Genomic DNA, 55273 nt, shown 5'->3' with positions numbered 1-55273 from the left:
GTATGTTTGGATTAGACACCTATATCATACATGATTTTCACTATGGTTGTTATTTTTTTATTCTATCTGTTGCATTTAATTTTACAATGAACCATGTAAAAAACATTTTTAAAATTTATTGACGGGTTTATTTTGTCATGCTAGAATAATACAATAAAAAATGCATAATTATTCTTTTGCTCCATTACCATTCATTTGAATGGTGCTACCCCCTATAGGTAAAAAGTAAAACGCCCTTTTAGGGTGTTTTACTTTTTCTCGAGATCTTTATACTGAAGCTGATAGAGGTTATAGTAAAGCCCTTTCTTTTCAAGGAGCTCCTCGTGTTTGCCAATCTCCCGGATTTTGCCTTTGTGAAGCACTATTATCTTGTCGGCGTTTTTAATGGTAGATAGTCTGTGGGCCACTATTATGGTGGTTCTATTCCTTGTGATCTTCTCAAGTGCATCCTGAATCAGGCTTTCAGTTTCCGTGTCTATACTGGAGGTTGCCTCATCCAGCACAAGAATTGGAGGGTTGAAGGCTATGGCCCGCGCAAAGGCTATAAGCTGTCTTTCACCCTGGGAGAAGGTTGAGCCCCTTTCGTTTACAGGTGAGTCATATTTATCAGGAAGCTTTTCGATAAATTTGTCAGCATTTACATATCTGCATGCATTAATTATATCCCTGTCGCTGATATTATCATTGTTTAATCTAATATTGCTCTTTATGTCCCCCGTAAAAAGAAATACATCCTGAAGTACTGTGGCAATATTTTTTCTGAGATCATGCTTATCAATTTCCTTAATGTTTATCCCATCGATGAGTATTTCACCTTTTTGAATATCGTATAACCGGCTTATAAGGCTTATGATGGACGTTTTACCTGCACCCGTTGCACCTACGAAGGCAACCTTTTCACCAGGATTAATCTTAAAGCTTAAATCCCTTAAAACCCATTCTTCATCCCTATATGCAAACCACACGTTTTTAAACTCTATTTCTCCCTTTGGCTTTTCAAACGACAAGGGATTTTTTGGATTTTCTATTTTTTCATTAGTATCAAGAAGCATAAATATTCTCTCTGAGGAGGCCATTGCTGACTGCATGATGTCGTATTTTTCTGTTATATCGTTTATAGGTTCAAAGAACATCTGAAGATAGCTTACAAAAGCAAAGAGCGTACCAAATTCAAGTTCCTTGCCAATTACCTTAATTCCTCCAAACCAGAGCATTGCAGAGAGGGCGAGGGAGGATATAAGATCGATTGAGGGGCGGAAGACTGCATATACTGTAACCTGCCTCATCGTCGCCTCGTAATAATCACTGTTTATTGCATCGAACTCCCTGAACTTCTTATCCTCCTTAGCGTATATTTGAACCGTTTTCATTCCGGATATGTTTTCGGATAAAAAGGCGTTAATTCTTGCGATTCTGACCCTTACATCCCTGTAGGCATCCCTGTCATATTTTTTAAATATAAGTGCGGCAGCAACCATAAATGGGATGGAAAAAAGTGCAATAAGTGCAAGTTTTGTATTAAGTATAAACATAAATATCAGTATTCCTGTGATTAAAAAGGCATCCTTAAAAAGATACACTAAAACGCCTGTGTATAACTCGTTTAAGGTCTCAACGTCATTAGTAACCCTTGTTACAAGCCTTCCAACGGGGTTTTTATCGAAGAAGGAAAGGGACAGGCTTTCAACATGGTTGAATATTTTTTCCCTGATATCGAATATTATCCTCTGCCCTGTGTATTGAAGAAGATAAACCTGAAGATAGTTAAGTAAAAAAACAGATATTGCTATTATAAGCAGATATACTGTAGATCTAACTATGCCATTATAATCATCATGCCTTAGGACCTTAAGCTGATCTGTGGAAAGAATGTATGCTTTGTAACTTTTATCTCCCTGTATAATACTATTATTCTCTATATTGTATGGGGCGTTATGATCGATTTTTCCATCCACAGCATAGTAATTATTCTTAAAATAAACGATGGAAGCAGGGGTTCCAGAGGGGATATCTCCCTTTACCAGATATTTTTCTCCAATTGCTGCACTTTCCTTTGCTGCATAGGAAATAAAGGTATAGCTTCCTTTGAAACCGTTGATATTATTGTCTATGGCGGTTTTAATTAGATATGGTCTTGCAAGATTAAGTATTGTCACCGTAAGCATTAAAAATATAACTATAACAATATACTTCATATAGGGCAGTGTAAATTTAAGAAGTCTTCTCATCAGCCGGGAGTCATATTCCTTTACAACTTCATCTTCACTGTGGAAACCTTCCATGATTAAACCTCCTCCTGAATTTTTTCCTCAAGCAGCTGCTTTTCATATATGCTCTGATAGAGTCCACCGCTTGTAACGAGTTCACTGTGGGTCCCTTTTTCAACGATCTCTCCATTTTCAAGGACAACTATTAAATCCGCATCCTTAACGGCGGATATTCTATGGGAGATGATTATGGAGGTTCTGTCCCTCATAATTTTCCTTAAGTTATCCAGTATCTTCACCTCTGTTTTTGCATCAACAGCAGATAAACAGTCATCAAACACCAGTATGTCTGGATTTTTAATTATGGCCCTTGATATGGATACCCTTTGCTTCTGGCCTCCTGATAGTGTAACGCCCCTTTCCCCAACCACAGTTTCAAATTTATTTGAGAAATCCATTATATTGTCATATATATCTGAGGCCTTTGCGCTTTCAATAATCCTATCCATATCAAAATCTTCACAAGCAAGATTTATATTTTCTGCTATGGTGGTTGAAAATAGAAAGGCATCCTGGGGAACAAGGCCTATATTTTCCCTCAGCACTTTAAGTGGAATTCTATTTATATCGTGTCCATTTATAAATATGTTATTATCTTTAACGTTGTAGAGCCTGACTAAAAGGTTTACGAGGGTGCTTTTGCCGCTTCCCGTTCGCCCTATTATGCCAAGTGTTTGGCCTTTTTTGAGGGTGATGTTTATATTTTTTAAGGAAGGAGTTTCATTTCCTGGATAAGTAAAGGTAAGATTTTGGATATGTATATCTCCATTTAAGGATTTCACATCGTCTACATATCTATCAACAATCTCGGGCTTCTGGTTTAAAACGTCCTGTATCCTCTCAAAGGAGGCAAGTCCCCTCTGGAGCATGTTTATAACCCAGCCAACTGCCATCATAGGCCAAACAAGGCTTCCAAGGTACATATTAAAAGTTATAAAGTCTCCCAGCGATATTTTGTTATATATTACATAAGCCCCTCCTACTCCGAGGAGTATCACAAAGCTTAAAGATGCTACAAATTCAATAAGAGGAAAGAACAGTCCCCATATTCTTATAAGATGCATATTTGTATTAAAGTTGTTCATGTTTTCCCTTGTGAACTTTTCAGCTTCCTTTGCTTCCTGAACAAAGGACTTTATTATTCTTATTCCCGAGAAGTTTTCCTGAACCATATCCGTTAACTTTGAAAAGGCCTGCTGTACCTTTAAGAACCTTCTATGTATCATCCTGCCAAACTTTGTGGATATGAGTGCAACAAATGGAAGAGGAATTAGGGACAAGAGTGTAAGTTTAACGTTAATTGAAAGCATTATTATAAGGGTTGTGATTGATAAAACTATTGAATCCGTAAGCATTATTATTCCAGGTCCCAGGGCTGCCCTGACTGCATTTAAATCGTTTGTCGCAAGGGCCATTAAATCCCCCGTTTTATTGCTGTTATAAAAGCTAAGTGAAAGGCTCTGAAGATGTTTAAAGAGGTTATTTCGCATATCATATTCAATGAGCCTTGAGGTACCAAAAATGTATACTCTCCATATATACCTTCCAAAGGCCATAACAAGGTATATAAGAAGTGTGTAGATTATATATCTTAGAAGAAGTTCCCTGTTTGCTGTTCCTTTCTGCATGGAGTCGGTGAGATATCCTAAAAGCCGAGGTGGAATGAGTTGAATGAAGTCGATTAAGAGTAAAAAAAAGATCCCAATAAAATATTTTTTACGATATTTAGAGGCAGTTTTAATGAGCTGTTTTAGATTTTTCATAGAGACCCCCCTTCTGCTTTATAATACTAATTATATTATTTTTATGGATGATATTTCAAATAATAAATTTTTTTGGTGTGCTAATAGATATGCTATTTATTTTTCTTTAAATTGACAGGAATTTAAGCCTGTCCAATAGACTTGCATAAAATTACCATAAAATGACTATAATCTTTAATATGAAGGGGTTATCACTTTAAGCTTCTTGAAGCAATAGACATTATGAGATTTGGAGGTTTTTATGGAGATTAAGAGGTTACATAAAAAGGAAACTAGATTTCTCGTTTTAATTTGTGGGCTGGGGGCTGTACTGGCTCTTTCGGCTATGTTTTTATTTTATTTCATATGGGGAAACAAAACGGGCTTTTTTGAAAAAAATCTTATAAATAATAATTATCCACAACTTTACAAGTTTATTGAGAATCCTGATTTTAACGAAGGGATATTTAAGGCATACATGGATTATAATTTTGGGAATAAAATAGAAGTCCTTGAAAAGGTTAAATCTGGAGAATATATATACATTAAAGTAAGGGGAGTTCAAGGAGTAAGGAATATTAGCCTGGTCAACAGGAATGGAAAATATAGATGGGAATTTTCTGATTACGTATACAACTGGCAGATTAAGGTTCCTGAGAAGGCCGTGGTTTACGTTGAAAACAACGAGGTGCAGAATAAGGAAGGTATAGTACAAATTGAAAAGATACCCTTTGGAGTATACAATTTGAAGGTCGTTATGAGAAACTGTGAACCCTATACAACTAGGATAATGGCGGGGCAGAAGGCTGAAATTAAACTGGAACCATCAAAGGAAATAGTAAATAAATGTAAAGACTATCTTTGGGAATATTTTAAATTTAAAGAAGGAATAATAAATGGAGGAAAACCAGGGGAAATAAGCTGTGTTGATAAAGGGTCAGGAATATACAGTGAAATAATAGACGAGGCATCGCTTTATGCAGATGATAATTTTAAAGTAACTAAGAAGCTAATGGAATATAAAATTGAAAAGGCTTATTTCAATGATGAGGGAAATATTATACTTGACGTTTCTGAGAAATGGGATGTGGAAATAAATAATCAGGGAGAAGTTGATAAGAAAACGGAGAATAATAAGAATAAATATGTTTTCAAAACGGACAATGATATAAAATTAATCCAGATAAAGACAAATAAATAACTATTTTACTGGTTTATAAAATCTTAAAAATGCATACCATATTCTTAGAAATAAGGAAGGGAGTGTGTGTTATGAGAGGTGGATTAATGACTGGAATGGCTGCAGGAATGCTGATAGGAGCAACTGCAACCATAATGATGATGCCTCAATTAGATCATAGAACCAGAAGAAGGGTTAATAAAATTGGCAGAAGAATGACAAACAGTATCTTGACACTTATGGATACCATGAGGGGTTGATGACTGATGCGAAAAAAGCGGCTAATAGCAGCTGCTTTTTTCATATTAAAAATCTAAATAAACTTGTTGTAAATATATTTTTTATCGCAGCGTCAGTTTGTAAATTTATCTAGCACAACGGGTTAAATAAATATTTTATCAATGTTTTTTTACAAATTCTTGTATTCTATCGTTTGTTTTATGTATAATAATATATTATCATGTTTTAAAAAAGTTTGAAATTTGAATTTGGAAGTTAGTTAAAATTCGCACTTTGAAGGGAACAAAATATGTTGAATACCTTATTATGCCGGCAGATCGTGGACCGGTGGAGAAAAAGTACATAATATATAGTTTGAACTTGCAGGATAGATTGATGAAAATTTGTACAAGCTTCATAATGGTTTTATAATATAAATAATCTAAAGGTGATGATGGTAATGGAAGTACTAACCCTTGGTGAAAAGATTAAAGCAAAACGAAAGGAGCTCAATCTTACATTAAAGGATCTTGCTGGGGACAGGGTAACTCCCGGGCAAATAAGTCTTGTGGAATCAGGAAAATCAAATCCAAGTATTGACCTTTTAGAATATTTAGCTGAAAAGCTGGGCACCGATATAGATTACTTCCTTGAAAGTGAAGAAAAACAGGCCTCAAAGATATGTGAGTTTTATACAAATATTGCGGAATCGGCAATCGGTGCGGAAAACTATCTGAGGGCAAGGGAAGCAATTGAGAAGGGGATGCATTATGCCCAAAAATATAATCTTTCCTACTTTAAGGGGAAGCTTGAATTTGCCCTTGCAAATCTAAAATATAAAAACGGAGAGTATGAGGAAGCGCAGCAGGTCTGCCTGTCTGCAAATGGAATATTTCTTAAGACAGAAAGCATATATGATATAGTAAGCAGCCTTATTCTTCTCGGAGTTATAACCCTGAAGATGACCTATGTTACCACTGCTTTAAATTATTTCATGCAGGCCGACAGAATATTGAATGAACATAAGCATCTTGATGAGGTTTTAAAGACAAAGATATATTATTATATTGCACTGTGCAATTACAAGCTCAATAATATTTCCCAGGCAATTGATTATGCACTTCTAGCAGGGGAAAAATTGAAAGTCCTTGATAATAAGAGGGAATACGGTGAAACACTTTTACTATTAAGCATCGCCTACAGCCAGGAAAACAAAATGCAGGAAGCTCTGAGATATGCAAGGGAGGCCAAAAAGATTTTCAGTGAAATAAACGACAAGCACGAAATAGCTAACATAGAAACTAATCTTGGAGTTATTTTTGCAAAGGGAAATAATATGGAGGAATCCTTTTCCCACTTTAACAAGGCGATTAAAATCAAAAAGGAGATTAATGACAAGACCATAGCAGATACTGTATTAAAGCTTTCTGACAACTATATCATGCTGAACCAATTAGACAAAGCCCTTCAAACTATAGAGGACCTTATGGAAAAGATAGACGATGAAGATCATCTATCAAGAATAAAATGCTTTGAGTATCTCTACAGAATATACTACAGGCAAAACAACAAAAGCAAAGCTGAGGAGATACTTTTAAGCGCTATTAAATATCTTGAGGGGCTTGATTATAAAAAGCAGCTTGCAGATTTTTACGTTATACTGGGCAAATTTTACAATGAAATAGGAGAAAAGGAACTTGCTCTCAGTTATATAAATAAGGGGCTTGATAATTATAAAGAATTAAAAATCATATTGAATGAATAGAAGATGGATTTTTCAAGTTCTATTTACTTTCCCACTAAAAATTCATAAATAAAGGGAAGGAATTTTGAAAAAATTGCAGAATATAGTATATCAACATGTATTTTTATGTAGATATTTGTATACAAACAGGTAAGTGGGTGAAAGTATGGAACTTAAATTAGGAGATAAAATAAGGCAGAGAAGAAAACAGATGGGGCTTACATTAAAGGAATTGGCTGGTGACAGGGTTACTGCAGCTCAAATAAGTGCAGTTGAGAAGGGAAAATGCAGGCCAAGCCCTGGGCTGCTTCAATATATAGCTGAAAGGCTTAATGTGGATGTTGAGTACTTTACCCTATCAGATGAAGAGAAGGCAAGAAAACAATTTAAGGAAATATATGGGATTGCCCTGAAGTTATATAAAGAAGGTAAATACGATGAAGCTTTAAAGAAGATAAATAAGGCGGAGAGCATCCTACAGCTGTTAAATGATGAACAGAAAGGATGTTTTTACTATATACAGGGAAACTGCTTCTATGAAAAGGGAGACTTTAATACCTCATTTGATCTTTTAATAAAGGCACAGAGCTATTATATTAAAACGAGGAAAAAAGAAATAACAGCAGATATTTATATAAAAATAGGCAATTCCCTTTTTAATACTCATAAGCAGAACATGGCGCTGGGGTATTATTTAAATGCCTATAGGTTTATCGATGAAGATATGGACAGTGATATAAAGGCAAGAATACTGTTTGACCTGGCCCTATGCTATCTATCGCTCAAAAGGTTAAATCTGGCGAGGGAGTTTCTTGATAAAGCTGTGGAATTTATCAAACAGAAGCAATGGCCTAAAAAGGAGAGGTTCCTGCCAGGAATTGAGATGATTAGAGGAGCCATTGACAGGGAGACCAATCAAATTAAGGAGAGTCTTATAAGATTTAACGAAGCCTTTGAAAGATATAAAAGAGACGGTGACGTCACAGGCATGGGAAGGGCAAGGAACAATGCCGCATTATGCCTGTGGGATATAGGAGACATGGAGAAGTCCGTTAAGTATTTCAGGGAAGCTATAGATTACAAAGTGATAAGTGGCGACTGTACCCTTATAGATACCTATTTAAACCTTGTGGAAGCATACAAGGAAATGGGCAATATAGAAGGAGCAATAAACGCCCTCAATGAAGCTGAAGAAAAAATGATTAAGCAGAACAATGAAAGTGGGCTTATAAAAGTGTTTTTAGCCAAGTTTCAATACCATAGCGAGCTTAAAGAATATGACAGGGCAGAGATTTATGCATTCATTGCGCTGGATTACATTCAAAAACAGGGGGATATCAAAGAGGAATCAAAGCTTTATATGAAGCTTTCTGAAATGTATAGGGCGGCAGGGGATGAGAAGTCAGCAGTGGATTATATTGTAAAGGCAAGGTCCATTACGCTGTAGTAATTTTGGGCTTTATAAAGAGTATGGCGAATTTCCTTAAAATCTAATGTAATATTGAAAGTACAGGAAATTCGCCTTTTGCTTATATAAAAGGAGGGGGTATTATGGAATTTAATGGGTTTACTTCAACTGACTTTGAATTTTTTAAGAAAAAGGATAAACTTGAAAAAGATGAATACGAAAAGGGAAGAAATGAAGTTAAAAATCACTTCAGAGGGCTATGTTATGAAATACAGAAGATGTACCACGCAAAAACCGGAGGAGTATTTGAACTCCAGAAGGATTTTCAAAACTTTAACAGGAGAAGCAGCCACATATCCGTTGAACATGTATCTGGTATAAGTAAAATATTCATATCCTTAAATTACGAGGGACTTGATATTGAGCTTATATTTCAAGCCAGGGATGAACAGCAGTGCAAAAATGTGCTGGATATGCTTGCAAACAAGAAGAACATAATCTGGGAACAAATAATAGCAAGTAAGTTTATGCATATCTATATAGATCAAAATGCAAAAAATAGAAAATTGAGATGCCTTGCTCTTAACTCCTTTGATATGAACAGCAAAACCTATGAAAGCCTTATAAAAATTGTTGAGGGCAATATAAATGAAGGAAAGTTCAATTTAGACATTGGAATTGGTTATTCATATAATAAAAAAGAGTGCCTGAGGCAGGGAAAAATGATTTTAAACACATCCTATGACGCAGCGGTAAAGATGATGGAACTTAGGGAAAAATTAACAATATGAGGATGTCTAATAAGCCTTTTAAATTGAAAGACTATTCATGCTTCCTGTAAAATTAAATTGTAGGGACGGGGCTTTGCATCCGCTTGCTGGGTTGCTATAACGTCCAGCGGGCAGACTCAAAGACCCGTCACAATCTTTCAGGTACATATTGTTAGGGACAGTTCATCACCCTCTCCACCTCAGATACTTCCTTTCGAAGATGGCGACTATCTCATACATCAAATACGCCGCAACCGAAAGTATTATTATGCTGAGCATAACCATATCAAGCTGTGCCACCTGACCCCCAAATACTATAAGAAATCCCAATCCCTCCTGGGCTACAAGGAATTCTCCAACGATAACTCCTACCCAGGACAGTCCAACGTTTATCTTGAGGGCTGAAATCATAGTCGGTATGCTGGAAGGAAGCACAACATATCTTAAAATTTGCAATTTCGATGCTCCAAAGGTTTGTAAAAGCTTGATTTTATCCTTGTCAACTTCCTTAAAGCCTGACGACACAGAAATTATGGTAACAATTAATGATATCATCAGGGCTATAGCAATTATTGCCGGCTGCCCATTTCCAACCCAGAAAATAATTATTGGTCCCAATGCTATCTTTGGCAGGGCATTTAAGACAACTAGATATGGGTCAAGTACCTTGCTGATAAAATCCGAAGCCCAAAGAAGTATAGCAATGATAGTTCCAATGATGGTACCAAGAACAAAGCCTATAATGGTCTCATAACATGTAACCCCAATATGTCTAAAAAGTGTACCTTCATTGTAGAGCTTTATCAAAAATTTCACCATCCTTGAAGGCTGGCTTACAAGAAATGGATCCACTATTTTTAAATTGGCCATAATTTCCCACTGAACAAAGAATAGAATTAATATAAGAATTTGCACAGTAATTATAGCCATCTTCCGCCTTTTTAGTTTTTTAAGATATTCTTCATGTTCCTTTGAATAATTTTTATTCAACATGGATATCCAGCTCCTTCCATATAGCGTTGAAGTAGTATCTGAACTCAGGAGCTTCTCTGGATTTTAAAGGAGTTCTATTCTCAACCGAGAGTTTAATGTCATAAATATTTTTGATCTGCGCAGGCCTTTTGCTGAGGACTACAACTCTGTCAGAAAGGCTTATGGATTCTGCTATGTCATGGGTAACCATAATAGTGGTTTTGCCTTCATCTTTTATTATTTTGTATATCTCATCCGAAACAGCCAGCCTGGTTTGATAGTCCAGGGCTGAGAAGGGTTCATCCAGCAAAAGAATTTCAGGATCCGTTGCTAAAGTTCTGATTAGGGCCACCCTCTGCCTCATGCCCCCCGATAGCTGATGTGGATAATAGTCCTTAAAGCTTAGGAGGCCATATTTTTGAAGCATATCCTCAATTTTTTTAACTGAATTCTTGTTAAACTTATTTTGTATCTCAAGTCCAAGGGTAACATTTTTTAGTATGGATCTCCATTCAAATAGATGATCCCTTTGAAGCATATATCCTATTTTATTGCAGTTTTTGTTACAGGGATAATTTATCTCAGAGCCATCGAGGTAGATTTTGCCGCTGGATGGTCTTAAAAGACCTGCTATGGCGGACAAAATTGTTGTTTTTCCACAGCCCGATGGGCCTACTATGCTTATGAATTCGCCGTCATTTACATCTAGATTGAGATTTTTTACAGCTTCAGTTTCATCATCAAGAGTATGATATTTTATTGAAAGGTTTTCAATCTTAAGTGTAGCCACCATTATCCCCTCCCTGTAGGTTATTTTTTAACCTGATTTATTGCCTCCTCAGCATATTTTGTTGTAACTATATCCTTATAAGGTGGCCTTTTTGGAATAAGGTCGGCCTGATAGGATTGAATGATATCCATGAGCCTCGAAATCTGCTCTTCTTTTAAAATTAAATCTTTGCCCCAGTGCCCTTCTTTTTTATACCTATCAACTATTGATGAAAGCATCTCGACATCTGATCCAGGGAAAAAGCTTATAACAGCTTCAGCAACTTCCTTTGATGTATGGGAATATACCCATAACATTCCTTTGTAGATTGCATTTGTAAACTTCTGTATTATTTCGGGATTTTTTTCTATATAGGATTTTTTTGCAAAGAAAGCCGTATATGGAACTTCTCCGGATTCTAAACCAATGGAGGAGACAATATGTCCTGCATTTTGCTTAACAAGCATACTAGCTGTGGGCTCAAAGCTTGCTACATAGTCAGCTGTGCCAGCCTGGAATGCACTTTGCGTTGCAGTAAATGCAAGGTTTGTAATGATATTTACGTCCTTTCCAGGGGTTAGGCCGTGGCTTTTTAATATATACTCTAGAGTCATTTCAGGTACACCGCCTGGACGACCGCCTATAATGGTTTTTCCCCTAAGATCTTCCCATTTAAAATCCGGCTCGGGTTTTCTGCCAACAAGATATGAACCGTCCCTTCTTGTGAGCTGGCCGAAGATGATGGTGTAGTCCTCTCTTCCTTGATTATAAAGGTATATAACCTGCTCAGGCCCACAGAAGCCTATGTCTGCATTTCCTGAAATTACCTGCTGCATTGTTTTATCAGCACCCTGGCCAGTTGAAAGTTCGATTTCTATTCCCTGTTCCTTGAAGAACCCCTGATTTATGGCCACATACATAGGTGCATAGAAGATTGACCTTACAACCTCATTTAGCCTTACTTTAATGAGCTGTTTGTCAGGTTGCTTTTTACAACCGTAGAATGTAGAAGTAATCATAAAAAATGAAATCACTGCAGATATAATCTTAAGGTGTCGTTTCATATATGCACCCTCCATTATTAATTATCACTGTATAATATGAGAAATTGTGCTGATGTGACACTAAATTATGGGGACAGTTCAACATCACTCAGTTTTTGAGCCATTGATTATTGAAGTGGATTATAAAAATAAAAATTATGCCCCTTTCTTTTTGAATTTGAATAACCATCCAAAATATGGTGATAATTTCAAATAAAAAAGAAAGAGGGAATAGTATATGCCTAGATGTGCCAGAATAAAAAGTTTTGATTCAATATATCACATTATGGTAAAAAGTGTCGGTGGTACGTTGTTATTCCGTTGTGATGATGATAAGGAAAGGTATCTTCAAACTATTAAAAGATACCAGGAAAATTTCAAGTTTAAGGTGTATGCATATTGCCTTATGGATAATCACGGCCATATTATTATCGATGCCTGTGGTGCAGATATTTCAAAGATCATGCACGGAATAAACCAAAGTTATGCACAGTATTATAACAGGAAATATGAAAGAGCAGGACATCTTTTTGCCGACAGGTTCAAAAGCAAAATCGTGGATAGCGACAGGTATCTGGTTACTCTATCAGGATACATACACAATAACCCTTCCGATATAGACGGTTATAAAAATAATGTTCATAAATATCGTTATTCAAGCCTGGGGATATATTTAGGAATAAGAAAGGACAGCCTGGCTTTAGTTGATGCTGCCTTTGTCATGCAGCAGTTTAGCAGGGATGTTAAAAATGCAAGAATGGATTATTTAAAATTTGTCCAAAGCTGTGACAAGGATGAACTTAAGAGGGTAATAGCTTTTAAGGAAGAAAAGGCAGAATATAGAAGCGAAAGGAATATAATTGTAAGAAATGTTGAGCCTGAAAAAGTAATAGATTTTGTGTCAAAGTATACAAATGAAGATGGAAGTTCGGTAAAGCTAAAGCATGTGAAGAATGTAAAAGCTTTAAAATCCCTTTGTGCTTTTTTGATGAGGGGACTTTGTGATATGAGACAGAAGGATATATGTTTTGTTATGGGAAATATTACACAATCATATGCATCAAAACTTTGTTTTGAAGGATATATGCTAACAAAGCAAAAAGATGATTATAGAAATATTATAATGGATTTTCTGAAGGAATACGCTGCTTCTTATTAAAGCTATATAGTTTTAATCTGCCATTTGTCAATTTATTTTAAGCAGCAAACATTTTATTAAGTATAGTCGGCAGTTATCAACTTTAAATTATGTACTATGGCAAATAATTTTAAGTATATATAGTTGAAGTTTTATAAATGTATTAAAATATATTTATTGTATAGTAGTGGACAAGCAGAGGGACTGACAAGGTGTTTGTTTTGGTTAAGAATTGCTTTATACAAGCCCTATGAAAAATTTAGAGACGTTATGAAAAGCAATTTTTTTAGAATATTTAAAAACACTTTGTTGAACTGTCCCTAATTTACTCGATTGGAGGTTGAAATATGTTAGGTACTATTGTTAATGCTCTTAGTATATTTTTCGGTAGTTTAATAGGTTTTTTACTCAGAGGTGGAATACCTGAGAAGATAAATAATACGATTATGCAGGGATTGGCACTTTGTGTAATGCTTATAGGTGCTTCAGGTGCTCTGAAGTTTGATAATTTATTGCTGGCCATCTTATCCGTGGTTATAGGTGCCATTATAGGGGAAGTCATAGATATCGATGAGAGATTAAAAAGGCTGGGAGATAATATTGAGAGAAATCTTAAAGGCAGAGGAGGAAAAGTTTCAGAGGGATTTGTATCTGCAAGCCTGCTGTTCTGTGTTGGGGCAATGGCAGTTGTTGGATCTCTGGAAAGTGGTCTCAAGGGAAATCATGAGATTCTCTTTGCAAAATCAATACTTGATGGAGTTTCCTCAATTGTGTTTACTTCTTCTATGGGAATAGGTGTAGCTCTTTCTTCAATATCAGTTTTTATTTATCAGGGTATCATTACTATTGCATCATCATTTTTAAAGGATATACTTGTTTCAAATGTAATTGCCGATATGACTGCTGCAGGAAGCCTTTTAATAATCGGCATTGGGCTTAATATGATGGGAATAGGCAAAATAAAAGTTGCAAACCTTCTTCCAGCAGTTTTCATACCTGTGATATATCACATTATTTATTCATATATAATAAATCTGATTTAGGTGGAGAGCGGTAGCTGCTCTGTTATAATGAACTGTCCCCAGGTTCAAAATTGTTGGGGACAGTTCATTATATAGATCATATAAACGACACATGCTAAAGCTTAGCTTTACCATGTTTTTAGATTGCTGAACTGTCCCTTATGTATCTGGACCGGGCGCGTTCAATTCATTCCTTGAATGTCCACTGGAATTCATATATAATTAATTTGAAGAAAAGTTTCGAAAATATTTCAATTTTTTGTGTGTACAGGCTAGTTAGAAAATTATTTTGGGGAGATGTTAATATGCCGCAGTATTGTATAGGTGTAGATATAGGCACTACAAGCACCAAAGCTATAGTTTTCAATAAAGATGGACAGGTGATTTCAAAGTCATCGAGAGAATATCCCATATATTCAAATAGACCTTCCTTTAGAGAACAAAACCCCGATGAGATACTTGATGCCGTAAAGCATACTATAAAAGAATGTATTGAAAAATCGATGTTGCGTCCAGAGGAAATATCCTTTGTTTCCTTCAGTTCAATGATGCACAGCCTTATAGCTGTTGATAAGGATGGAATTCCCTTAACGGGCTGCATAATCTGGGCGGATAATAGAAGTGTTGCATATACAGAGGAGTTTAAAGCAAACGGTAGGGGGATTGAAATTTACAAGCGAACAGGAACCCCAACCCATCCAATGTCGCCTCTTTATAAAATAATGTGGCTCAGGGATAACGAGCCTTATATATTTAATAAAGCCCACAAGTTTATTTCAATTAAGGAATACGTATTCCTTAAATTCTTTAATGAATTTGTGGTGGACTACTCAATAGCCTCTGCCACAGGAATGTTCAATATCTTTGAGCTAAAATGGGACAAAGAGGCTCTCAAAGCCGCCGGAATAGATACGGAAAAACTATCAAAGCCGGTACCTACAACCTATTCTATGACGGGGCTTAAAAAAGATCTGTGCTCAGAGTTAGGGCTTACAGAAAATACGCCCTTTATTTTAGGTGCAAGCGATGGCTGTCTTGCAAACCTTGGGTCAAATGCCATAAAATCTGGCGTTGCCGCAGCAACTATTGGTACAAGCGGTGCGGTAAGGGTTGCCTTTGATAGGCCTGTTACAGACAGCAGGGGCAGGGTATTTTGCTATGTTTTGACTGAGAACAAATACATTGTTGGCGGACCCATAAACAACGGAGGAATAATATACAGGTGGTTCAGGGACAACTTCGGAGAGATGGAGGTTAAAAGGGCCGAGGAGATGGGAGTGGACAGTTATACTCTCCTTAATGAGTACATAAATAACACCGAACCTGGAAGCCACGGACTTATATTTCTTCCATTCCTTGCAGGGGAGAGGGCTCCCTACTGGAATGCAAATCTCAGAGGGGCTTTCCTTGGTATATCAGATGCCCATAAGAAGAGCCATTTTACAAGAGCAATAATTGAAGGTATATGTTATGATATGAACGATGTCTTTGAAGCTGTTAAGAATCTTGTTGGAAATGTAGAATTGGTATATGCGGATGGAGGCTTTACAAGGTCCGAGGAGTGGGTTCACATACTTTGCGATATTATGGATACGAAGGTTATTGTGCATAAGAACTATGAAAGCCCATGCCTCGGTGCAGTTATGCTTGGAATGCTTTCAACTGGAGAGATCGGAAAGCTTGAGGACTGCTCATTTATGTTTAAAGACTTTAAGGCCTATGAGGTAAGACAGGAAAACAGGGAAATCTATAAAAAGCTTTTTAAGGTTTACAGGCAGGCCGTTGATGGAATGATGCCTGTTTTTGAGATGCTGTCAAGTTTACAGAACAATGTTTAAAGAAGGTCAATTTTCCAAAGGACTCAAAACCTGATAATATAAGTGGCGCTGCATATTCCTAAGATTAAGGCCAACGAACAGTAGAGACATCCCTGGATCTTCATAAAAGCTGTTATTTTAGAATTTTATTCTAAAATAGCGGCTTTTTACAATTGAAAGCCCCATGTTCATACGCCTGTATATGAAAGAATTAGTATAATTTGAAGGAATGTTATATGTTTGATATGATAAATATTGAAAGCAACGCGTTGTACAGTTTTATTTTCAAAAGACTCTGTGATAAAATATATTATGCTTAAAACTACCCTTGCGCATAGAGGTTCTAAGGTTTAAGACAGATAACATGCCAAGTGAATTCGTTAAATTTCCTACGGTCAAATACAATTATACTAAGGTTTCTCAGCTGTCCTCACGCCAAGAACCTTTAATTGCTCGCTAAAACAGTTTGCTTCATATTTTTTATCACAGCTTATTAATATAGAAGAACCAACACAGCAGGTGAAAGTGGAAAAAGTTTTATAATGATTGATAAAGATAATGAAGACGAAAAAAGTTTTGAGGAGTGATACAATGGGAAGAAGTGGATTTTTAACTTTTTTAGCTGCATTGATTCCCGGCGTTGGCTATATGTACCTTGGACTTATTAAAAGGGGAGTTCAGGCGCTGGTGCTGTTTTTACTTATAGAACCTCTGTTTAACATCCTGGGAATAGGCGGACTTTCATACCTTGTACAAATACCCTTCGGATGCTTTACTTTCTTTGATACACTGTACCTTGCAAGGAGAATTGACATGGGAGAGAGGGTTGAGGACACGGACTTCATATTCTCCTACCATAATTTTAGTGATTTCTCAAAGGGAGGAGTAGACAGGATGAGAAAGAGGGCATTAAATGCAGCTGCTTTGATATTAATTGCTCTTGGAGTGCTGGCTATAGTTCACAACCTGTTTGGCGGTACAGAACTCTACAGGCTTGTTATGCATTATGTACGTTCCCTTTTTATGCCGGTACTTCTTATACTTGCAGGAGTATACATATTGATAAGAAAATCTTAAAGCTGGCCTTGTGCTGGCTTTTATTTATACCTGCCAGGCGGATGAAGCCAGATACTCATCACCTCTATGCGCCTTTTAAGGCCAAAACTAGCTCCGCATGAAACAAAATTTACCACAATATTATGAAAAAAGTTTCTAAATTAATCCGCTTTTCAGTTCAAAAACTTAAGCGAAGATAAAAAATATATGCAGGCCGCATTTTAGCAAGCAATTAGAAGTTCTTGGCACATAGGACGAAGCAGAGCCTTAGAAGGGTTCGTGGTGTCTGAGCGTAAGCGAGTTCATAAGCCTACTTAAGCTCTGCGAATCCGGTGCCATAGAACTTCTTTGCTAAGCGTAGCAGCGGCTGGAATATATTTTTATCGCAGCACCTACATGTAGATATTATCTACCTTTATTCCAATGGACTTTTTAGAGTAGCTATACATGAAACAAAATTCACTACAATATTATGAAAACAGTTTCAATAGTAATAATCTAAACTTAAACTAAGAAAGCTTTTATGTTTATCTTGACGTTTTGCAGTACCTAAGCGGAGATAAAAAATATATGAAATTCATATAAAGCGGGCAACTAGAAGTTCTAGGCGAAGGGATGCAGAAAAATCCTAGAACTTTCGTTTGTTTGAGAGAAGCGAGTTTAACGAAAGTTCTTGATTTTTCAAATCCCGAGCCATAGAACTTCTTTGCTAAGCGTGCTGGTGAATGAAATATATTTTTTATCGCAGCGTCCTCCTGTAGATATTTTATGCTTTATTCCAACGGACTTTTCAGAGTAGCACGACAAGTAAAATCAAATAGTTTAAACAGGCTAATGAATATCTGCACAAATGGTAATTTCTATAGTAACTCATTGCTTAATAATGTATAATATAGTAGATAGTTACATTTTATGATTGAGACCAAACGGGTAAAATCGATACTACCCCAGGTCTTTTGGGAGGATGGGCTAATGAAAAAACAAAGCTTCAGACTGGCATTTGGAATAATGCTTATTTTAATATTGATTTTCCATTTTTTTCAGAATTATAATATCAAAATACAACCTCCATCCAACAAATGGGGTAAGGAAGTTCTTATTTCCCAGGGCAGAATAAAATCACATCCAAAGATTATAAAAGTTAACGATAACTATGTTTTGGCCCACGATGATGGGGATAAAATAAGGGTATTTATTTTAGACAAACTTGGAAATAAGCTAAAGGAACAGACTGTCGAGGCCAATGACACCCTGGTGAGAAACCTAAACCTTTTATATGATGGAAAAAATATATATATTAATTGGATCATAACGAATAACGGAGTTAAAATTTTAAACAATATAAAACTCGACGACAGCTTAAAATCTGTAGAGAGTTGGTATGAAAAGGATATAGATGAATCAGTACAAATTGATAACGATGTTTTTGCAATATCCTCCGGAAACAAAATCGAGGTAAGAAATATCAGGACAAACGAAACAACTTCCGTAAAGGCTGATATTTCGGGGTACCTTACAGCTGCAAAGACTAAAGAGGGTTACATAGTTGCCTTCCTTGATAACGATCAAAACTTTAAATATTTTACAATCGTTAATAGCAGAGCAAGCAGTGTAATGCCGGCAGGCAGAGTAAATAAGGATAACTTTGAAGTCTTCAACGGCACTGCAATAGGTGTTGATGATAAATACGGTTATATATTAATTGAGAGTAAGAACAGGGGGCAATTTGGAAAAGTTAAAATCCTCTCCTTTAAACTCGATGGAAGCGGATATCAAACAAAGGATTTGAACATAGATTTCATAAATTATATATATAATCCGATATCGCTGCCCCAAGGCGATGGAGCTGAATTTATGGCTGGTTCTGAAAGAATATATGGTAAAAAGAATGCCCAGTATGACATAATAGATTTTGTCTTTAAAGATGGAAAAATATCAGAATACAATTTCGTAACCAGAACGAAAGAAGCTACAGTATTTCCTGCCTGGGCCGATGGTACAGCTATATTCTGTGACTATTTTGGAAACGATAAATATAATGTATATATGACATCCATGGATGATTCATTTAAAGAAAGGTTTAATGGCATAAGGAGTTCAGAGGTAAAGGAAGCTGCAGGAGACACCCTGGTTCAGGCCATCTACAGCCTTGCGTATTTATTTGTTTTAGGGATGAGGTGGATACTTATTGGTGAGGTTTTGGCTTCAACCATGACCCTTTTTGCACATGCACTCACCAGGGGCAAGAAAAAAATATTTTTCTCAGCAACATACATTTTCACGGCGCTTATTAAACTATATGTTATAAATAAAGTTTTCTATACCCAGTACAGAGGTTTGATGTCAGGGGTGCTTTCAACCCCGGCTGCAGGAGCTGCTGCCGCATTAATCCTTAGTTTTGTCACCTTTCTTTATGGATACATAGAGTATAATAGGGATATGGACTCAATGCCCATTATAAGCTATACAAAGTCAGTATTAATAGATGCAGTTTTAACGTTGATGCTTTTCGTGCCCTTTATTTTTTAATAGTTGTTGACAAAAAAATCTATGTATTTTAATATATTTATTAAAAATATATATAAAGGTTATGACGAAGAGGAGTAGGCGGATACATCCTTAAAGAGAGGAGAGCCCACCGGCTGAAAGGCTTTCTAAGGAAATGGCTGCCGAAGGTAGCTTCCGAGCTTTCCATCTGAATTTTTAGTAGGATGGGACGGTTTAACCGTTATAGATATGAGTGCCGGCTTCAGCCGGAAATAAGGTGGTACCGCGGTCCCTCCGTCCTTTTTTGGACGGTGGGGCTTTTTATTTGGGGGTGATAAATATGGACTTTATAAGTATACTTTTAATACTTATAGGTTCCATAATGGTCTATGGAACTAAGCATATATTTAAAGTTTTTAAACAAAATGCCGATGATAAAAGGATATTAACAGTAAAACTCATCGGACTTTTAATCGGCTTAATTGGATTTTTGAGAATATTTGATATTATATAGGAGGGATTACGATGGAAGAGAGCAAAAACATTGCTAAAACCTATAATCCAAGGGATTTTGAGGAAAGGCTTTACAACGAGTGGCTTGAAAGTGGATATTTCACCCCGGAGGTGGATTTTGATAAAAAGCCCTTTACCATAATGATGCCGCCGCCAAATATAACCGGTCAGCTTCATCTCGGGCATGCACTTGATAACACCCTGCAGGATGTATTAATAAGGTGGAAGAGAATGCAGGGATATTCAGCCCTCTGGCTTCCAGGAGAGGACCATGCAAGCATTGCAACTGAAGTCAGGGTTGAAAGGGAGCTTGCAAAGCAGGGATTAAACAAGAAGGAAATGGGGCGTGAAAAGTTCCTTGAAAGGGTATGGGACTGGACACGGGAATATAGAAGCAGAATTAAAAATCAGTTTATGAAGATGGGGATTTCATGCGACTGGTCCAGAGAAAGGTTTACAATGGACGACGGCTTAAGCAGAGCCGTTAGGGAGGTTTTTGTAAGGCTTTATGAAAAGGGCCTTATATACCAGGGAAACAGGATTATAAACTGGTGTCCAAAATGCCAGACAGCCATTTCAGATGCAGAGATAGAGTACAGCGAAAGGGAGGGCCATTTCTGGCATATAAAATACCCTGTAAAAGACAGCGATGAATATATAATAATTGCAACCACCAGGCCTGAAACTATGCTTGGAGACGTTGCAGTAGCCGTAAACCCTGAGGATAAAAGGTATAAGCACCTTGTTGGAAAAACTCTTGTACTTCCACTTGTAAACAGGGAAATACCGGTGATTGCAGATTCATACGTAGACATGGAGTTTGGAACGGGAGCAGTTAAAATCACGCCTGCCCATGATCCAAATGACTTCGAAGTAGGGCTAAGGCACAACCTTGAACAGATAGTTGTTATGAATGAAGACGGTACAATGAATCACAGGGCAGGAAAATACGAAGGAATGGACAGATATGAGGCGAGAAGGGCAATCGTCAATGACCTTGAGGGACTTGGCCTTCTTGTTAAGGTACAACAGCACACCCACAACGTTGGAAGCCACGACAGGTGTGGAACAGTAGTTGAACCACTCCTTTCAAAGCAGTGGTTCGTAAGGATGAAGTCCCTTGCAGAGCCCGCCATTAAAGCCGTTAAGGAAGGCAAGGTGGAGTTTATTCCAGAGAGATTTTCAAAAATATACTTCAACTGGATGGAAAACATTCAGGACTGGTGTATATCAAGGCAGCTGTGGTGGGGGCACAGAATCCCCGTGTGGTACTGCGATGATTGCGGAGAAGTTATAGTATCGGTGGATGAACCAGCCTCCTGCGGAAAATGCGGCTCCCACAGGCTCCGTCAGGATGATGATGTGCTTGACACATGGTTCAGCTCAGCCCTGTGGCCATTCTCAACCCTTGGATGGCCAGATAACACTGAGGATTTAAAGTATTTCTATCCAACGGACGTCCTTGTAACGGGCTATGACATTATATTCTTCTGGGTTGCAAGGATGATATTCTCAGGGATTGAGCAGATGGGAGAGGTGCCCTTTAAAAAGGTTCTGATTCACGGTATTGTAAGGGATTCAGAGGGAAGGAAGATGTCAAAATCCCTTGGAAACGGAATCGATCCACTTGAGGTTATAGAGCAGTACGGTGCAGACGCATTGAGGTTCAGCCTGGCAACTGGAAACTCACCGGGAAACGATTTGAGATTCTATATGGAAAGGGTTGAGGCTGCAAGAAACTTTGCAAACAAGACATGGAACGCTGCAAGGTTTGCCCTCATGAACCTCGATGAAAACCTGATGAAAAAGTACGAAGAAGACATTGAAAGCCTTAGAAACTCAGCTGATAAATGGATTGTAAGCAGGCTCAACACAGTTGTTAAGGAGGTTACAGATAACTTGACCAAGTTTGAAATTGGAATAGCTGCCCAAAAGATTTACGATTTCATATGGACAGAGCTTTGCGACTGGTATATTGAGCTTGTAAAACCAAGGCTCTATGGAGATGATGAAAGGAGCAGGGCCTCGGCCCAGATAACCCTTAGGGAAGTTCTAATAGACAGCCTAAAGCTTCTCCATCCATTTATGCCCTTTATAACGGAGGAAATATATCATCATTTAACTGATGAAACTCCATCCATTGTGGTTTCAAAATGGCCTGAATATGATGAGGCTAAAAACTTTGAAGAAGAAGTTAGAGCTATGGGCCATATTATAGAGGCTATAAGGTCTATTAGAAATATTAGGGCTGAAATGAACGTTTCAAATTCAAGAAAGGCAAAGCTTATGATAATACCAGCATCAGACGATGCAAGAAATGCCTTTGAGGAAGGAAAAATATACTTTGAAAGGCTCGCTTCAACCTCTGAAACCCTTTTCCCATCAAGGGAGGAAATCCCTCACGACGCTGTTTCAGTTGTAATTTCCGGTGGGGAAATATTCATTCCTATGGAAGACCTTATAGATAAGGAGAAGGAAATAGAAAGGCTCACAAAGGAGAAGGAAAGGCTTGAAAGGGAAGTTGAGAGGGTAGATAAAAAGCTGTCAAACCCAGGATTCCTTTCAAAGGCACCGGAGAGGGTAGTAAACGAAGAAAGGGAAAAGAAGAAGAAGTATCAGGAGATGCTGAATAAGGTTGTTGAAAGGTTAAACAGTTTAATATAGGTAATTATTGTGGATGCTTTGATGCATCCACAATAATTATATTCGAAAGAGGTGAAGGCATGAATTATAATGAAGCCCTTAAATTTATAGAAAATACGGGAAAATTCGGAATGAATCTGGGTCTTCAGAGGATTGAAAGGCTCTGTGAGCTTTTTGGAAACCCTGAAAAGGATTTGAGATTCATACACGTTGCAGGCACCAACGGAAAGGGTTCGACAACTACATTTATATCTGAAATACTCATGGCGCAGGGATATAAGGTAGGTATATACACCTCTCCATATATTGAAAGGTTCACAGAAAGGATTAAAATAAACAGAAATGAAATAGGCGAAGATGACGTTGCAAGGCTCGTTGAAGAAATAAAGCCTAACATAGAAAGGGCCATATCTGAAGGGCTTGAACACCCCACAGAGTTTGAAATAATAACTGCATGTGCCTTTAAATATTTTAAGGAGCAGGAGGCAGACTTTGTAGTTCTTGAAGTAGGCCTGGGAGGAAGGTTTGACGCAACTAATGTGGTGAAACCGGTTTTATCTGTCATAACAACAATAAGTTATGATCACACCAACATACTTGGAGACACTCTCTCGAAAATTGCATTTGAAAAGGCAGGCATCATAAAAGAATTCGTTCCTGTTGTCATCTATCCCCAGGAAGACGAAGCCATGGAGGTTATTTTAAAAGTTGCAAAGGATAAGAACGCTCCGGTATATCTAGTAGAGGATTATGACTATGAAATAGTAAAAAACTCCATTGATGGAATAGTATTTAACGTAAAGGGTAAGAGCACATATAAAAACCTTCACTTGTCAATGTTGGGCGAACATCAGATAAGGAATTCAATGACAGCTATTGCAGCCATAGAAGCCATGAGGGAAATGGGATATGAAATCTCCGGAGGCTCTATATATAACGGTCTTAAGAACGCAATATGGCCGGGAAGGTTTGAGGTTGTAAATAAAGCTCCCTGCATAATACTTGATGGCGCCCACAACATGCAGGGCATGGAAGTACTTGTAAAATCGATTAAAAAATACTTCCATGATAAAAAAGTAAGGGTAGTAACGGGAATGCTCAGGGATAAGGACTATATCCATATGGTTAATGAGCTTTTGAAAATCACTAAATCCTTCATAACAGTTGCTCCCGACAGCCCAAGGGCCCTTTCGTCTAAAGAGTTAAAAGGGGTAATTGAGGGCTGCGGTGGAGATGCTCTGGCTGTAAATTCTATAGAGGATGCGGTAAAAATTGGTCTTGAAATTACTGGGGAGGACGAAGTACTTCTATTTTGTGGATCCCTGTATATGATTGGAGCTGCCAGGAGGATTTTAAGAGTGCTTTTAAATAGGGAAACGTTTTAAAGGAATTCTGAACAAGTTAACCCCTTCACCGCCGTGCAAATTTTTTTGTAAAATTTATATACTTTGTACACTTTTTTGAAAATCCGCAATATATTGAATATATAAGCACTTGTGTGGAGGAAACCGTTTGAAACGTGAAACGCTGGAGATGGTTAAAAAGTCCCAGAGGCTATACTTCCTGGCTCTTAAATTTGAAAATAGACTCCCAAAGGCTGTTGTTGAATATTCAAAGAAGATTTGTAATGATTATACAAAGATTGCTAAGGAAATGAATCTATGCTGCGATGTAGAAGGTTTAATAGATAAAATTCTAAAATAGCGCCAGCTTCTGACGCTATTTTATTTGAAAAAATCCATTAATTTATCATATATATCCTTATAATTTTTCTTCCATACTCCACAAATGTGCCTTGCTTCATCATTTGAAGATGCCGGAAGTTTGAGGTCAATAAGAATATCTTCGCCTTCCCTCAGCTTAAGATTTACCATGAACCTGCTGTTTCCCAGAGGTTCATACTCTGAGAATACCTCTATATCCTTCTTTATACTTGATATATGGCTATTTATATATTTATCTATTGTATCCTTCTTACTTTCAGGTATTCTGTTGTAGAAAAACTCCAATACATCTTTGCCCCTTGAAGTTATGGTAAGCATATGCCACTTGTCTTCTTTTGTATCTTTTATAAATCCGCTCTCTATTAGTTCCGACAGATATTGTTGAAGAGAAAAATAGTCAATGAGGTTGTTTTCAAGTATTATCTGAGTAATATGGGAATTGGACAGTGGAATATTCAATTTGTCGAATATATATAATAAAAGGAGCTTGTTTTCTGCAAGTTCCGTAGTATTTTTGAACATATGGAAGCCTCCTTGATATTATAGGACTATATATTTATTATAACAATATAGAATAAAAAGTATCAAGAAAAAAAGCCCTCATCAGAGGGCCTTTGTCTATATTTTCTCTGGTCTATTTCCCTGAAGGATCTGCTTTTCAGCAAGGTGTACCAATCTCTTAACCATTGTTCCTCCAACTCTTCCACAGTCCCTTGAAGTTATATTGCCCCAGTAGTCTTCAGAACCCTGGTGAACTGGAATAGCAAACTCTGCTGCTATTTCATATTTCATGTTATCAAGTAAACTGTGGGCTTCTGGAACCAGCTGTGTCCTTCCAGATCCTCTTTGTCCTGCTGCCATTTCCATTCCTCCTTATATGTATATTTTTCCATGGGGGAAAAACATTTATCATGTTTTGTAATATTAATATGTGCAGGATTTTAATATATATGTTAGTAATTTGCTGGCAAAGGAGATATATAAAGTAACTTGTTGTGCTAGTTTAGGAGCTGAGCGGAGATAAAAAATATATGAAATTCACATAAAGCGGGCAATTAGAAGTTCTAGGCGAAGGGATGCAGAAAAATCCTAGAACTTTCGTGACTTAAGCAAGGCGAGTTTAACGAAAGTTCTTGATTTTTCAAATCCCGAGCCTTAGAACTTCTTTGCAAAGCGTACTGGTGAATGAAATATATTTTTTATCGCAGCATCGATCTGTAAATTTGTCTGGCGCAACGAGTTAAAGTAATTAAATATAATCCATTATAATAAAATATATTGAAATGCTTGGAGGAGGAAGGAAATTTTGAAGGTCTTTTATGTTAAACGTTCAATAATAATAAATTTGATGCTTGTTTTTTGTATAGTTACCGTTTCGGTCATATATTCACTTGGTGAAGGATTTAATTTCATAGATGTGCTTGTTAATACCCGAAAGGATATACCTATATACTCTGTAGAAAGAAATGACAAAAAGATTGCCATCAGTTTCGATGCAGCATGGGGCTCAGAGTATACAGATGAGATTTTAAAAATACTTGAAAAGAACGATGTGAAGGCTACCTTCTTTCTGGTGGGAAGCTGGGTGGATAAATATCCCGATCAAGTTAGGAGGATATATGATATGGGGCATGAAATAGGAAATCACTCTGCAACCCATCCCCACTTTACGCAGCTTGATGTACAGAAAATGAAGGAAGAGATATTTATAACAAGCGATAAAATTAAAAACATCACAGGGGTGGGAACGTCAGTTTTCAGGCCTCCCTTTGGAGATTATAACAGCGATGTTGTTAAGGCAGTTAAGGAAGCAGGCCACTACTGCATTCAGTGGGATGTGGACTCCCTTGATTGGAAAAACCCCGGGGAGGAATTTATAATAAACAGGGTTACGAATCAAGTAGGAAGCGGTTCCATAGTACTTTTTCATAATAATGCAGAGCAGACGCCAAAGGTTTTAGATAAAATTATAAAGGATCTTAAGAAAAAGGGCTATGAGTTTGTGAAAATATCAGAATTAATATATAAAGAAAACTACTATATTGATCATACCGGAAGGCAGAGGCCTGTAAAACAATAACGTAAGTATAAAAATTATATTAAATTTGTCGAATGAATGGAGTGTGTGTATTTACATAGGTTAATTTCGTATATAAATAGACCTTCAATGTAGAAGGGAAAGGAGTTTAAATGCAGAATATATAAAATAATAAAAATTGCTGCCATATAATTTACCTGCATCGACGAATAAATTTATCCTTTTATGAGCAATATAACAAGAAAACAACCCGGGGTGATTGTATGGTGACAATTGGAATTTTAGGAAGCAGGGGAAAATCTGCAGTTGCAGAAATAATTGAAAAGGAGCTTATAAAGGTAGGCAAGGGAGTTTATATAATAGGTACGAAGGAAGACAGCGTCAAAGAGTTTATGAAGTTATTTACGGACCAGATTGACTATGTAATAATTGAAATATCAAGGGAGGATATACTTGGAAAACACCTGGATAAAATAAAATTCGACATACTCATAATAACAACCCTGAAGAAGGAAAATGAGGAACTTTTACAATCGATCCAGAGCTTAATAAAAAGCATAAAGGAAAATGGATATATAATATTCGATTCAGATTCAATACAGCAAATAAACTTTACATGTGATAAAGTCTATCCAATTACCTACGGGCTGAATGGAAAAACAACTGTTACGGCATCAAGCATTCAGGAAGTTGATGGTTTATACTTCAGTTACTGCCTTCAAAGGGGAATATATACGCTGACAAATTCAATAGTACAATCCTTCGAAAAACCTGTAAAAGTTATAGGAAATTACGACGACGTGTACTATTATTTAGCTGCCTTTACATGTTTGCTGGTGATTGGTGAGCTGAGGATTTAAACTATCCAGATTAAGGTCATTAGTATTCAGCAAACAATTTGCAATAATAAAAAAATTTGGTCATATTTTCCCCATTTCCTTAATATCTATATTTTAGAAATCATTTTTATTTAGTTGAAAATACGAAGGGAGAGGGATGGGTAAATGGTAGACAACTTGTTGCAAACTAACAAAGTATACATCGAGGGCAGGGTTGTAGAAGGACTTACATTCAGCCATGAAATGTATGGAGAAGGGTTCTACAATACCAAGGTGGAGGTTCCAAGGCTTAGTGAAGCGATGGACATACTACCTGTAACCGTTTCCGAAAGATTAATTGCGTCGCTCAATATGGACATAGGAAGCCTTATCAGTATCGAAGGACAGTTAAGATCCTATAACAAGTTTGTTGATGGGGCCAACAGGCTTATTTTAACGGTATTCGCCAGGGATGTAAAAAACATCAACGAAATTTCAAAAAGTCCCAACCAGATATTTCTGGATGGTTTTATATGCAAACCTCCGATTTACAGAACTACGCCCTTTGGGAGGGAAATAACGGACCTGTTAATTGCAGTAAACAGGCCATACAACAAATCAGATTACATACCGATTATTGCCTGGGGGAGAAATGCAAGGTTTTCAAGCCTTCTTGAGGTAGGGTCCCATATCAAGGTATGGGGAAGAATTCAAAGCAGGGAATATGAAAAGAAGCTTTCTGAGGACAACGTTGTAAAAAGGGTTGCCTATGAGGTATCCATTTCAAAGATGGAAAGCATAGGCGATAAGGATAAGGAAGAGGTTGAAGCAGACAATAATGAAAAATAGAGTCTGTACAAAACACAGACTCTATTTTCTTAAATCATCAAGAAGCTGAGTCTTATCCTTTGTCTTATCGTCAACACGCTTTATAACCCTTGCAGGAGTTCCTGCAACAACCACTCCGCTTTCAACGTCTTCTGTAACAACAGAACCTGCAGCAACAACGGAGCCTGAGCCTATTTTAACTCCTTCAAGTATTACTGCATTGGCGCCTACAAGGACGTTGTCTCCTATTATAACGGGTTCCTTGCTTGGAGGTTCAAGTACACCTGCAATAACTGCACCTGCACCTATATGGCAGTTTTTTCCTATCTTACCTCTTGCGCCAACAACGGCATTCATATCGATCATGGTGCCTTCACCAATTTCAGCTCCAATATTAATAACTGCACCCATCATAATAACAGCATTTTTTCCTATTGAAACCCTGTCCCTTATTATCGCTCCGGGTTCAATTCTAGCTTCGACGTTTCTTATATCTAAAAGTGGTATTGCTGAATTTCTTCTGTCATATTCAACCTTATATTTTTTTATAACATCCTTATATTTATGTAGGAAATCATCTACAGCACTGCTTTCTCCAAACAATACATAGAAATTGCCTTCGCCGTATATTTCTATACCGTCTTCGGATATACCCTTAAGATCTCCATCAACATAGGCCTTTACAGGCGTAGCTTTTTTAGCTTCCTTAATAAATTTTGCAATTTCATAGGGATTAGTAAGATCATATTCCTTTTTAAGCTCCATATAAACACGCTCCTTGGTATAATATTAGTATAACAATTGATAAATATATCTATATTAACTTGTTGTACTAGTAAAGAATTAGCTCTGCATGAAACCATATTCACCACAATTAAGCTAAGAAAGCTTTTATATTTACCTTAACCTTTTGCAGCAACTAAGGGTCGATAAAAAATATATGAAATTCACATTTTTCAAATCCCGAGCCTTAGAACTTCTTTGCTAAGCGTGCTGGTGAATGAAATATATTTTTTATCGCAGCGCCCTCCTGTTTATTTTTTCTTCTTTTATTCCAATGGACTTTTCAGAGTAACACAACAAGTTATATTAGGATTTAATATAATATAACATTGATATATTTATTTGTCAAACTAAAGAAACAAATCCTTCGATTCTATCAAGGGCCTCCTTAAGTACCTCCATGGAATAAGCATATGAAATCCTTACATATCCTTCTCCATATTCCGAAAATGCATCTCCAGGCACAACTGCAACACCACATTTTTCCAAAAGATTAAGGGCAAAATCAAGGGACTTCATCCCAAACTTTTGAATTGAGGGAAATATGTAAAATGCTCCCTCAGGCCTTTCAACCTCAAATCCCATTGACACAAGTCTGTCATACACGTAATCCCTACGCCTTTTATATTCGTCTCGCATGGCTTTTGAATCGCTTATACCATTTGTAAGGGCCTCGAGGGCAGCATACTGGCTTATGGAGGAGGCACAGGTTGAATTATACTGATGAACCTTAAGCATATGTTTTGTAATGTAAGCAGGTGCAAAGGTGAATCCAATTCTCCAGCCAGTCATGGAGTGGGATTTTGAAAGGCCGTTTATAACCACTGTTTTTTCCCTCATCCATGGGAAGGATGCAATGGAACAGTGTTCTCCCTCGTATACAAGCTCACTGTATATTTCATCCGATAATATGAATATATTTTTGTCCCTTAATAGTAGTGCAATATCCTCAAGGACGTTTCTATCCATTGCGCGCCCGGTTGGGTTGGAGGGATATGGGAGTACTATGCACTTTGTTTTATCTGTTATGACCTTACCTATAAGCTCAGCGTTAAGCCTGAACCCATTATCCCTGGTGTCTATATGTACGGGAATGCTCCCACAAAGTTTTATAATGGGCTCGTACCCTGGATAAACTGGGCCTGGAAGAATTACTTCATCTCCTTTATTTAAAATCGTCCTTAGTGCAATATCGATAGCTTCGCTTGCACCGTTTGTAACGATTATTTCATCCTCAGGATTGTATGAAAGTTTATATTTATTATATAGAAAATTTCCTGCAGCCTTTCTCAGCTCAATAAGCCCTGCGTTATGCGTATAGATCGTTTTATTTCCATCAATTGCTTTTTTTGCAGCTTCCTTAATATGATCTGGTGTAGGAAAATCCGGCTGACCTATTGTAAGAGAAATTGCATCCTTATAGTTTGCTATCATATTATAAAATTTTCTTATCCCCGATATCTTAATACCGCGGACATCTTCATTCAGCATTTCTTCCATAATCTTTTACCTCCTATATAAATCTGACCTGGCGCTGCCAGGTCAGATTTGATCTATCCTTCAATTACATCCTTCATACTGTACAATCCAGCTTCCTTACCAACGATATATTTTGCGGCCCTTACAGCTCCGTGGGCAAATACATCCCTTGACAGTGCGGTATGGCTTATCTCTATGATTTCCCCGGGACCTGCAAAGATAACGTCATGCTCTCCAACTATTGCACCGCCCCTTACAGCATGTATCCCTATCTCCTTTTTCTCCCTCTTCTGAGTTTTAGAATGTCTTCCATAAACATATTCCAAACCGTTTTCAAGGGAGTCGTTTATTGCATCTGCAATCATAAGGGCAGTTCCGCTTGGAGAGTCGAGCTTCTGGTTGTGGTGCTTTTCAATTATCTCTATGTCAAAATCCCCATAAAGTGCTGAAGCAGCCTGCTTTACAAGGGAAAGTAAAAGGGTTATGCCAATTGACATGTTGGATGAGTTTAGTATGGGTATTTTCTTTGATGCTTCAAACATCCTTTTCTTTTCCTCAGGCGAAAATCCCGTTGTACATATTACAAGGGGAACGTTTTTTTCTATACCATAGCGAAGTATATCATCAAGGCACAGATGATTTGAAAAATCTATAAGTACGTCAACACTTTCAGCTACCTTATCCAGGCTTTCGTATACTGGATAGGGGTTTTTTATCCTGTCAAAATTTTTGTCAACCCCGCATACAACTTCCATGCCAGGGGTTTCTGATATGATTCTTGTCAGAACCTGACCCATTCTTCCATTACAACCGTGCAATAAAACCTTCATAATTTCACCTCTAGAATTCAATTCCATATGCAGCCATTTCCTTCTTTAATATCTCAAGGTTCTTTGATGACATTTCAACAAGCGGGAGCCTTAATGACCCGACATTCATTCCCATAAGGTTCATGGCAGCTTTAACAGGTATTGGATTTGTTTCTATAAATAGGGCTTTAACAAGGGGGAACATCTTAAGCTGAATCTCAAGTGAGCCCTTTATATCGCCGCTGAAATATTTCTCGCAAAGCTCATGGGTATCCCGTGGAAGAATATTTGCTACAACGGATATAACTCCCTTTCCGCCAAGGGCAAGTATTGGAACTATTTGATCGTCATTTCCTGAGTATATGTCAAGCCTATCCCCGCAAAGTGCCGCAATTTCAGTTATCTGGGATATGTTTCCGCTTGCTTCCTTAACTGCTGCGATGTTTTTAACCTTTGAAAGCTCATATAATGTTTCTGGAAGAAGATTAAAACCCGTTCGCGATGGAACGTTGTATATTATAATTGGCTTTGTTACAGCTTCGGCGATGGCTTTAAAGTGCTCTATGGCACCCCTTTGGGTTGTTTTGTTGTAATAGGGTGTAATAACGAGGAGACCATCAACTCCAATGTTGTCAGCCCACCTGCTCATTTCAACGGCGGCCTTTGTATTGTTACTTCCTGTTCCGGCAATTACAGGTATTCTTCCCTTTACTACATCCACTGTAAATTTTATGGTTTCCTTTCTTTCCTGTTCGCTCATGGTCGAAGCTTCGCCAGTGGTTCCACATATTATAATAGCATCGGTTTTTTCTGCTATATGCCACTCCAACAGTTCTTCAAGCTTTTTGAAATCTACGCCATCTTCATTAAATGGGGTTACGATGGCAACGCCCGATCCCGTGAAAAGGCTCATATAAATCATCCTTTCTTTAATTATTTAATTATATTATATGCAGTAAGGGTAGTACATTGCAATTTAAAAGAATCTACTGTAATTATAGTTTAACTCGTTGTGCTAGTTCAGGGGCTGAGGGTCGATAAAAATATATGTAATTCACATTTTTCAAATTCCGAGCCTTAGAACTTCTTTGCCAAGCGTACTGGTGAATGAAATATATTTTTTATCGAAGCGCCTATCTGCAAATTTATCTAGCACAACGAGTTAATTTACTCTAAGTTAATTCATATAACTAAAACCATTCACCCATAGGGAAAGGTGAAAACGGATGCATGACTTACAAACAGAATTTTAATGAGTTTTAAAATTTTATTTTACTTTATAAGAAGCTCTGCAATTTGAACAGCGTTTGTTGCGGCACCCTTTCTTATGTTGTCAGCTACAACCCACATATTAATGCCGTAATCTACACTTTCATCCCTTCTTATTCTTCCAACGAAGACTTCATCCTTACCTTCTGCATAAAGAGGGGTAGGATAAATGTTTTTGGATGGGTCGTCCATTAAAACAACTCCAGGGCTGTTATGAAGCACACGATATACGTCCTCCATGTTAAAATCCCTTTCAAACTCTACGTTAATGGATTCGCTGTGTCCATAATAAACAGGAACCCTTACAGTGGTTGCAGTAACCTTTAAATCAGGCCTGTGCATTATCTTCCTCGTTTCATTTATCATCTTCATTTCTTCCTTGGTGTATCCATTATCTAAAAACACATCGATGTGAGGAAGCATGTTGAATGCTATTGGGTGAGGGAACTTCTTTGGAGGTTCTCCCTCAATGCCTTTTTTGAGGTCGTTAAATCCACCAAGTCCTGCACCGGAAACAGCCTGATATGTCGAGTATACTATTCTTTTAATTTTAAAACTGCTGTCAAGGGGCTTTAAAGCAACAACAGCCTGTATTGTGGAGCAGTTGGGGTTTGCGATGATCCCTTTATGCCACTTTATATCCTCCGGGTTAACTTCTGGAACCACAAGGGGAACTTCATCGTGCATTCTCCATGCGCTGCTGTTATCTACAACTATACATCCCTTGGAAGCAGCAATTGGAGAGTATTTTAAGCTGGTATCTCCTCCAGCAGAAAAAAGGGCTATGTCTATTCCTCTGTCAAATGAGTCTTCCTTGAGCTCCTCAACTACATATTCATTGTTTTTAAAATTAAGGGTGCTTCCGGCGGATTTTTTAGAAGCAAAAAGGTAAAGTTCATCTATAGGAAAATTTCTTTCCTCAAGTACCTTCAAAAAGGTTCTGCCAACCATACCGGTAGCACCTACTACAGCAAGTTTAACGCCCATTATTATACCTCCTATAAATTGATATATAAATATACATTAATAAAATTATTATAACACAAAGGTAATTTAATAGCTAAAAGTAACTTAAATTAGTTTTGCCACTCTGAAAAGCCCATTGGAATAAAAGTAGAAAATATCTAAAGGCCGACGCTGCAATAAAAAATATATTTCATTCACCAGTACGCTCAGCAAAGAAGTTCTAAGGCTCGGGATTTGAAAAATCAAGAACTTTCGTTAAACTCGCCTTGCTTAAGTCACGAAAGTTCTAGGATTTTTCTGCATCCCTTCGCCTAGAACTTCTAATTGCCCGCTTTATGTGAATTTCATATATTTTTTATTTCCGCTTAGGTACTGCAAAACGTTAAGGTAAATATAAAAGCTTTCTTAGCTTAGGTTTAGATTATTACCAATGAAACTGTTTTCATAATCTTATGGTGAATTTCGTTTCATGTTGTGCCAGTTTAACACAAAGAATATAAACCGAAAAATCATTGCAAAAATTTTTTAAAATGAAATATAATACGGAGAAAGTTGAAGAAATATAAACTTAATTCTGATATATGGCAATTATTTTCGATTTGTTAATGAAAAATACATAATTGACAAAGTTATTTGAGGGTGATAATATACATAAAAAGCAACTTGTCCATTTTAAAATTGCAAATTGTACATATAAAATGCGCGAAATGTGTCGAAAAATAAAATATATGATTTATGTTCAATCTAAAATCTTAAAAATATAAAAATGATATAAGTTTATAAAAATTGAATTTTGTATCTTAACTCTTTCAACTATTTTTATATTTTGTGAATTAACTGGAATAGGAGTTTTGTTTTTCTCATATAATTCATTAAAAAATATTATTTTTTTGAATTTGTAGAAGGAATTACCGTATTTATAAAGAATTAGCATGCTTATATACCCGTTGTGTATATATAAATACATTAAATTGGGAGATAAAAAATTAATACAACCAAGCTTATAACTGCTGATGGCGGTTATAAATATAAATAAAACATTAAAAAAGGGGGAATATGTTAATGAAAAGCAAAAAAATGTTTGCTGCCGTGGTTGCATTTGTGCTTGCTCTTTCAGTAGGGCTGACTGGATGCGGCAAAAGCCAGCAGGCAGGCAACAACTCAAATGATAAGATTGATAAGGATCAGTACTTAAATCTTATCCTTCCAGCCGATGTTAAGACTCTTGACAGCTCAAAGGCTACAGACTCATATTCAGGCCAGATAATTGGCGAAGTAATGGAGGGTATGACAAGAATAACAAACGATGGACAGAAGGATAAGGTTGAACTTGCCGGGGCAGAAAAGATTGACAAGTCAGAGGATGGCCTTACATGGACATTCCATTTAAGGGACTATAGCTGGTCAGATGGTAAGAAGGTAACAGCTGAAGACTTTAAATATGCATGGCTCAGGTTGCTCGACCCAAATACTGCATCGGATTATGCATACTTCATATTTGATATAAAGAACGCTGCAGAATATAACGCTGGTAATGCAAAGGCAGAGGATGTTGGGATTAAAGTTATCGACGAGAAGACGCTTCAGGTAACTTTAAACAACCCTGTTCCATATTTTGATCAAATCGTTGCATTTAAAAACCTTGTTCCTCTAAGAAAGGATATCGTTGAGGCAGCTGGAGAAACATATGGACAGGATCCAGCCAAGCTTGTATACAACGGACCATTCGTAGTTGAACAGTGGGTAAAGGGTTCAAAGGTTGTTCTTAAGAAGAATGAAAAGTATTGGGATGCAAAAAGCGTTAAACTTCAAACCGTTAACTTCCAGGTTGTAAAGGAAGAAGCTTCAAGGATGAAGATGTTTGAAACAAAACAGCTTGACGCAGTAGGAGCCAGAGGAGAATACCTCACAAAGTATAAGGAACAGGCTCAAAAGGGACAGATTGCATACATGACAGGATATGCACCATCATCAACATACGTATTCTTTAACGTAAACGATAAGTCAAAGGTATTTTCAAGCCCGAAGGTAAGGCTTGCATTCTCCCTTGCACTTGATAGGGAAGACTATGTAAAGAATGTAATGAAGAGATACTATGCTGCCTATGGATGGGCTCCATATGCACTGTTAAATGGGGATAAGGAATACAGAAAGGAAGTTCCGGAGCCTCTAAAGGCCGCCATGGAGCAGTACAAGGATCCAAAGGCACTGTTCCAGGAAGGATTAAAGGACCTTGGACTTGATCCAAACAAGCAGTATGAGTTCTTATATCTCTCATCAGGAACGGATACACTTACAAGAACCCTCGATGAATGGTATCAGAAGCAGTGGGAAACAAAGCTTGGAGTGAAGATTAAGATTGAGTCAACTTCAGACTTCCCACAATTCGTCGATAGAGTAGACAGAGGAGAATATCAAATAAGTGCAATGGGCTGGGCAGGTGACTACAACGATCCGATGACCTTCTTCGATATGTTTACAACAGGAAATGGTAATAACCCAGGAAAGTGGAGCAACAAGGATTATGACGCTCTTGTTGACAAGGTTAGAAAGGAAGCTGACTTCAACAAGAGACTTGAACTATTCAAACAAATGGAAGAGATACTCGTTGTTAAGGACGCAGGTATAGCTCCAGTGGCATACAGGGATAAGCACCTGTTCCTGCAGAATTACGTAAAGGGCTTCCAGGCACCATTATTCGGAATGGATTACGAAATTAAATACGCTTATACAAGCGGAAGACAATAATAGATTTAATATACTACAACGGGGCGAACACCCCGTTGTAGTATATATATATTATTAAGGGAGGATGTGAAATGACCAGATTTGTAATAAGAAGACTGGGGTATATGGTTCTTACCATGTGGGTAATTATAACCGTAACCTTTTTCCTGATGAACACAATCCCAGGGGACCCTATAAGCGTTAAGGCCAAGAAATTGCCTCCTCAGATACAGGAAAATATCAGGAGAAAATACGGCTTGGACAAGCCGGTATATTTGAGATATATAGATTATCTAAAAAATGTAATTAAGGGAGATCTTGGAGAGTCCATTGAAACTCCAGGACTAACTGCAAATCAAATAATTCGTGAGAGATTTCCCGTATCGGCAAGGCTCGGTCTTCAGGGGGTGACTTTTGGACTGATAATAGGACTAATTCTTGGGATAGTGGCTGCCTTTAGGAGAAATTCATGGATTGATTACCTGGTTATGTTCATCGCCATTTTAGGTATTTCAGTTCCGAGCTTTGTTATTGCCGTACTTTTGCAGTACTTCTTTTCAGGTGGTATTCTGCCGACGGTTGGATGGCCTACGGTAAACGTCTGGACTTCAGGATTTAAATTTACAATTCTTCCTACAATAGCATTAAGCTTTGGAAGTATTGCAACCTATGCAAGGTATATGAGGGCTTCAGTGCTCGATGTAGTAAACCAGGACTATATACTTACGGCTAGGGCAAAGGGAGTTTCAAACGTTGCAATCATATGGAAGCACATTATTCGAAACGCAATTCTCCCCATTATCACAATACTTGGACCGCAAATTGCGGGGGTTATAACAGGTTCCTTTATAATTGAAAGAATATTTTCCATCCCAGGTCTTGGTGAATATTATGTGCAGAGCATTAACAACAGGGATTATACCATGATAATGGCAACTACAATATTCTTTGCAGCACTATACATCATATCGCTTTTGGTTGTTGACATATTGTACGGTGTAATTGACCCGAGAATTAGAGTAACAGGCGAAAAGAGATAGGGGTGAGATTATGTTAGAGCTAAACAAGGAAAAGTTTCAGATTATAGGCTGTGAAAATGAAGATGCAGAGGCCATATTAAGACCCAATATAACCTACTGGCAGGATGCATGGAGAAGATTAAAGCAGAACAAATTAGCCATGTTTTCCATGGCGATTCTTATGATAATAGTGCTTATGACTATAATCGGCCCATATTTAACAAAATATAAATTCGATGAGCAGTTCACAAACATATCGAATCAGAGGCCGTCAGCGGAGCACTGGTTCGGTACTGATCAGCTTGGAAGGGACATGTTTGCAAGAACATGGGTTGGAGGAAGGATATCCATTGCAATAGGTATTATTGGTACTATTATTGAAGTAATCGTCGGCTGTATCTATGGAGGCATAAGCGGGTACTACGGCGGGCTTGTGGATGACATAATGATGAGAATTGTAGAAGTTATAAACAGCATTCCATACCTCATAGTTGTTATACTTGTTTCCGTGGTACTTGGTCAGGGTCTTGGTTCTCTAATTATTGCACTGGTTATAACGGGATGGGTTGGAATAGCTCGTATCATCAGAGGTCAGGTAATGCAGCTTAAGGAATCCGAGTATGTTCTTGCTGCCCAGGCGCTTGGGAGCGATCCGGGAAGAATAATTACAAGGCATCTCATCCCAAATACTATAGGCGTGCTTATAGTTTACGTTACCTTCAGCATTCCCGGGTTTATATTTGCTGAGGCTTTCTTAAGCTTTATAGGTCTTGGAGTACAGCCTCCTATGACCAGCTGGGGTGCTATGGCAGCCTTTGGTCAGACGGTATTCGAATTTTATCCCCATGAACTTTTCTTCCCTGCAGCTGCAATATGTTTAACTATGATAGCTTTCAACTTGCTCGGCGACGGACTAAGGGACGCACTTGATCCAAAACTACGTCAATAAGGAGGTAGCAAAATGGGAAAGTTACTGGAAGTTAAAAATCTAAGGGTTTCCTATCATACCTATGCAGGGGAGGTTCAGTCTGTTAGAGGAGTTTCCTTTGAACTTGACAGGGGAGAATCCATTGCAATAGTTGGAGAGTCAGGATGTGGAAAAACAGTTACATCCAAGAGTATAATGGGGCTTATACAAACTCCTCCAGGAGAAATAAAGGAAGGCAGCCAGATTTTGTTTGATGGCAGGGACATATTGAAGTTTTCAAAGAAGGAATGGCAGCAGTACAGGGGTGCTGAAGTGAGCATGATATTCCAGGATCCTATGACATCCTTAAACCCTACGATGAAGATAGGAAATCAGATAGCTGAAAGCCTTATTATCCATAGAGGTATGAATAAAAAGCAGGCCTTTGAAGAAGCCGTTAGGATGCTTGAGCTTGTAAATATTCCAAATGCCAGAAGCAGGGCAAATCAATATCCTCATCAGTTCTCTGGTGGTATGAGGCAGAGAGCGATGATAGCCATTGCCCTGGCCTGCAACCCGAAGATACTTATAGCCGATGAGCCTACAACTGCACTTGATGTTACGATTCAGGCTCAGATTATTGAGCTTATGAAGGATTTGCAAAAAAAACTTGGTACCGCGATAATACTCATCACCCACGACCTTGGGGTCGTTGCAGATATTGCTCAGAAGGTTATCGTTATGTATGCAGGGCAAATTGTAGAAAGGGGCAATGCAGATGAACTGTTCTACAGCCCCAGGCATCCATATACATGGTCCCTTTTGAAGGCAGTACCAAGGCTTGATTCTGAAAAAAAGGAGGACCTTGTTTCAATTCAGGGAACGCCGCCTGATCTTATTGCTCCACCTAAGGGGTGTCCCTTTGCATCGCGCTGCAAATACTGCATGCAAATATGTAAGGAGCAGGCACCGCCTGTAACAAAGATAAGCGATACCCATGAGGCGTCATGTTGGCTGCATCATCCGCTTGCACCAAGGGTTGATGAAATAGCAGTGGAAACGGGAGGAGGTTTATAATGGAAGCAAGGGTTTTAAATAGAGATATGCCCAATCATATAGAAAAGGGTGAAGTACTGGTAGAGGTTAATAATTTAAAGAAATACTTCCACATTGGAAAGGGTGCCATACTGAAGGCGGTGGATGACGTATCCTTTATCATAAGAAAGGGAGAAACCCTTGGAATGGTTGGGGAGTCGGGATGTGGAAAGACAACCTGCGGAAGAACGGTAATAGGAATGTATGGTGCAACCGACGGCGAAGTTTTATTTAAGGGTCAAAATGTTCACAGGATGAATGCAAAACAGAGAAAGGATTTTACAAAACAGGCACAGATCATTTTCCAGGACCCCTATGCATCCTTGAACCCAAGAATGACAGTTGGCGATATAATCGCAGAGGGCATTGATATACATGGAATGTATTCAGGAAAGGAAAGAATGAACAGGGTTTACGAGCTTTTAGGCATGGTAGGCCTTAATAAGGAGCATGCCAGCCGTTTCCCACATGAATTTTCAGGCGGACAGAGGCAGAGGATAGGGATAGCAAGGGCACTTGCCATTGAGCCCGAGTTCATTGTGTGCGATGAACCTATTTCAGCCCTTGACGTTTCAATACAGGCCCAGATAGTAAATCTTCTTATTAAGTTCCAGAGGGAGCTGGGTTTAACATATTTATTTATTGCCCATGACCTTTCCATGGTTAAGCATATTTCAGACAGGGTTGCGGTTATGTATCTTGGATGTATGGTTGAGCTTGCTGAAAGCCATGAGCTTTACAGAAACCCCCTTCACCCATATACAAGAGCACTTCTTTCAGCTATTCCAATACCTGACCCTGAGGTTGAAAGAACCAGGAAGAGAATAATGCTTGAGGGTGAAGTACCAAGCCCTATAAACCCAGCACCAGGGTGCAGGTTCAGGGCAAGATGTCCCTATGCTAAACCAGTTTGTGCTGAACAAACTCCTCCTCTTAAAGAGATTGATAAAGAGCACTTTGTCGCATGCCACCTATATTAATATGTATAAAATAGAACCTCCTTGTAAAAATAATACAAGGGGGAGTTTTATTTTTGTACAGGTGGTGATTTTATGACAACTCCTTTTAAAAAGAAGGTAAAGGCCAGGCTTAAATCAAATAAAGAGCTTACCCCTGAGATGATGGAGAGGGAAAAAATAAAGTACGAAATAGCAGATGAACTGGGCCTTTTGGATAAGGTGAAAAAATGCGGTTGGGATGGTCTTACGTCTGAAGAGACAGGAAGGATAGGGGGAATTATGACGAAGCTTAACAGGGACAGCGGGAGAAGGTGGAACAAATAAAATTCTCCGGTCTTTGGCGACTGCCTATAAAGACCGGAGAATTAATTATAGATAGGATTTAATCAGTGTTAAGTTACCTTTAATCGTAAACTCATGGGGATCAGCAGGTACCATAAATGTATTACCAGACTTTATGGGATATGACTGATCATCATAAATAATCTCTCCCTCCCCCTCAACTGCTGTAAATATGAAGAAGGAGGTTCCGTCAGTTTTGTCAACGTATTTTTCATTTATGACGATTTTGTCGACGGTAAAGAAATCGCAGGTAACCAGGGTTCCAATTGAATATCCTTCGAAGTCATTGAGAACAGGCCTTGATACCTCTCCCTTAAAGTCAAAGTTTATTACATCAAGGGCCTTATCTATATGAAGCTCCCTTCCCTTTCCGTTTTTGTCAACTCTGTTCCAATCGTATACCCTGTAGGTGGTGTCGCTGTTTTGCTGAATTTCTGCAATCAGCAGGCCATCCATGATAGCATGTACCGTACCTGCAGGAATGAAGGCAACATCTCCCTTTTTAACGTCCACATAGTTTAAATAGTCTTCGAGGGTGCCATTTTCTATCGCTCTTTTAAATTCCTCCTTTGATACTCCGGGCTTTGTACCATATATAAGCTTTGCACCTTCCTTTGCCTCCAGTATGTACCACATTTCCGTTTTACCCAGATCGCCTTCAACCTTTAATGCATATTCATTTCCCGGGTGAACCTGAACGGACAGCCTATCGTTTGCGTCGATGAATTTGATTAAAAGTGGGAATCGGTCAAGGGATGATGCCTTTGTTCCAAGGAGCCTTTCTCCATGTTCCTTTATAAGTTCTTCAAGGGATTTGTCCTTAAACTCTCCATTAGAAACTATACTCATTCCATTTTTATGGCAGCATACCTCCCAGCTTTCAGCAACCTTGCCCTCAGGCAGGTTCCTGTTAAACACCTTTTCAAGGTTTCTTCCACCCCAGATTATTTCTTTATATACTGGTTCGAAAAATAGCGGATAAAGCATGATATTCCTCCTTATGAGCAGTTTAAAGTCTGCGCTAATCTTATGTTTCAATTCATTCTTTATTTAAATTATATATAATTATTCGAATTTGCACAAATCAATATTTCCAGCAGAGTACGGTGTCAGAAAGTGCTTAAGTAAAAAAATATATTCCATTGAACCGAATTAATCAGCATAATAGTCTACTTTACCTGATTGCTTTTTGCGTTAAAATAAATAATAATATAAAGGATATAACATTATTTTGCCATTATAATCTTATACATGGTGGTGAGTAAATGGAGCAATATACAGGCCTTGCTGAAATATATGATATGACCATTGACGCAGACTATGATAAATGGATGGAGTTTGTTAAAAAATATATGGAGTCCAGGGGAATTGATATAAAAGGAAAAAGGCTTTTAGAGCTTGGGTGTGGAACAGGAAATATGACCACAAGGCTCAGAGAAGCTGGCCTGGATGTAACTGCCATCGACATATCCCATGAAATGCTCTCCGTAGCGGAGGAAAAAGCCAGATCCAAAAGAATGAGGATAAACTTTTTAAACCAGGATATGGCACATTTTTGTTTAAACAGAGATTTTGACATCGCAGCATCCTTCTGCGACGGATATAACTATATAATTGAAGAGGATGAACTTCTGGGGAGCTTTAAAAGGGTCTATGACCATTTAAGCAGAGGAGGATATTTTATATTTGATATAAGCACATCCTATAAGCTGAGAAACCTTATAGGCAACAATACCTTCACAATGAATGAGGAGGATTTATGTTACATATGGGATAACTATGTCGATGATGATATAATTGAAATGTATATCACTTTTTTTATCAAAGAGGGTAAACTGTATAGAAGGATGGAGGAACATCATATACAGAAAATATATGAAGTTGAACATATTATTGGGGCTTTAAAAGCTTCAGGCTTTAAAAGAGTTGAGGTATATGATGACTACAGTTTTAAGCCCGTATATGATAAAACTGCAAGGGCGACTTTTATAGCATCAAAGGAGGATTAAGGATGGCTTACGTTTTAAGAGCAACAGCAAGGGATGGGGAGATAAGGCTCTTTGCCACAATAACTACTGATATGGTTGAAAGGGCCAGGCAAATACACAACTTAAGTCCTACTGCTTCTGCAGCCCTTGGAAGGCTTTTAACAGGTGCTTCCATAATGGGAGTTATGCTAAAGGGAAAAAAGGATAAGCTCACCGTCACGATGAACGGCGGTGGAGAAGCTGGAAATCTTGTGGCATCAACTGATGCACGGGGAAACGTTAAGGGATATATTTCAAACCCCTATGTGGACCTTCCTCTTAACGAAAAGGGAAAGCTCGATGTTGGAGGGGCCATAGGTAAAAATGGAATGCTTACAGTTATAAAGGATCTTGGACTGAAGGAACCATATACGAGCCAGGTGCCAATATATACAGGAGAAATAGGGGATGACCTTGCATATTACTTTACAGTTTCTGAACAGGTGCCATCTGCCGTTGCACTTGGGGTGCTGGTTGACAGGGATAGGTCCATAAAGGCGGCAGGAGGACTTATCGTACAGATGATGCCAGGTGCAAACGAGCTTCTTGCTGACGTTATAACCTACAGGCTGGAAGAAATTCCGCCGCTATCTTCCCTCATTGCAGAAGGAAAATCGGCAGAGGATATACTGAACATGCTCTTTGATGACATGGACCTTAAGATACATGAAAGGATAGAAACAGATTATGTTTGTGACTGCTCAAGGGAGAGAATAGAAAGGGCCCTTATAGCCCTTGGCAGGGAAGAGCTTGAAGACCTTAAAAAGGATGAAAGCATACAGATAGAATGCCATTTCTGCAATCAGAAATATAAGTTTACAAGGGAAGAAATAGATGCGTTAATAAAAGCGTAGGAAAATTGTAAGTATAGATTCTTTTAATCCGGATAAAGCTAAGCCTTTATCCGGATTTTTACCTTTTATAGTAACATCAAATATATTTCGACATATTATGTACTGACCAAAGGAGGTGATATCATGTCATATAACAAAAATCAACAAGAAGAAAACTATCGTGAAGAAAAAGAAGGCCAGACTCATGTACACGAATTCCTTGGCAGCACAAGACTAGCAGAGAGAGGGGAAGAAAGGCACAACCACCGCTTTGCAGGAGTTACCAGCGAGGTAATACCTTTACCTGGTGGAGGCCACAAGCATGCCATTTTAACCAACACTGACTTTTTCGATCATCTTCATGAAGTGGGAGTTGAAACTGGACCTGCTATACCGGTAGGAAATGGAAAGCATGTACACTTTGTTGAAGGAGAAACTACTATTGATGATGGCCATTTCCATGAGTTTGTTTTTGCAACCCTTATCGAAAGTCCATTATTATAATGTTACTCCACTTTGATTGATTATTGAACGGCCATCTTTTTAATACGCCGTTACAATTTCAATCATGATTTAACAAGGAGGCAGAGATTTAAACCTTTGCCTCCTTCTTTTTATTTTGCTTATTTCAATCCCTTACGAAAAAAGATAGAAGGCAATTATTTTCAAAAATTTAGTTGACATGGAAATGGATAGTTGATATAATTAAGAAAACTTAATAGTTATTTCTTATCAAGAGAGGTGGAGGGACTGGCCCTGTGAAGCCCGGCAACAGCCAGCTTAAAGTGCTTTAAGCTGGAAATGTGCTAATTCCTGCAGCAATAGGCTGAGAGATAAGAAGATGGATAATATGAATTGCGTATTCTAAACCGCTTCTTGTATCTCAAGAAGTGGTTTTTTTTTAAAGGGAAATTGATGGGACGAAGGAGGTGACTGTATGCCTTTGATTGCAGATATAGGCCTTCCCTCAGTGAGGGATATAGCCAGTTACAATATAACTGTAATTGATAGAGAAAAGTCGAAATCGGATTGTTTGAAGCCTGTAAGTATTGCAATTGTAAATCTAATGCCCAACAAATATGAAACAGAAATGCAGCTTTTACGATTATTAGGTAATACTCCCTTTAATATCGATGTGGAGTTTATGTATCCCAAAACCCACAAGCCAAAGAGTGTGTATCCAGATTACCTTAAAGTATATTACAAGAGTCTGGAAGATATAAGGGGCAGGCAGTATGATGGCATGATTATCACCGGAGCACCTGTGGAGCATCTTGAATTTGAAAATGTGGACTACTGGGAAGAGCTTAAGTGCTTAATGGATTTTTCCAAAAACAATGTAAAATCAACCATGCATATATGCTGGGCTGCTCAGGCAGGGCTCTATTATCATTATGGAGTACCGAAATACACTCTGGACAAAAAAATTTTTGGGGTATTTAGCCACAGGGTTTTAAACAAAAAAGCACCCCTTTTTACAGGGTTCGATGATGAGTTTTTAGTGCCACACTCAAGGTACACAGAGATAAGGCGCGAGGATATAGATACTGTAAAAGGACTTGAAATCCTGGCTGAATCAAAGGACTCAGGCATATACATAGTAGCCTCAAGGAATGGTTCTCAGATATTTGTAACAGGGCATTCTGAATATGATTCAAATACCCTTGGGAAGGAATACCACAGGGACATAGCAAAGGGGCTGAATATCGAAGTGCCTAAGAATTATTTTTTAAATGACGACCCTTCAAAGGAGCCTGTTGTTAAATGGAGGGCTCATTCCAATCTGTTATTTTTTAACTGGATATATTATTACGTCATGAAGACAACAGATAGCATTTAAAATTTAGATAATTAATATTTATAAAAACTTTATAAATTATATTGACATTTATGGAAAAAAGTATAAAATTTAATTTAACAAGTTAATACATTAATTTACTAAATTCTTATCAAGAGAGGCGGAGGGACTGGCCCTATGAAGCCCGGCAACCCGGATAGAATCCGACGGTGCCAATTCCAGCAGGTTTAACCTGGCAGATAAGAATGTGGGAATAAATCTCCTTGCATTTTATCTGCAGGGAGATTTTTTTATATCTTAATGTTGTGCCAGTTGAATTTGCAGGCCGACGCTGGGATAGCTCAAAATAGCTCTGAATGGAATAAAATTCACCACAATATTATGAAAACAGTTTCTAAATTAATCTGTTGTTCCAGTTCAAGAACTAAAGCGAAGATAAAAAATATATGAAATTCACATAAAGCGGGCAACTGGAAGTTCTTGGCGAAGGGATGCAGAAAAATTCTAGAACTTTCATTTGTTTGAGCAAGGCGAGTTTAACGAAAGTTCTTGATTTTTCAAATCCCAAGCCTTAGAACTTCTTTGCTAAGCGTACTGGTGAATGAAATATATTTTTTATCGCAGCGTCGGTCTGTAAATATTTTCTGCTTTTATTTCAATGGACTTTTCAGAGTAGCACAACAGATTAATTTATATTTTACAGGAGGTTGTTAAAATGGATAAAAAATTACGCTTTGAAACACTGCAAGTGCATGGAGGACAGGGGGTTGACTCTGAAACAAAGTCAAGGGCCGTACCAATTTATCAGACAAGCTCCTATGTGTTTGACGATACTCAGGATGCTGCAGATCTTTTTTCACTTAAAAAGCAGGGAAACATATATACGAGAATAGGCAACCCTACTACGGATGTTTTTGAAAAGAGAATAGCAGCGCTCGAGGGGGGAGTAGGAGCCGTTGCAACATCCTCAGGCATGTCGGCAATTACATATGCAGTACTAACAGTTGCAAAATCTGGAGATGAAATAGTTGCGGCCTACACACTTTATGGAGGAACACACACACTGTTTTCACATACCCTTAAAAAGTTTGGAATAAAGGTTAACCTGGTAAACCCCGATGATCTTGAAGAATTGGAAGGGGCTATTAATGATAAAACAAAGGCTGTATTTATTGAAACACTGGGGAACCCGGGAATAAACATTCCCGACATTGAAAAAATATCCGAAATTGCCCATAAAAACAACATACCTTTAATAGTGGATAATACCTTCGCAACACCATATCTGTGCAGGCCATTTGAATTTGGAGCAGACGTAGTTGTTCACTCCGCAACTAAATTCATAGAAGGTCATGGAACATCCATAGGAGGAGTAGTTGTGGATTCAGGCAAGTTTAACTGGAATAATGGAAAGTTCCCGGAATTTGTTGAACCAGATCCGAGCTACCATGGATTGTCCTTCTATGGGGCCTTTGGAAATGCTGCCTACATCGCAAGGCTAAGAACCATATTCTTAAGGGATATCGGTGCATGCATATCACCATTTAACGCATTTTTGCTTTTACTTGGACTTGAAACTCTGTCCCTTAGAATGGAAAGACATGTTGAAAATGCCAAGATAATAGCAGAATATCTTGAAAACCATCCTAAGATTGAATGGGTAAATTATCCTTATCTGAAGTCGAATAAATATAATGAACTGTCAAATAAATACCTTCCAAAGGGACCTGGAGCTATTTTCACCTTTGGAGTTAAAGGCGGATACGAGGCAGGAAGGAAGTTTATTGATTCCCTCAAGATATTTTCACTCCTTGCAAATGTTGGTGATGCAAAATCACTTGTTATCCATCCGGCATCAACAACACACCAGCAGCTCAATGAGGAAGAACAGAGGCTTGCAGGAGTAACTCCAGAGCTTATAAGGGTATCGATAGGAATTGAAAATGCAGAGGATTTAATTGATGACATAGAGGAAGCACTTAAAAACATTTAAGGAGGAAAGTATGAATATAAGGGATTTGTTTTTAGGGTTAAGGGTATACACGTATGTGCTATGAATAAGCCGGAAGTTGTAAGAGATCATGAAAAGCTTTGAATTTAAAAGGGCAGTTTCTTGACAGGAGTGTAGCATATGAATATCAATAAAAATGAGGTTCTTAGATATCTCGGTTACAAAAATCAGCCAATTGATGAAAATTTAAATGAGCTTATAGACAGCTGTATAGATGAGATAAAGGAAATATCAGATCCGCGCTATATTTGCAATATTTTTGATGTAAAGGTGTTTGAGAATGAGGTTCAGCTTTCAAATACCAATTTGACACTAAGGGGAAGGGATATAACAAACCATCTAAGAAACTCTAAAAAGTGTGCAGTCCTTGCCTCTACCCTGGGGGTAAAGGTTGATAACAGGATAGGGTATCTTGAAAGGGTTGATATGACAAGGGCACTTATTTTGGATGCCTGCGCAACTGAGGCTATAGAGAGTATCTGCAATGAAGTTGAAGATGGTATAAGGGAGCCTGCAAGGAAAGAGGGTCTTGATATTAATTACAGATATAGCCCGGGGTATGGAGATCTTCCTATTGATGTGCAGCCGCACATATTAAACGTATTAAACGCCGAGAAAAAATAGGCCTTACCTGCAGCGAAAGCCTTATATTAATTCCAAGAAAATCTGTAACTGCAGCAATAGGTTTTGTTGAAGAAAATAAAAACAAAGAAAAAATAGGTTGTGAGGCTTGTAGGATTAAGTGCACTTATGACAACTTCTCTAAGGAGCATGGAGGATACCATAAAGGCCCTGAGGAAGCTTGACATCTGTTGCAGCGTCATGGTAGGGGGAGCTGTACTCAATGAGGAGTGTGCCAGGATGGTAGGTGCGGATTTTTACGCCAGCGATGCAAGGGATGCAAGAGCCGGTATTGAATGGGTCTGTGAGATGGTACGCGAACGTTTAGTAGCAGTATCCGGGAGTCCGCCGTTAAAAGGACAGGGTATCGAGAAATCCGTACCTGAAAGAGATGGTTTTGTACTTAGGTGGCATAGCGAAATGAGCATTTCGTCCTATTGTGGATGAAATGCTTTTTGTTTTATATGCCTTTTTTATTCCAATGGGTTATAACAAAAACAGTAGGGCTGACTAAGATAAAAGCGCCGTATTGATTTTAAAAAAAGTGTTGACATTAACCCTAAAAACATGTATTATAATACATGTCAGCAGCGCCGAAGAAATAGAACGCGGGATAAAAAAGCTGTTGACAGAGCAAAACGAGTATGATAAAATAAAAATCGCCACTGATTTATGAATGCGGGCGCATAGCTCAGCTGGGAGAGCATCTGCCTTACAAGCAGAGGGTCACAGGTTCGAACCCTGTTGTGCCCACCAAATCAAATTTCATACGGCCTAGTAGCTCAGTTGGTTAGAGTGCCGGCCTGTCACGCCGGAGGTCGAGGGTTCGAGCCCCTTCTAGGTCGCCATTTTGCCCAGATAGCTCAGTCGGTAGAGCAGGGGACTGAAAATCCCCGTGTCGCTGGTTCGATTCCGGCTCTGGGCACCATTTAAAATGTTGTAGTATAGAAGCAAGAGGTTGGAAAAACTGCAAAGTTGTTTTAGAATTTTAACGTTCAACCTTTAATCTACAAATACCAAATATGCGGGAGTGGCTCAGTGGTAGAGCGTCACCTTGCCAAGGTGAACGTCGCGGGTTCGAATCCCGTCTTCCGCTCCATATGGCGGCATAGCCAAGTGGTAAGGCAGAGGTCTGCAAAACCTTTATTCTCCAGTTCGAATCTGGATGCCGCCTCCATAAAACCTGCATCGAAGATGCAGGTTTTTTATTTTAAAATAAATATTCATCCGGAGAAATATAGTATGTAATATATATGATATAATAAAAATAACGTTTAGGGTGAATGGAGGCTAACACCGATGAACTATGAACCTGTGTTCGACATGATTTTTGGAGGGGTGATATATGAAATTGAAGAGCAAATTTTATGATTATTTTCCGGCCCTTACCCACCGGAACTTCAGGCTTTTTTTATCAGGTCAGATTATATCTCTTATAGGCACATGGATGCAAAATGCCGCATTAAGCTGGCTTGTCTATTCTTTAACAGAGGATAAGTTTAAACTGGGACTTATGAACGCAGTACAGTTTACACCTCTATTTCTTTTCTCCCTATATTCAGGTGTAATAGTTGAAAAATATTCAAAAAGAAAGCTTATTATTTTCACTCAAAGCCTTCAATTGATAGCTGCTACTCTGCTTTTTATACTGGTTTATTTCAAATTAATAAAATATGAACATATACTGATAATAATGTTTGGCGTAGGCATGGTTCAGGCCCTTGACAACCCTGCAAGGCAGTCCTTCGTTGTTGAAATGGTTGAGGGCAGAAAACACCTTTTAAATGCCATAGCCTTAAACTCCGCAACCTTTAACGCTGCAAGGCTTGTTGGGCCTTCGGTTGCCGGATGGATCATGTCGGGGCTTGGGGAACAGTGGTGCTTCTTCCTGAATGCTGTAAGCTTTGTTGCAGTTCTCGCGGGCCTTTTCATGATGAGAATGGAAGATAAGCCAACAAGAACAGAAGTTAAAAACCACACAAAGGACATTGTTGAAGGTATTAAATACATAGGAAAAACTCCCAAGCTTTTATATACCTTCATAGCAGTGGCGATAATACCGACATTTACAATGAATTTTAATATTTTAATCCCCATACTCACCAGGGATGTTCTGGGGCTTGAGGAAGCCGCATACGGTACACTCCTATCTGCAGTAGGCCTTGGGGCGTTAGTAGGGGCTTTATCAGTTGCTGCAAAGGCAAAAAAAGAAAGGGCCGTTATATATCAGATGACGGGAGCCTTTGGACTTTCACTTTTCCTTTTGCTTATGAGGTTTGTAAGAAATTATTATCTTGCATTAGGGCTTCTGGTGCTTTGTGGTTTCTTTATGATTATGTTTAACACAACATCAAACAGTGTACTTCAATTTAATTCACCGGATACTATGAGGGGAAGGATAATGAGCGTTTATACCTTGGTTTTTGGAGGGTTAACTCCAATAGGAAGCCTTTATGCAGGTTCTATTTCAAAAAAATTCGGAGTTGATAATACTTTCATGATAAGCGGTCTAATTGGTTTTACGGGTTTTATGATATTGTTTTTAAGAAGAAGGGAGTTAAAGTAGTTGGAAAGCTTTATAAAGGAACCAAATCTTCCTGAAGGGAAAGCCTCACTGTGTGTTGTTGATGGGAGGATACCTTTATCCATGGAAAAAAACTTAAAAAACAGGAACATCCGACTTATAAAAACTGAAAGGATGAGTGGAGTATACGATGCAATCTCCTGCCATCCCGATATAATGCTTCACCATTTAGGAGGCGATGAGATTGTTGTAGCTCCAAACATACCTGAAAGAATTGTTTACAACCTTGAGGATGAAGGTTTTAAGATAATCACAGGAGCGAGGGAGGTTGGCTGCAAATACCCCTTTGATGTTCCATATAACGCTGCACGTTTTGGAAGGTTTGTAGTCTGTAATACTAAATATACTGATGAAGTTCTCCTTGAAAAGTTTTTAGAAAGAGGATTGCATATAATCGATGTTAAGCAGGGCTACGCCAAATGCTCACTTTGCGTTGTATCCAGCGATTCAATTATCACATCGGACAGGGGAGTGCATAATATATTAATTAAGAACGAAATTAAATCATTGCTAATCACTCCTGGAGGAATAGATTTGTTTGGCTTAAACTATGGCTTCATTGGAGGCGCTTCTGGATGCATATCTGGGGATAGCATAGCTTTTTATGGAAACATAAAGATGCACCCTGATTATGATGCAATAGAAAAATTTTTAAAAAATAGTGGAAAAAATCCAATAAATTTGAATGAAAATACCCCCGTGGACCTCGGGACATTAATTCCTTTAAAAGAATATAGTATATTGATGCCATAATTTTTTCTGTATAGCAATTATGACGTCACATATACTATTGGTGAAGGGAGTGATAGCATGATTCTCCTGTCTATAGGATACAGCAAAAGCAGCGGAGATATATATGATAGACTTGTTGATCTATGTAAATTTTTTAAGGATAAAGGCATCAATATAGCCATAGCTGAAAGCGATGTGGGAGAGATGCATTATATAAAATGTATATTAAAGGACACGGAAAAGGATATCACCTCCTTTGAAAACTGCAGGGATATGTTTTATAGCTATGCTTCAAGCATAGTGTACGACTTAATATCCCGGGAGTATGAAAAGGAGATTTTCGATAAAATATTAAAGGATAATTATGGATACCTTAGTGAAGTTGACCTTGGGGAAATAGAAAACAGATGCATGGCTGTAATAAATGGAACAGGTACTCTTACCACTGCGGAGGGGCTTCTTCTCAGTATAAACAGACGCAACAGCATACTAAAAAAGATCGAGGAGTTTCTTCAGGAGAGCAGCGAGATAATACTTGACGGATTTGTAAGGTTCAGGATGAAGGAAATAAACCGTGAACTTACAAATATAATAGACAGAGTAGTTGAAGAATTTGTCATTGAAAAGGAGTACAGTGAGTTTATAAAGCTGTTAAAATATTTTGTGGAGATCCAGGAAAGCAAATACGATTCTCTGGATATCATAATAAACTCCAGCGGTGATTATATAGTTGAGGATTCAAAGTCAGGGGATATTACAAAGGAGTTTTTCGAAGATTTTAATGTAGACAGTATAAAGGGCGATGTTAACAAGCATGACATCCTTATAAGTGCCCTTATAACAAACGCGCCGGCGAGGATAGTATTTCACGGCATTGAAAATGCACAGAGCCAGGAAACGATAGATACTGTAAAGAGCATATTCGGCGAAAAGATAACCTACTGCACGGGCTGCGAAAAATGTAAAAAACTAATAGAAGCCAGGAGTCAGAAATGATGCTTCTGTCCGGGTCAGGTAGATAAAACTTGGATTTTTTATTCTGACCGGGCATTTTTATTTTTAAGAAAATGAAGATTGACAAAGGAAAGTTTAAATAATAAAATATGAATAAAAATATACCTTTTATTTATAAACAGCTGGCACCATAAGGTATTTTCTAACTTTGCATATGATAAATACAACAAATGATTGATAAAGGCTGTGAAGGAAAAGAGTAAACCCAGTCCGGTTATAAGAGAGGGAAACCCAAAGGCTGCAAGGTTTCCTTAACAAGGAGGGTTGAAAACCATTCCGGAGCCCCAGTCCGAAATAGAAGTAAGGCATGGCGTTAACCGCGTTAAGGTTTATAAGTGGGTTTATGCCAATTTGGGTGGAACCGCGGGAGAAATGCGCTCTCGTCCCAGCTTTCCGGGATGAGGGCTTTTTTTATTTTATAACGAAAGGAGCGATATTATGATAAAAATCACTCTAAAGGATGGAAAAATACTTGAATTTAACGATCCAATCACTGCTGAAGAGGTGGCAAAAAGTATAGGTATGGGCCTCTATAAGGCAGCCCTTGCAGCAAAAATAGACGGACAGGTTAAGGACCTTATGACGGTTATTGACAGGGACTGCAGCCTTGAGATACTAATATGGGATGACGAAGGCGGCAGGGATACCTTAAGGCATACGGCATCACACGTACTTGCCCAGGCAGTAAAGAGGCTTTACCCCAATGTAAAGCTTGCAATAGGCCCTGCGATTGAAAATGGATTCTACTATGATTTCGACGCTGATTTTCCAATAACTCCTGAAATACTTGAAAAAATAGAAAAGGAAATGGAAAAAATCGTAAAGGAAGGCTTAAGGCCAGAGAGGTTTGTGCTTCCAAGGGAAGAAGCTATTAAATATATGAAGGAGAAAAACGAGCCCTACAAGGTTGAGCTTATTGAAGACCTTCCTGAGGGAGAGGAGATATCATTCTACACCCAGGGAGAATTCACCGACCTCTGTGCAGGGCCCCATATACCAAATACCGATAAGATAAAGGCTATAAAGCTTCTTTCAGTTGCAGGAGCATACTGGAGAGGAAGCGAAAAGAACAAGATGCTCCAGAGAATATATGGAACTGCATTTACTAAGAAGAGCGACCTTGAAAACTACCTTAACATGGTTGAGGAAGCTAAAAAGAGGGACCATAGAAAGCTTGGAAGGGAGCTTGAGCTCTTTGCAATACATGAAGAAGGTCCAGGATTTCCGTTCTTCTATCCAAAGGGAATGGTGGTTAGAAATATACTTGAGTCCTACTGGAGAGAAGTTCATGCAAAATGGGGATACAGCGAGATAAAGACGCCTATAATACTGAATGAACGCCTATGGCACCAGTCAGGACACTGGGACCACTACAAGGAAAACATGTACTTTACACAAATAGACGATCAGGATTATGCAGTAAAGCCAATGAACTGCCCTGGGGCAATACTTGTATACAAGTCACAGATGCACAGCTACAGGGAGCTTCCATTAAGGCTTGGAGAGCTTGGTCTTGTGCACAGGCATGAAATATCAGGAGCGCTGCATGGACTTATGAGGGTTAGGGCCTTCACCCAGGACGACGCCCATATCTTCATGATGCCATCGCAAATAAAGGATGAGGTTTTAGGGGTTATAAACCTTATAGATTCCTTCTATAAGGTATTTGGATTTGAGTATCACGTAGAGCTTTCAACAAGGCCTGAAGACTCAATGGGAAGCGACGAGGACTGGGAAAATGCAACTAACGCCCTTATTGAAGCCCTAAATGCTGCGGGACTTGAATACAAGATAAACGAGGGGGACGGTGCCTTCTATGGGCCAAAGATAGACTTCCACCTCAGGGACTCAATAGGAAGAACATGGCAGTGCGGAACAATACAGCTTGACTTCCAGATGCCGGAAAGGTTTGACCTTCATTACACAGGTGAGGATGGAGAAAAGCACAGGCCCGTCATGATCCACAGGGTAGTATTTGGAAGTATTGAAAGGTTCATGGGCATACTCATAGAGCACTATGCGGGAGCCTTCCCAACATGGCTTGCACCTGTTCAGGTTAGAATACTTCCTGTAACTGACAGGGCAAATGAATATGCAAAGGGCCTTGAAGAAAGGCTAAAGGAAAAGGGTATAAGGGTTGAATCCGACCTTAGAAACGAAAAGATAGGCTATAAGATAAGGGAGGCACAGGTTCAGAAGATACCATACATGCTCGTTCTTGGAGACAGGGAAGTTGAAGCAGGAAGCGTATCGGTGCGTTCCAGAAGAGAAGGGGACCTCGGCCAGATGAGCTTCGATGATTTTGTGAATAAGGTTAGAGAGGAAATCGATAAGAAGATAACCTACGTTTAAAATATAGTTATTCAGGCTTTTGCCTAATTCTGTACCAGAGCAAGCGGAGATAAAAAATATATGGAATGAGCATTCTGAAATATATTTTTTATCCCGCGTCGTTTAAAGTTGTTGACAGCATTTAAGTTCCATGGTATATTATTAAAAGTGATAAGTAGAAGCCATCCGCTTCTCACCTTACGCCACAGGTAGTAAGGTTATTAAACTGGTTTTGTCTGGAGTATCTTTGCGGATGGATTATATCCATCCGCTTTTTATATATGTCCTTTGCCTTGAAACTTTAGGAGGTGGAAGTTATTAGTAAACAAAATTTAGTTAACGAAGAAATTCGTGAAAAGGAAGTCAGACTCATTGGACCAAATGGCGAACAGATTGGCATAATGTCATCCAGAGAGGCTCTGTCAATTGCTGAATCGAAGGAGCTTGACCTTGTCATGATTGCTCCACAGGCTAAGCCGCCTGTATGTAAAATTATGGATTATGGCAAGTACCTTTATGAACTTCAGAAGAAGGAAAAGGAAGCCAAGAAGAAGCAGAAGGTTATTACAATAAAGGAAGTACGCATAAGTCCCAATATAGAGGACCATGACCTGAACGTTAAGGCGAAGAACGCAGAGAAGTTCCTAAAGGATGGAGACAAGGTTAAAGTGACTGTAAGATTTAGAGGAAGAGAAGCTGAACATTCCCACTTTGGTATGGATATACTCAAAAAATTTGCAGATAAGCTTTCTGAAGTGGGTTCAATAGA

At 38.3% G+C, this 55273-nt stretch carries 47 protein-coding genes, 5 tRNA genes, 1 pseudogene, 2 riboswitches and 3 other annotated features (1 of these 58 running past the window's edge); of the genes and pseudogenes, 40 read left to right on the top strand and 13 right to left on the bottom strand.

The genetic code is table 11. The features are described 5' to 3' along the window. Window positions 1-248 precede the first annotated feature (248 nt). Together EDD71_RS07150 and EDD71_RS07145 are read right to left on the bottom strand one after the other, a co-directional pair. Window positions 249-2282, bottom strand: a complete 2034-nt coding sequence (locus EDD71_RS07150) for an ABC transporter ATP-binding protein (RefSeq protein ID WP_133628059.1) — start codon at window positions 2280-2282, stop codon at window positions 249-251. Window positions 2283-2284: 2 nt separating this feature from the next. Next, window positions 2285-4030, bottom strand: coding sequence for an ABC transporter ATP-binding protein (locus EDD71_RS07145; protein WP_133628058.1), 1746 nt, complete (start codon window positions 4028-4030; stop codon window positions 2285-2287). A gap of 241 nt (window positions 4031-4271) precedes the next feature. Between EDD71_RS07145 and EDD71_RS07140 the strand changes: the two genes are divergently transcribed. From EDD71_RS07140 to EDD71_RS07120, 5 genes are all read left to right on the top strand, one after another. Next, entirely contained in the window at window positions 4272-5210 is a 939-nt protein-coding gene (locus EDD71_RS07140; protein ID WP_133628057.1) for a hypothetical protein, read from the top strand. A 71-nt stretch (window positions 5211-5281) separates the two neighbouring features. Continuing rightward, entirely contained in the window at window positions 5282-5449 is a 168-nt protein-coding gene (locus EDD71_RS07135; RefSeq protein ID WP_133628056.1) for a YtxH domain-containing protein, read from the top strand. A gap of 419 nt (window positions 5450-5868) precedes the next feature. Continuing rightward, window positions 5869-7173, top strand: coding sequence for a helix-turn-helix domain-containing protein (locus tag EDD71_RS07130; RefSeq protein WP_166636381.1), 1305 nt, complete (start codon window positions 5869-5871; stop codon window positions 7171-7173). A 145-nt stretch (window positions 7174-7318) separates the two neighbouring features. Further along, complete coding sequence (locus tag EDD71_RS07125; protein WP_133628054.1) at window positions 7319-8599, top strand: helix-turn-helix domain-containing protein; 1281 nt, start codon at window positions 7319-7321, stop codon at window positions 8597-8599. Window positions 8600-8703: 104 nt separating this feature from the next. Further along, window positions 8704-9351, top strand: a complete 648-nt coding sequence (locus EDD71_RS07120; protein ID WP_133628053.1) for a hypothetical protein — start codon at window positions 8704-8706, stop codon at window positions 9349-9351. A 165-nt stretch (window positions 9352-9516) separates the two neighbouring features. On the opposite strand, the gene EDD71_RS07115 is transcribed toward EDD71_RS07120, so the two are convergent. Genes EDD71_RS07115 through EDD71_RS07105 form a run of 3 tightly spaced genes read right to left on the bottom strand, consistent with a single transcriptional unit; the run spans window position 9517 to window position 12135 of the window. Then, on the bottom strand, window positions 9517-10323 hold the full coding sequence (locus EDD71_RS07115; protein WP_133628052.1) for an ABC transporter permease: 807 nt from the start codon (window positions 10321-10323) through the stop codon (window positions 9517-9519). Beyond that, complete coding sequence (locus EDD71_RS07110) at window positions 10313-11095, bottom strand: ABC transporter ATP-binding protein (RefSeq protein WP_133628051.1); 783 nt, start codon at window positions 11093-11095, stop codon at window positions 10313-10315. The genes EDD71_RS07115 and EDD71_RS07110 overlap by 11 nt, the downstream gene beginning before the upstream one ends. Before the next feature lie 17 nt (window positions 11096-11112). Beyond that, window positions 11113-12135, bottom strand: coding sequence for an ABC transporter substrate-binding protein (locus EDD71_RS07105; RefSeq protein WP_133628050.1), 1023 nt, complete (start codon window positions 12133-12135; stop codon window positions 11113-11115). 217 nt (window positions 12136-12352) lie between these two features. On the opposite strand from EDD71_RS07105, the gene EDD71_RS07100 reads away from it, so the two are divergent. The 9 genes from EDD71_RS07100 to EDD71_RS07065 all read left to right on the top strand — a co-directional run bounded on the left by EDD71_RS07100 (window position 12353) and on the right by EDD71_RS07065 (window position 24494). Next, on the top strand, window positions 12353-13273 hold the full coding sequence (locus EDD71_RS07100; RefSeq protein WP_133628049.1) for a transposase: 921 nt from the start codon (window positions 12353-12355) through the stop codon (window positions 13271-13273). A 326-nt stretch (window positions 13274-13599) separates the two neighbouring features. Continuing rightward, the gene (locus tag EDD71_RS07095) at window positions 13600-14295 is read left to right on the top strand and encodes a DUF554 domain-containing protein (RefSeq protein ID WP_133628048.1); all 696 of its coding nucleotides are present in this window, start codon (window positions 13600-13602) and stop codon (window positions 14293-14295) included. 284 nt (window positions 14296-14579) lie between these two features. Further along, entirely contained in the window at window positions 14580-16112 is a 1533-nt protein-coding gene (locus EDD71_RS07090; RefSeq protein ID WP_133628047.1) for a gluconokinase, read from the top strand. Window positions 16113-16649: 537 nt separating this feature from the next. Next, the gene (locus tag EDD71_RS07085) at window positions 16650-17168 is read left to right on the top strand and encodes a hypothetical protein (protein ID WP_166636380.1); all 519 of its coding nucleotides are present in this window, start codon (window positions 16650-16652) and stop codon (window positions 17166-17168) included. A 951-nt stretch (window positions 17169-18119) separates the two neighbouring features. Then, complete coding sequence (locus tag EDD71_RS07080; protein ID WP_133628045.1) at window positions 18120-19676, top strand: hypothetical protein; 1557 nt, start codon at window positions 18120-18122, stop codon at window positions 19674-19676. A 52-nt stretch (window positions 19677-19728) separates the two neighbouring features. After that, window positions 19729-19939, top strand: a binding site (T-box leader). 35 nt (window positions 19940-19974) lie between these two features. Further along, a complete protein-coding gene (locus EDD71_RS15270; protein ID WP_166636379.1) occupies window positions 19975-20148 on the top strand; it encodes a hypothetical protein in 174 nt (57 codons plus the stop codon). An 11-nt stretch (window positions 20149-20159) separates the two neighbouring features. Further along, complete coding sequence (locus tag EDD71_RS07075; RefSeq protein ID WP_133628044.1) at window positions 20160-22811, top strand: valine--tRNA ligase; 2652 nt, start codon at window positions 20160-20162, stop codon at window positions 22809-22811. 59 nt (window positions 22812-22870) lie between these two features. Then, entirely contained in the window at window positions 22871-24175 is a 1305-nt protein-coding gene (locus tag EDD71_RS07070; protein WP_133628043.1) for a bifunctional folylpolyglutamate synthase/dihydrofolate synthase, read from the top strand. 127 nt (window positions 24176-24302) lie between these two features. Then, entirely contained in the window at window positions 24303-24494 is a 192-nt protein-coding gene (locus tag EDD71_RS07065; protein WP_133628042.1) for a hypothetical protein, read from the top strand. A 20-nt stretch (window positions 24495-24514) separates the two neighbouring features. Here EDD71_RS07065 and EDD71_RS07060 read toward each other — a convergent pair whose 3' ends face one another. Both EDD71_RS07060 and EDD71_RS07055 read right to left on the bottom strand, forming a co-directional pair. Then, window positions 24515-25036, bottom strand: a complete 522-nt coding sequence (locus EDD71_RS07060; RefSeq protein ID WP_133628041.1) for a DUF4364 family protein — start codon at window positions 25034-25036, stop codon at window positions 24515-24517. 96 nt (window positions 25037-25132) lie between these two features. Beyond that, window positions 25133-25375, bottom strand: coding sequence for an alpha/beta-type small acid-soluble spore protein (locus tag EDD71_RS07055; RefSeq protein WP_133628040.1), 243 nt, complete (start codon window positions 25373-25375; stop codon window positions 25133-25135). 445 nt (window positions 25376-25820) lie between these two features. On the opposite strand from EDD71_RS07055, the gene pdaB reads away from it, so the two are divergent. The 3 genes from pdaB to EDD71_RS07040 all read left to right on the top strand — a co-directional run bounded on the left by pdaB (window position 25821) and on the right by EDD71_RS07040 (window position 28219). Beyond that, on the top strand, window positions 25821-26594 hold the full coding sequence (gene pdaB, locus EDD71_RS07050) for a polysaccharide deacetylase family sporulation protein PdaB (RefSeq protein WP_133628039.1): 774 nt from the start codon (window positions 25821-25823) through the stop codon (window positions 26592-26594). Between the two features lie 221 nt (window positions 26595-26815). Beyond that, complete coding sequence (locus EDD71_RS07045; RefSeq protein WP_133628038.1) at window positions 26816-27412, top strand: Mur ligase family protein; 597 nt, start codon at window positions 26816-26818, stop codon at window positions 27410-27412. A 144-nt stretch (window positions 27413-27556) separates the two neighbouring features. Then, the gene (locus EDD71_RS07040) at window positions 27557-28219 is read left to right on the top strand and encodes a single-stranded DNA-binding protein (RefSeq protein WP_133628037.1); all 663 of its coding nucleotides are present in this window, start codon (window positions 27557-27559) and stop codon (window positions 28217-28219) included. 21 nt (window positions 28220-28240) lie between these two features. On the opposite strand, the gene dapD is transcribed toward EDD71_RS07040, so the two are convergent. The 5 genes from dapD to EDD71_RS07015 form a co-directional block, all read right to left on the bottom strand. Continuing rightward, window positions 28241-28963, bottom strand: a complete 723-nt coding sequence (gene dapD / locus EDD71_RS07035; RefSeq protein WP_133628036.1) for a 2,3,4,5-tetrahydropyridine-2,6-dicarboxylate N-acetyltransferase — start codon at window positions 28961-28963, stop codon at window positions 28241-28243. Window positions 28964-29326: 363 nt separating this feature from the next. Next, on the bottom strand, window positions 29327-30481 hold the full coding sequence (locus tag EDD71_RS07030) for an aminotransferase A (protein WP_133628035.1): 1155 nt from the start codon (window positions 30479-30481) through the stop codon (window positions 29327-29329). A 53-nt stretch (window positions 30482-30534) separates the two neighbouring features. Further along, complete coding sequence (gene dapB, locus EDD71_RS07025) at window positions 30535-31293, bottom strand: 4-hydroxy-tetrahydrodipicolinate reductase (protein ID WP_133628063.1); 759 nt, start codon at window positions 31291-31293, stop codon at window positions 30535-30537. Between the two features lie 7 nt (window positions 31294-31300). Next, window positions 31301-32182 carry a 4-hydroxy-tetrahydrodipicolinate synthase gene (dapA, locus tag EDD71_RS07020; RefSeq protein WP_133628034.1) on the bottom strand — a complete coding sequence of 294 codons (882 nt, stop codon included), beginning with the start codon at window positions 32180-32182 and terminating at the stop codon, window positions 31301-31303. Window positions 32183-32541: 359 nt separating this feature from the next. Beyond that, window positions 32542-33525: an aspartate-semialdehyde dehydrogenase gene (locus tag EDD71_RS07015; RefSeq protein WP_207669298.1), complete on the bottom strand. Its 984-nt coding sequence runs from the start codon at window positions 33523-33525 to the stop codon at window positions 32542-32544. 1041 nt (window positions 33526-34566) lie between these two features. Between EDD71_RS07015 and EDD71_RS07010 the strand changes: the two genes are divergently transcribed. The 6 genes from EDD71_RS07010 (at window position 34567) to EDD71_RS06985 (ending at window position 40535) form a co-directional block, all read left to right on the top strand. Then, window positions 34567-36252, top strand: a complete 1686-nt coding sequence (locus tag EDD71_RS07010) for a peptide ABC transporter substrate-binding protein (protein WP_166636378.1) — start codon at window positions 34567-34569, stop codon at window positions 36250-36252. A gap of 71 nt (window positions 36253-36323) precedes the next feature. Next, entirely contained in the window at window positions 36324-37271 is a 948-nt protein-coding gene (locus tag EDD71_RS07005; RefSeq protein ID WP_133628031.1) for an ABC transporter permease, read from the top strand. A gap of 10 nt (window positions 37272-37281) precedes the next feature. Beyond that, window positions 37282-38199: an ABC transporter permease gene (locus tag EDD71_RS07000; protein WP_133628030.1), complete on the top strand. Its 918-nt coding sequence runs from the start codon at window positions 37282-37284 to the stop codon at window positions 38197-38199. A 12-nt stretch (window positions 38200-38211) separates the two neighbouring features. Next, a complete protein-coding gene (locus tag EDD71_RS06995) occupies window positions 38212-39234 on the top strand; it encodes an ABC transporter ATP-binding protein (RefSeq protein WP_133628029.1) in 1023 nt (340 codons plus the stop codon). Continuing rightward, window positions 39234-40232, top strand: coding sequence for an ABC transporter ATP-binding protein (locus tag EDD71_RS06990; RefSeq protein WP_279233011.1), 999 nt, complete (start codon window positions 39234-39236; stop codon window positions 40230-40232). The genes EDD71_RS06995 and EDD71_RS06990 overlap by 1 nt, the downstream gene beginning before the upstream one ends. 72 nt (window positions 40233-40304) lie before the next feature. Then, entirely contained in the window at window positions 40305-40535 is a 231-nt protein-coding gene (locus tag EDD71_RS06985; RefSeq protein ID WP_133628028.1) for an alpha/beta-type small acid-soluble spore protein, read from the top strand. A gap of 45 nt (window positions 40536-40580) precedes the next feature. Here EDD71_RS06985 and EDD71_RS06980 read toward each other — a convergent pair whose 3' ends face one another. Continuing rightward, window positions 40581-41540, bottom strand: coding sequence for a type I phosphomannose isomerase catalytic subunit (locus tag EDD71_RS06980; protein WP_133628027.1), 960 nt, complete (start codon window positions 41538-41540; stop codon window positions 40581-40583). 278 nt (window positions 41541-41818) lie between these two features. Here EDD71_RS06980 and EDD71_RS06975 point away from each other — a divergent pair, with 278 nt between their 5' ends. From EDD71_RS06975 to infC, 17 genes and pseudogenes are all read left to right on the top strand, one after another. Continuing rightward, entirely contained in the window at window positions 41819-42562 is a 744-nt protein-coding gene (locus EDD71_RS06975; protein ID WP_133628026.1) for a class I SAM-dependent DNA methyltransferase, read from the top strand. 2 nt (window positions 42563-42564) lie between these two features. Next, window positions 42565-43434 (top strand): Hsp33 family molecular chaperone HslO, encoded by an 870-nt coding sequence (hslO, locus tag EDD71_RS06970; protein ID WP_133628025.1) that lies wholly within the window; start codon window positions 42565-42567, stop codon window positions 43432-43434. A 123-nt stretch (window positions 43435-43557) separates the two neighbouring features. After that, a complete protein-coding gene (locus EDD71_RS06965) occupies window positions 43558-43917 on the top strand; it encodes a YmaF family protein (protein ID WP_133628024.1) in 360 nt (119 codons plus the stop codon). Window positions 43918-44139: 222 nt separating this feature from the next. After that, window positions 44140-44253: riboswitch (SAM riboswitch) on the top strand. Window positions 44254-44350: 97 nt separating this feature from the next. After that, window positions 44351-45253, top strand: a complete 903-nt coding sequence (locus EDD71_RS06960) for a homoserine O-succinyltransferase (protein ID WP_133628023.1) — start codon at window positions 44351-44353, stop codon at window positions 45251-45253. A 103-nt stretch (window positions 45254-45356) separates the two neighbouring features. Then, window positions 45357-45457, top strand: a riboswitch (SAM riboswitch). A gap of 469 nt (window positions 45458-45926) precedes the next feature. Beyond that, on the top strand, window positions 45927-47204 hold the full coding sequence (locus EDD71_RS06955) for an O-acetylhomoserine aminocarboxypropyltransferase/cysteine synthase family protein (RefSeq protein ID WP_133628022.1): 1278 nt from the start codon (window positions 45927-45929) through the stop codon (window positions 47202-47204). A gap of 138 nt (window positions 47205-47342) precedes the next feature. Continuing rightward, on the top strand, window positions 47343-47846 hold the full coding sequence (locus EDD71_RS06950) for a methionine synthase (protein WP_133628021.1): 504 nt from the start codon (window positions 47343-47345) through the stop codon (window positions 47844-47846). A gap of 99 nt (window positions 47847-47945) precedes the next feature. Further along, window positions 47946-48125: pseudogene (locus EDD71_RS16105) on the top strand (hypothetical protein); the annotation flags it as partial. A gap of 398 nt (window positions 48126-48523) precedes the next feature. After that, a tRNA-Val gene (locus EDD71_RS06940) sits at window positions 48524-48599 on the top strand. Window positions 48600-48614: 15 nt separating this feature from the next. Beyond that, window positions 48615-48691: transfer RNA gene (locus EDD71_RS06935), tRNA-Asp, on the top strand. Between the two features lie 4 nt (window positions 48692-48695). Next, window positions 48696-48771: transfer RNA gene (locus tag EDD71_RS06930), tRNA-Phe, on the top strand. A gap of 96 nt (window positions 48772-48867) precedes the next feature. Beyond that, window positions 48868-48942: transfer RNA gene (locus EDD71_RS06925), tRNA-Gly, on the top strand. A 3-nt stretch (window positions 48943-48945) separates the two neighbouring features. Next, window positions 48946-49020: transfer RNA gene (locus tag EDD71_RS06920), tRNA-Cys, on the top strand. A 168-nt stretch (window positions 49021-49188) separates the two neighbouring features. Beyond that, window positions 49189-50409, top strand: coding sequence for an MFS transporter (locus EDD71_RS06915; protein WP_133628019.1), 1221 nt, complete (start codon window positions 49189-49191; stop codon window positions 50407-50409). After that, window positions 50410-51180, top strand: a complete 771-nt coding sequence (locus EDD71_RS06910; protein ID WP_133628018.1) for a DUF6873 family GME fold protein — start codon at window positions 50410-50412, stop codon at window positions 51178-51180. It abuts the gene before it with no gap. A gap of 57 nt (window positions 51181-51237) precedes the next feature. Then, a complete protein-coding gene (ytxC, locus tag EDD71_RS06905) occupies window positions 51238-52155 on the top strand; it encodes a putative sporulation protein YtxC (RefSeq protein ID WP_133628017.1) in 918 nt (305 codons plus the stop codon). Window positions 52156-52350: 195 nt separating this feature from the next. Then, window positions 52351-52564 (top strand) — a binding site (T-box leader). A gap of 47 nt (window positions 52565-52611) precedes the next feature. Then, on the top strand, window positions 52612-54525 hold the full coding sequence (thrS, locus tag EDD71_RS06900; RefSeq protein ID WP_133628016.1) for a threonine--tRNA ligase: 1914 nt from the start codon (window positions 52612-52614) through the stop codon (window positions 54523-54525). Between the two features lie 146 nt (window positions 54526-54671). Then, window positions 54672-54790 (top strand) — a sequence feature (ribosomal protein L20 leader region). A 22-nt stretch (window positions 54791-54812) separates the two neighbouring features. Then, window positions 54813-55273: the 5' portion of a translation initiation factor IF-3 gene (gene infC / locus EDD71_RS06895; protein WP_133628015.1), read on the top strand. 58 nt of this gene lie beyond the right edge of the window; the window shows 461 of its 519 coding nt (coding positions 1-461); it begins with the start codon at window positions 54813-54815; its stop codon lies off the right edge, out of view.

Origin of the sequence: Fonticella tunisiensis (assembly GCF_004364155.1) — a bacterium.
GTDB lineage: Bacteria > Bacillota > Clostridia > Clostridiales > Caloramatoraceae > Fonticella > Fonticella tunisiensis.
This window is presented reverse-complemented; position numbering and strand designations above follow the sequence as displayed.

Excerpts from the sequence above, each read along its gene's own strand:
- EDD71_RS07150 (WP_133628059.1), bottom strand. The coding sequence starts at position 2,282 with ATGGAAGGTTTCCACAGTGAAGATGAAGTTGTAAAGGAATATGACTCC.
- EDD71_RS07145 (WP_133628058.1), bottom strand. The coding sequence starts at position 4,030 with ATGAAAAATCTAAAACAGCTCATTAAAACTGCCTCTAAATATCGTAAA.
- EDD71_RS07140 (WP_133628057.1), top strand. The coding sequence starts at position 4,272 with ATGGAGATTAAGAGGTTACATAAAAAGGAAACTAGATTTCTCGTTTTA.
- EDD71_RS07135 (WP_133628056.1), top strand. The coding sequence starts at position 5,282 with ATGAGAGGTGGATTAATGACTGGAATGGCTGCAGGAATGCTGATAGGA.
- EDD71_RS07130 (WP_166636381.1), top strand. The coding sequence starts at position 5,869 with ATGGAAGTACTAACCCTTGGTGAAAAGATTAAAGCAAAACGAAAGGAG.
- EDD71_RS07125 (WP_133628054.1), top strand. The coding sequence starts at position 7,319 with ATGGAACTTAAATTAGGAGATAAAATAAGGCAGAGAAGAAAACAGATG.
- EDD71_RS07120 (WP_133628053.1), top strand. The coding sequence starts at position 8,704 with ATGGAATTTAATGGGTTTACTTCAACTGACTTTGAATTTTTTAAGAAA.
- EDD71_RS07115 (WP_133628052.1), bottom strand. The coding sequence starts at position 10,323 with ATGTTGAATAAAAATTATTCAAAGGAACATGAAGAATATCTTAAAAAA.
- EDD71_RS07110 (WP_133628051.1), bottom strand. The coding sequence starts at position 11,095 with ATGGTGGCTACACTTAAGATTGAAAACCTTTCAATAAAATATCATACT.
- EDD71_RS07105 (WP_133628050.1), bottom strand. The coding sequence starts at position 12,135 with ATGAAACGACACCTTAAGATTATATCTGCAGTGATTTCATTTTTTATG.
- EDD71_RS07100 (WP_133628049.1), top strand. The coding sequence starts at position 12,353 with ATGCCTAGATGTGCCAGAATAAAAAGTTTTGATTCAATATATCACATT.
- EDD71_RS07095 (WP_133628048.1), top strand. The coding sequence starts at position 13,600 with ATGTTAGGTACTATTGTTAATGCTCTTAGTATATTTTTCGGTAGTTTA.
- EDD71_RS07090 (WP_133628047.1), top strand. The coding sequence starts at position 14,580 with ATGCCGCAGTATTGTATAGGTGTAGATATAGGCACTACAAGCACCAAA.
- EDD71_RS07085 (WP_166636380.1), top strand. The coding sequence starts at position 16,650 with ATGAAGACGAAAAAAGTTTTGAGGAGTGATACAATGGGAAGAAGTGGA.
- EDD71_RS07080 (WP_133628045.1), top strand. The coding sequence starts at position 18,120 with ATGAAAAAACAAAGCTTCAGACTGGCATTTGGAATAATGCTTATTTTA.
- EDD71_RS15270 (WP_166636379.1), top strand. The coding sequence starts at position 19,975 with ATGGACTTTATAAGTATACTTTTAATACTTATAGGTTCCATAATGGTC.
- EDD71_RS07075 (WP_133628044.1), top strand. The coding sequence starts at position 20,160 with ATGGAAGAGAGCAAAAACATTGCTAAAACCTATAATCCAAGGGATTTT.
- EDD71_RS07070 (WP_133628043.1), top strand. The coding sequence starts at position 22,871 with ATGAATTATAATGAAGCCCTTAAATTTATAGAAAATACGGGAAAATTC.
- EDD71_RS07060 (WP_133628041.1), bottom strand. The coding sequence starts at position 25,036 with ATGTTCAAAAATACTACGGAACTTGCAGAAAACAAGCTCCTTTTATTA.
- EDD71_RS07055 (WP_133628040.1), bottom strand. The coding sequence starts at position 25,375 with ATGGCAGCAGGACAAAGAGGATCTGGAAGGACACAGCTGGTTCCAGAA.
- EDD71_RS07045 (WP_133628038.1), top strand. The coding sequence starts at position 26,816 with ATGGTGACAATTGGAATTTTAGGAAGCAGGGGAAAATCTGCAGTTGCA.
- EDD71_RS07040 (WP_133628037.1), top strand. The coding sequence starts at position 27,557 with ATGGTAGACAACTTGTTGCAAACTAACAAAGTATACATCGAGGGCAGG.
- dapD (WP_133628036.1), bottom strand. The coding sequence starts at position 28,963 with ATGGAGCTTAAAAAGGAATATGATCTTACTAATCCCTATGAAATTGCA.
- EDD71_RS07030 (WP_133628035.1), bottom strand. The coding sequence starts at position 30,481 with ATGGAAGAAATGCTGAATGAAGATGTCCGCGGTATTAAGATATCGGGG.
- dapA (WP_133628034.1), bottom strand. The coding sequence starts at position 32,182 with ATGAGCCTTTTCACGGGATCGGGCGTTGCCATCGTAACCCCATTTAAT.
- EDD71_RS07015 (WP_207669298.1), bottom strand. The coding sequence starts at position 33,525 with ATGGGCGTTAAACTTGCTGTAGTAGGTGCTACCGGTATGGTTGGCAGA.
- EDD71_RS07010 (WP_166636378.1), top strand. The coding sequence starts at position 34,567 with ATGAAAAGCAAAAAAATGTTTGCTGCCGTGGTTGCATTTGTGCTTGCT.
- EDD71_RS07005 (WP_133628031.1), top strand. The coding sequence starts at position 36,324 with ATGACCAGATTTGTAATAAGAAGACTGGGGTATATGGTTCTTACCATG.
- EDD71_RS07000 (WP_133628030.1), top strand. The coding sequence starts at position 37,282 with ATGTTAGAGCTAAACAAGGAAAAGTTTCAGATTATAGGCTGTGAAAAT.
- EDD71_RS06995 (WP_133628029.1), top strand. The coding sequence starts at position 38,212 with ATGGGAAAGTTACTGGAAGTTAAAAATCTAAGGGTTTCCTATCATACC.
- EDD71_RS06990 (WP_279233011.1), top strand. The coding sequence starts at position 39,234 with ATGGAAGCAAGGGTTTTAAATAGAGATATGCCCAATCATATAGAAAAG.
- EDD71_RS06985 (WP_133628028.1), top strand. The coding sequence starts at position 40,305 with ATGACAACTCCTTTTAAAAAGAAGGTAAAGGCCAGGCTTAAATCAAAT.
- EDD71_RS06980 (WP_133628027.1), bottom strand. The coding sequence starts at position 41,540 with ATGCTTTATCCGCTATTTTTCGAACCAGTATATAAAGAAATAATCTGG.
- EDD71_RS06975 (WP_133628026.1), top strand. The coding sequence starts at position 41,819 with ATGGAGCAATATACAGGCCTTGCTGAAATATATGATATGACCATTGAC.
- hslO (WP_133628025.1), top strand. The coding sequence starts at position 42,565 with ATGGCTTACGTTTTAAGAGCAACAGCAAGGGATGGGGAGATAAGGCTC.
- EDD71_RS06965 (WP_133628024.1), top strand. The coding sequence starts at position 43,558 with ATGTCATATAACAAAAATCAACAAGAAGAAAACTATCGTGAAGAAAAA.
- EDD71_RS06960 (WP_133628023.1), top strand. The coding sequence starts at position 44,351 with ATGCCTTTGATTGCAGATATAGGCCTTCCCTCAGTGAGGGATATAGCC.
- EDD71_RS06955 (WP_133628022.1), top strand. The coding sequence starts at position 45,927 with ATGGATAAAAAATTACGCTTTGAAACACTGCAAGTGCATGGAGGACAG.
- EDD71_RS06950 (WP_133628021.1), top strand. The coding sequence starts at position 47,343 with ATGAATATCAATAAAAATGAGGTTCTTAGATATCTCGGTTACAAAAAT.
- EDD71_RS06915 (WP_133628019.1), top strand. The coding sequence starts at position 49,189 with ATGAAATTGAAGAGCAAATTTTATGATTATTTTCCGGCCCTTACCCAC.
- ytxC (WP_133628017.1), top strand. The coding sequence starts at position 51,238 with ATGATTCTCCTGTCTATAGGATACAGCAAAAGCAGCGGAGATATATAT.
- thrS (WP_133628016.1), top strand. The coding sequence starts at position 52,612 with ATGATAAAAATCACTCTAAAGGATGGAAAAATACTTGAATTTAACGAT.